This is a genomic window from Vallitalea sediminicola (assembly GCF_054408565.1).
Genome location: NZ_BTPT01000082.1, coordinates 1 through 48,979, shown reverse-complemented (window position 1 = coordinate 48,979; position 48,979 = coordinate 1). Strand labels below are relative to the sequence as shown.

The following is a 48,979-nucleotide window of genomic DNA, read 5'->3' as shown; positions in this document are numbered from 1 at the left end:
AATCATTTAGAAAGATTGTTCTGTTCTCTCTATAATCTCATCCTGCAAGGCTTTACTAAGATTACAGAAATAATCACTGTAACCTGCAACCCTTACAATAAGGTTCTTATATTCATCTGGATTTTCTTGAGCTTTTAAAAGGGTTTCCTTACTTATAACATTAAATTGAATATGATGACCATCTAATCTAAAATAAGCTCTTACCAGATGTGCTATATTATCCAATCCCTCTTCTCCTTCAAGAAGGGATGGTGTGAATTTCTGGTTTAATAATGTTCCTCCTGTTATAACATGATCCATTTTGGAAGCTGACTTTATAACTGCAGTAGGTCCATTAATATCTGCTCCTTTTGATGGTGATATACCATCTGCAAGAGGTTTATTTGCTAATCTACCATCGGGTGTAGCTCCCATTACTTCACCAAAATAAACATGGCAGGTGGTGGGAAGCATATTAATTCTATGGACTCCCCCTTTACCATTTGGCCTACCTGTAACTTCATCATAATAAGCATGGAAAACCTCACTCATGATATTATCTGCATAATCATCATCATTACCATATTTTGGTGTTTTGTTTTTAACTAGGTTCAGTATACCTTCATATCCTGCAAAATTGGCTTTTGTAGCTTCTAATAATTGAGGCATAATCAGTTTCTTATAATCATAAATATTGTGTTTGATAGAAGATAGTATATCCGTGATATTACCAATACCTACTCCTTGAATATAGTTCGTATTATACCTTGCCCCACCTGAATTGTAATCTCTTCCTTTTTTAATACAATCATCTATGATAACCGATAAAAATGGTACAGGCATTTTCGTAGCATATAATCTTTCTATTATTCTATTTCCTTTTACTTTTATATCCACAAAATGTTTCAGTTGTTTTTTATAAGCGCTAAATAACTCTTCATAGCTTTCATAACCTGTTGGATCTCCTGTTTCAATACCTAGTTTTTTGCCAGACATTGGATCCATACCATTATTCAATGTGATTTCTAATATTTTAGGCAGATTCATGTATCCAGTCAGAATATATGCTTCTTTTCCAAATGCTCCTGTTTCCACACAACCACTAGTACCACCATTTCTTGCATCTTCTACAGTCTTTCCAGCTCGGAGCATTTCTTGTATAACTACATCTGTATTAAATAATGAAGGCTGACCCCAACCCTTTCTAACTATTTTTAGAGCTCTTTTCAGGAATCTTTGTGGTGTTTTCTTACTTATTTGCACATTGGAACTTGGTTGTAATAATTTCATTTCATCTATGACATCAAGTAATATGTAGCTTACTTCGTTGACACCATCTGAACCATCTTCTCTTAATCCTCCACAGTTGATGTTAGCAAAGTCTGTATATGTTCCACTTTCTTTTAATGTAATACCAACTTTTGGTGGAGCTGGTTGATTATTGAATTTTACCCAAAAGCATTGTAAAAGTTCTTCTGCTTTTTCACGGCTTAAATTCCCTTCTTCAATCTCTTTCTTATAAAATGGATAGAGATGTTGATCCAGTCTACCTGGGTTAAAAGCATCCCAAGGATTGAGTTCGGATATAACACACAAATGCACAAACCAATACATTTGCAGAGCCTCTTCAAAGGTTCTTGGTGCATATGCAGGAACATGATTACATGTATCAGCAATATGTAGCAGTTCCTCTTTTCTCACAGGGTCATTCTCTTTATCAGCCAACTCTTTGGCTAATTCACTATAGCGTTTGCCTAAAATCATGATAGCATCACAAGCATGACTCATACCCATTAGTTGATTTTTCTTATCTAGAGCCTCATCATCATCATAAAAATCCAGTTTACTTATTGAATCATCTATCTCTTTTTTAAATTCCATAAAACCTTTATTATAGATTTTACCATCAGCAACTGTATGTCCTGGTCCTCTTTGTTCCATGAACTCTGTGAAGATTCCTGCTTCATAGCATTCTTTCCACTCTTGTGTCATATTTTCTATGATATGATGGCGCATAGACCTTTTTTCCCAGTAAGGAATAATGGTTTTCTGCTGTATTCCTCTAGATTTTTCCGATGTTTTGAATGTTATTTTTTCACGGTCATTCATAACCCTAAAATCTTCCACAGTATGACAACATAATTCTGGATATGTTGGTGTTCCAGCAGGTTTTTCCCCTCTTTCTCCAACAATAAGTTCCCCATCATTGATACAAAGTTTTTTATGAGTCATTAATTCTTTCAACACCATGCCTCTCAGAACTGGTGTTGATACACTTCCTTCATACTCTTTATAAACTGCATCAACTATTTCTGCTCTTTCCATTGAGATATAAGGTATTGCATTTACACTTTGCTCTCTAAGTTTTCTTACTCGTTCTGTTATCATAATATTTACCCTCCTATCTTTACCTTTATACCAGCTTTATCAAATTTCATTGCTATATCATTCATTCTAGTGTCTGAAGGTCTTTCCATGCCTGTTAATCTATATTGCAATCCAAGGCTTTTATATTTATCCATGCCCATCTTATGATATGGGAGCAGATTCACTTGCAGAATACGAAGATTTGATAAGAAATGAATGGCAGTGTTAATATGTTCATCATCATCATTGATACCTTTAATAATAGGCATCCTAACAAATATGTCTGCACCTGCATCAGATAATCTTTGTAAATTATCAAGTATCTCTTCATTATATGTACCTACGTACTTCTTATGTTTCTGATTATCAATTAATTTGAGATCATATAAAAATAAATCAACTTTGTTTAATATTTTACTGAAATCCTCCCATTTACCATAACCGCTTGTGTCTACAGCTGTATGAATATCCTTTTCCTTGCAAGCTTGCAATATTTTATCAAGAAAATCTAATTGAACCATTGGTTCTCCTCCTGAGAATGTAACACCTCCACCAGATTCTTCATAAAAAATAGCATCCTTTTCAATTTCTTTCATGAGTTCTGTAGCAGTTATATCCCTACCCACATATTCTAGGGCATTATTAGGACAAAAATCTGTACACTTACCACACAAATTACATCTTTCATTATTAATGATAACCTGTGAATCTTGTATTATAATAGCTTGCTCGGAACATGTTTTCTCACAAATTCCACAAGCAGAACATCTATCCTCAAAATATATTATTTCATGCTTATACTTTTGACTCTCCGGATTATGGCACCACCAGCATCTTAATGGACATCCTTTTAAAAATACTGTTGTTCTAATTCCTGGACCGTCATGAACAGAGTATTTTTGAATATTCATTATAGTACCTGTCATTACATCACTTCCTCAGCAATAAGAATCAGATTATACTATTCTTATCTATATATATGCCATTATATCATGTTTACAATAAAAATCTATGCATTATTTTATTAATATCCAAGAAGAGTAAAACACAATTTATTTTTAACTAATACCTATATTTTAATTTAATAAAAGGGCTATCTTACCATAGATAAATTCTTGGTAAGATGCCCTTTGGCGTGTTACATCAATAATTCCTTCCATTATCTTGTCAACCTTTTTTCTTCATACATCCTGGAATCTGCAACATTCATGACTCTTTCCAATGTATCTCCATCTATTGGATAAGTAGCAAGTCCAATACTAGGTACAACCTCAATATCAATGTCTTGTTGTTTGAATCTGAATAATGTTTCAGCCCTTATTATTCTAGTAACATATTCTAAATCTTGTAATTGATCAATATTAGAAACTAAGATAAGGAATTCATCCCCACCTATTCTAAATCCTCTTTTTTTATTAATTCCAATAGTTTGGATTCTCTTTGCGAATTCAATCAAGACTAAATCGCCAACCTTGTGACCATAATTATCATTTATGGCTTTGAAATGATTAATATCGATTAAGAATAGACCAATAAATTCATTATTTGCTTCTGCTTTCTTTAATATAGTTTGATAATAGTACTCTAAAAAATATCTATTGTTCAATCCCGTTAATTGATCATTCATGGCTTGATAGTTCAACTGGTACCTTGTATTGAAAATCATAAGGATAAAGGCACCAATTATTAGGCTGATTAATATACTTAACCCTCTAAAAGTCCAACCTATTGTTTTGTGTTTTTCCCATCCATGTAATGGTTCAATAACCACTTTCCATTTATTATTAAGAATTTCAATATTAAGCACTTGACCATCTCTGTCAATTAAATCACCGTCACCATGAAATGGTTTCATGGGAAAATCCTCCATATTATATATGGCTACATTAAGTTTCGATTCTTCTGCGATTGTATCCATATACTCAAGATATTTGTCTCCATCTAAAACAATACTTATCTGCCCCCAATATTCACCTTCAATGACCATTGGTAAACGAGCTATGAACCCCATTCCTCCTTGTACTAAATCTACAGGTCCAATAAATAAGCGTTTTGATGTTTCTTTCACCTTAAGTATATCATCTCTCTGACTAGGTATTGCAGTCAAATCAATACCAATAACTTTTTCATTACCTTCTTTGGGATAATTCCATATAACTGTAGTATCCTCCATAATCCCAATATTTCTTATAAGTGTTTCTTTTTGTGATAATAGATTCTCTAGATATTTATTGGAATCTTCTTCAGAAATATCTGGATTGATTTTTATATATGTCATATACCCTTCCAATAAATTGATGCTCTCATTAATGGTAGCCTCAGCTCTTGATTGATATCTAAGAAATCTTTCTAAAACTTCTAACCTCTGCCTTTGATTATCTTTATTTTCTATGGTATCAATAGCTAAAAAAAGCAATATCATAATAATTACGCTTATGGTGACACCTATACTAATAGAGTAGAAAAAATGTTGTCTCTTGGTTTTAAGATTCAAGTATTGTCCCTCCGTATTTATCAGTCTACAAACAAGTTAAAGAGAATCATAATATTTTGCTCTATTAAAAATAAACATCATGATCTTTATGTCATATTATGTAGATATTATACCATAAAACATGCACTAATTCTATTTTTTAGGATACTCTACATCAAAATTTATTATTGATTTTTACCTTTTCTAGTGGTATATTGAAGATACTACACCGAAAGGAGATTTCCAAATGTTAAAAGGAAAAACTATCGTTATTGGTGTAAGTGGTGGAATTGCAGTATACAAGGTATGTGACCTTGTTAGTAAACTAAAGAAATTAAATGCTGATGTACATGTAATTATGACTAAATCAGCAACAGAATTTGTTGCACCCTTAACATTTGGGTCACTATCATTGCAACCTGTGGTTGTAGATATGTTTGAGAAAATAGTGAAATGGGATATAGAACATATTGCTTTAGCCAAAGCAGCTGATTTGTTTTTAGTTGCTCCTGCTACAGCTAACATCATAGGCAAAATAGCAAATGGAATAGCAGATGATATGTTATCAACAACCATCATGGCAACTAAAGCACCTATAATTATTGCACCTGCGATGAATACCAATATGTATGAAAATCCTATAGTACAAGATAATATCAAAAAATTAAAGAGTTTTGGCTATAAATTCATCAAGCCAGATTCAGGAAGATTAGCATGTGGTGACTTAGGCATAGGAAAACTAGCCAATGTGGATACTATTATCGAATCAATTACCATGAATTTATTAGAAGATAAACCTTTAGCAAGGCAAAAAATATTGATAACAGCTGGACCAACAAGAGAAGCTCTTGACCCGGTTCGTTATATGACCAATCATTCTTCTGGCAAAATGGGTTATGCTATTGCTGAAGCAGCAGCCATAAAAGGAGCAGAAGTCACATTAATATCTGGACCTGTTACCTTGGAGAAACCTAATAACCTAAAAAAATATATCCAGATTGAATCAGCTGAGGAAATGTTTACTGCTGTAAAAGACAATCTGAAAGACCAGAATATAATTATTAAATCTGCTGCAGTGGCAGACTATCGTCCAAAGGTTTATGTGAATAAAAAAATCAAAAAATCAGACGAAGATTTTATTCTTACACTAACCCGCAATCCAGACATACTAAAATGGATCGGCATGCACAAAACCCCTGAACAATTAATAGTGGGATTCGCAGCTGAAACCAACGATGTTATGGAAAATGGAATTAGTAAACTGAAGAAAAAAAATATTGATATGATAATAGTTAATGATGTCACTAGGGCAGATGCCGGTTTTGGTACTGATACCAATTGTGTAACATTAATTGACAAAAAAGGTAATAAGAAAGCCTATCCAGTTATGCCTAAAAAACAATTAGCCCATAATATACTGGATTATATTATAGCTAATCTCTATAAAGTTTAATAGATAATATCTGCTTTGATTCATTGAACAAAGACAGTATCAAGAAAAACAAGGTATATTGATTATGATATTCTACCTTCTTGGACGCTGTCTAAGAAGGTTTTTTTAGTTTAGCATATGAAAAATTAGGAGGTTACAATGTTTGGATTTATAGGAGCTGGGAAAGTCGGAACAACATTAGGTATGTATTTTAATAAAATGCAATTACCTATTAGTGGTTATAATAGTAAATCAATTACTTCAGCAGAAAAAAGTGCTACCCTTACTAGTAGCAAGGCTTATGATAATATTGCCCAATTAGTTGATTCATCAAAATATATTATGATAACTACTCCTGATGATGTAATAAAGGATGTTGTCCATCAACTATCATCACTACATACAAAGTGGTCTGATAAAGTAGTTTGTCATACCAGTGGTACTCATCCCTCCACTATACTTGAACCACTATCTAAACTTGATTCAACTACCTTATCACTTCATCCTATGTTATCATTTGCTGATATTAATTATGCTTTAACCATTTTACCGCAAACACCACTTACATTAGAAGGTAAAGGAACTTTGATTGATGAATTCAGAAAAACCCTGCAAAACATCAATCTTAATATTTATAACATCAACCCTGAACAAAAATCCCTATACCATGCAGCAGCTTGTATAGTATCTAACTATCTTGTTACTTTAATTGATACAGGGATAGAAACTTTCAAAAAAATTGGATTTGAACAAGAATCATCATTACAACTAATAGAACCCTTAGTAAAAGGAACCATCAATAATATTTTTGAAAAAGGAACAAAAAAAGCTCTCACTGGACCTATAGCTCGAGGTGATGTCAATACTATAAAAACACATGTACGAGCTCTATCTAGAGAAGATAGAAACCTAGAGCAATTCTATTGTTTACTGGGTAATAGAACTCTAAGTCTAGTAGAAAAACAAAATAAATTAAATGAATACACTCTAAATACTTTAAAGGAGGTATTACTAAGTGAAAACTGTAACTACACAAACAATAAGGAACAAGAAAAAGAATAACGAAATAATAACAATGTTGACAGCATATGACTACCCTACAGCAGCTATATTAGATAAAGCAGGTATTGACATAATATTGGTTGGTGATTCGTTAGGAATGGTTATCTTAGGTTATGAAAATACTACTGAGGTAACGATAGAAGATATGCTTCATCATTTAAAAGCAGTTTCTAGAGGCAGTAAACACTCATTAATCGTTGCTGACCTTCCTTTCCTTACATATCATACAGGAAAATATGAAGCTGTAAGAAATGCCGGACGTCTTGTCCAAGAAGGAAAAGCGAATGCTGTAAAACTCGAAGGTGGAACAGAAGTAATAAAACAAACAAAAGCAATTATTAATGCAGGAATTCCTGTTATGGGACATATAGGATTAACCCCTCAATCAATTAATCAATTAGGTGGTTATTATATTCAAGGAAAATCTGAAGAAAAAGCTAAAAAACTACTTGAAGATGCAATGGCTCTAGAAGAAGCCGGAGCATTTGCAATTGTACTTGAATGTATACCAACAGAATTAGCGAAACTCATTACAGAAAAAGTAGAAATTCCTACTATAGGTATCGGTGCAGGTTCTGACTGTGATGGTCAGGTATTAGTTACCAATGATATATTGAACCTATATTCTGGTATGGTACCAAAATTCGTAAAGCAGTACGCTAATCTACAAGATGAAATCATGAAAGCTACCAGCAATTATATAAAAGACGTGAAACAAAAGACTTTTCCTAGTAAAGAACATGTTTTTCATATTAATCAAGATGTAATTGATTCAATATATGGTGGAGGGAAAAAATCATGAAAATATTAAACGATATAAATGAACTACGAAAACATCTGGAAATCTATCGTACAGAAGGCAAAACTATAGGTTTAGTACCTACTATGGGATATTTACATGAAGGTCATATCTCACTAGTAGAAAAATCTGTTACAGATAATGATATAACAGTACTAAGTATCTATGTTAATCCTACTCAATTCGGTCCTAATGAGGATTTGGATAAATACCCTAGAGATATAGAAAATGATAAAAAGCTAGCCAAGGAAGCTGGAGTAGATGTTATTTTTATACCTACTAATTCAGTAATGTACCAAGATAATCATACAACCTATATCAATGTTAATAAACTTACAAATAATCTATGTGGTAAATCAAGACCTACTCATTTTAGAGGTGTAACTACTATTGTAACTAAATTATTCAATATAGTTCAACCAAATAGAGCTTATTTTGGACAAAAAGATGCTCAACAGGCTATAGTGATTAAAAAAATGGTAAAAGACCTTAACATATTTATTGATATAATTATCTGTCCTATAATAAGGGAAAACGATGGTCTAGCTCTAAGTTCTCGTAACACTTACTTAAGTATCAAAGATCGAAAACAGGCTACTATTTTATATCAATCCATCCAAGAATCGGAAGAGTGTATTAAGAGCGGTGAACATTCAGCCACAATCATAAAAGATATCATTAGAAAAATGATTGAAGAAAAACCTTCAGCAACTATAGACTATATAAGCATAGTTAATGAAGATACTCTTGAAGATATAGATTATATCAAGGGTAATATTCTCATTGCACTTGCTGTGAAATTTGGTAGAACAAGACTGATTGACAATCTGAGAATGGAGGTAATTTAATATGTTAATTGAAATGATGACGGGAAAATTACACAGAGCAACTGTAACCGATGCAAACCTTAACTATGTAGGAAGCATCACCATTGACGAACACCTTATGGAATTAGCAGATATATTACCTGGACAAAAAGTACAGATTGTCAATAATAATAATGGAGCTCGTTTAGAGACATACGTAATTAAAGGAGAACGAAACAGCGGAATCATATGTCTTAACGGGGCAGCTTCCAGACTTGTACAACCAGGAGATATAGTAATCATTATAGCCTATGCCTTAATGGATAAAAATGAAGCTAAAGACTATAAACCAAAAGTTGTTTTTCTAGGTAATAAAAATAAAGTTATAAATTAAATATAATATATATTATTAAATAAAAGATAGCTCTTCAAAAACTGTAATTACTCTAGTTATAGTTTTGAATAAGCTATCTTTTTTATATATTAATACTATTGATTAACTATTATATCTAATCCTTTCAATAAGTGCATCCTTCTGAATATACCTACTCATATATATTGATAACAATGACTGCATAACAAGAAGAGAGATTGTCATAATCAGAAGTTCTGTAAATGGGAAATGGTATGTAGATATACCTATCATTCCTGTTCTTTTAGCCCCTAAAAATAATTGGTAACCAAACAGATTCCCTACAGTGAGAGCAATAATCAATGTTCCTATGGTAAAAACTAGCCCTTCTGCTTGTAACATCTTTCCCAATTGTTTATTGGTAAGCCCAATAGCCTGTAAAATACCGAATTCTCTTTTTCTAGTTATAATACTGGTAATCAAAGTATTGGCCATATTCATGAATCCAATTATCCCCAATACTATCAATAGACCATACACAGGAACAACTAATAACCTGATACTGAATCTTGATTGGTCCAACAGTTCTGTATATGCCTTCATAGAATAATACTCACTTCTTGAAGCTATATTATCTATCATATTACCTACTGACTTCACTTTATCTTTATCACAATATATAAACATATGAGATGTAATATTTTCTTTGAAGCCTAACTTTTTGAATGTATCCTCAGTCATTATAAATAATGTATCCGTAGAACTTGTAGATGCTTGAAGAACTGCTTCAAACTTAATTACCCTATCTCCATCATAGAGTTCAAAAGTTAATTTATCTCCAATCTTATAACCATTCTGCTCAAAGAAATAATCATATGTATAAGCAATTCCATTTTCTGATACTGCTTCATTGTAGTCCATAACGCCTTTTTTACACTCTTTTTCCCGTGCTTCATAATCTTCCCTAGAAAGTACATTTATACCCATTAACCTTGCATCTTGTGGAGAATTATCAGATATTAATTTTGCAAGAATTGTACCTCTTGTTTCAACCTTATTTATACCATCTATTGTTTTAATTTCTTTAATCAACTCCTCTCCCATGATATTTTGCTGTTGGAGATGATTAAGATTATTCTCTGGATAAGCAGTATCGTCAACATCATAATCTAATTCAACACGATAATCCCCTTTTTCCATTTGACGCTTGGCATCATATTCAGGACTCATACTACTTGCAAGATTAGCAACAGCCACAAATAGCACACAACTAAGCCCCATGGTTAATATAGTTGCTAGTGTTCTTTTTTTATTTCTGGTTATATCTGACATTGTTAAACGGTATAAATTAACAGTTTTATAACCTTTTCTTTTAATTACTTTGCTTGTATTATCATGATATTTAATAGCCTCTACTGGTGATATACTTGATGCAATCTTCATCGGTTTTTTCAAAGAAATATAAATTGTAAAAAAAGATACTGATATGACTAATAGAATAACTGGTACATTAAACAAAGATACCTTTTCTATATCATAGTTTACCATTTGATCCATTAATTCGATTATCATAAATTCAAAACCTACATCAGATATTATATATCCAAATATAATCCCTATGGGTATACTTATTAATCCTAGAATCATCCCTTCTCTTAGAACAATTTGTTTTAATTGCTTTTTAGTAGTTCCTATAGCTCTTATTTTTCCGAACTCTTGAACTTTATCAATTATACCCACATAAAAAATATTATATATGACAAGGGCACTAAATAATATTACTAAAATACCAATTAAAACACTGATGAATATTATATCGGTCGAAGGATTAGTAATCCACATCAAATACCCCTTATTTATAATGATATTATTCTTATCAATACCTAAAGACTCAGCAAGATTTTTGATTTTATCTTGCATTTGCTCATAGTTAAGTTCACTTTCTCCCAATACATTAAATATGACACTACAGGATTTATTTTCATCTGTGATAGAACTATCATAAAAATCTGCAGAGATTAATGATTGATAGTATTTATTATAATTATTTGTTCTGTTAGAAGGAATAATTCCACTAATAATAAAATCTCTTTCTATTATTGTCCCTTCTCCTTTTACTCTATACGGTATTGTGATGGTATCTCCAATAGATGAAGTACCACTTATGTTTTCAAAAAAATCCTTCTCACCAACTATCTCATTCTCTTCTCTTGGTAAATGTCCTTCAACCAAATCTATATTAATCATATCACATGCATTTTTATCCATATAAGTTAGATTCCCACTTATATCATTCGTTTTAACTGTGGCAACATTTTCAGATATTCCCAGATTAATAAAATCAGCATGATGCTTCATTTTTTCAACAGTCTCTGTATTAACCCTCGTATATGTACCTTCATAATATCCATTTTGCTGTCCAGCATTTGTTTTATTATATTTGACCAACCCAAAAGCACTAGTTCCAATAATCATTAAAAGACAACTGGTTAATACTATAGCTACAGAAATCAACATACTTCTTGCTCTATTATTTTTTAGATTACTTACTGCAATATTTGTGGTAGTTTTCATCTATATCACCACCTTACCATCTTCAATAACGATTATGCGTTCTGCCATCTGAGCAATCTCAGCATCATGAGTAATCATAACTAACGTTTGACCATATTTTTTTGCTGACATTTTCAAAAGTGATATTACCTCATCGCTTGTCTTGGAATCAAGATTTCCCGTAGGCTCGTCTGCTAATATTATATCTGGGTTGGAAGCTAATGCTCTGGCTATTGCTACACGCTGTTGCTGCCCTCCTGATAAAGTGTTGGGTAGATTTTTTATTTTATCTTTTATACCTAGAGTCTTAACTATATCTCCAACGAACCTTGTATCTACTTTACTTTCATCCAACCCTATGGGAAGAACTATATTCTCCCATACATTCAATGATGATATCAAGTTATACGCTTGAAAAATGAAACCAATTTTTCTCCTTCTAAAAACTGCTAGTTCTTTTTCCTTTAACCTAAATATTTCTTTATCTCCTATAAAAACAGAACCCCTTGTAGGTTTATCTAATCCACCTAACATATTAAGGAGAGTACTTTTACCAGATCCAGACTTACCAACTATAGCAATGAATTCCCCTCTTTTGATCTGAATACTTGTATTATCTATTGCTTTTACTTCATTTTCTCCTTTTCCATAATATTTACATAGATTTTTAGTCTCTAGAATAACATCCATTTTATTGCCTCCTTAAGATAATCAATTGCTAATCGAATCTTTCATTACTTATTATCATAAAGGTTCAATCTTTCATTTTACTTTCATCAACAAGCAAAAAGCCTTACAAAACTGTAAGACTGATCATCTACTCTAGCAACAATTGTATAACAAAAATACTTCCTCTATTATTAATTCCCATAGAAGATTTTGAGATTGCTTTTATATTACCACCTTGATCTTCTAATATTTTTCTAGTTAAGTATAGCCCAACTCCAGAACCTTCTTGTTTTTTTACTCTATCACATTTACCACGATAAAATCTTTTGAATATTTCTGTATATTCTTTCTCATTAATTCCGATACCTTCATCTTCAATTTCAATTCTTAGATAGTTATGTAGTTTTTGAGTTCTAATGGTAATAGTATTATTTTTATCACTATATTTTATTGCGTTATCTATAACATTGGAGATGGCTTCTTTGGTCCATTTATCATCATAAGGTAATATTACTGACTGAATTTGTTGTAAGTTAATATTTATTTTCTTTTCTTCAGCTTTCATATAAACACTATTTACAGCTTGAATAATAGTTTCCTTAATATCATTCATCTTGGTTTTAATGTTTATTAACCCAGTTTCCAGTCTGGATATATTCACTAATGCTGCAACCAAGCCTTCTAATCTTGTTATCTGTTCTTTACTTCTTCCTATGAATTCCTGTCTTTCATTAGGCTCCAAATCATCCTCTGCCATAAGAGAATAATACATTTTCAATGATGCTAATGGTGTCTTTAGTTGATGAGATATATCCGTGACCAATGCCTTCGTTTCTTCTTTTTCTTCCACTAACCTTGTGTTGGTTATAGTTATCATTTCACCTAGAGTCTCTAGTTTATAATTTATCTTACTAATGATAGATTCATCTGTTCTTGGTGCTAAGTAGTTATAATCTCCTTTGGTGAATCGTTTTAAAACCTCAAGTATATTCTTCAATTCTCTTTTATGCTTAGTCCTTGTATAAAAACCTATCATAGATATTCCTATTATAAATACAAGCGCTATAACTATATTGAGCATAAGAATATTATTTTGGGATTCATTACCTATTGTAACATACTTATTGATATAGGATTCTGTAAAACCTTGTTCTTGCAGTAATTGTTTCCCTGAATTGATTGCTTCTTTATTTTTTATACCTTTAAGTACATCTGTTATCGCATAATATGTATCATTATCAGAAACAGAACCCGCTATCTGATAAAATTCTTCTATTTGCCTATTACTTATTCTTTCAATTTCACCAAATTCTTTTATAGTAATTAATGCAATCACTATTATACATATTGAAATAATAATCCCAATTATCAAATAGTTATTATTAGATTTATCTATCATTTTTTCTACACTCCATATCCCACAGATATCCAATGCCTCTAACATTTTTTATGTATACTGGTTTTGATGGTGTTTGTTCTATCTTTTCTCTTAGGCGTCTTATATTGACAGCAACCGTATTTTCGTCTACATAGTCACCATCAATGTCCCATAAATATTCTAACAGCTGTTTTTTTGATAAAATCTGTTTTGGATGTTCCATAAGTATACTTAATAATTTTAATTCATTTTTGCTTAACACTTTATCGATTCCATTAACTATTACTTTCATCTCATTTTTCATAAAATATATATTACCGGATTCTAACTTTTCACTAATGTCTCCTTCTAGTCGTTTAAATATAGCATTGACCTTAGACATAAGTACTGCTAAACTGAATGGTTTTGTAATATAATCATCCGCACCTGCTTCATATCCCATCACTATATCTATTTCTTCATCAAGTGCTGTCAAAAAAACAAATCTCACATTACTGATCTCACGAATTTCTCTGCAAAAATCCAGACCACTTCCATCTTCCAGATTAATATCACATATTACTAGATCAATATTGTTATTAGAAAAAAGTTTCTTACCTTCTCTGATACCATAGGAAGATAATACTTCATAACCTTCTTTTTTCAACTTAAAACTAATACCCCTATTTAAACTTTCATCGTCTTCCAATAATAGAATCTGTCTCACTGTTATCACTCTTTCTGTATTAACTAACAACTATCTTAGTTCTATATTCTTAATAATTGCTCTCAAATAATCTTCATCTATCTTATCCCAAGTAAATCCTACTTTATCTAAGTAATTAGTTGTTAGATTATTGTCAACTGCTATATTTTCACTGGCAGGTACATTTTTATTACTTATACTTAATAAATGTTTCAACTTTTCTTTTCTAACAGATATAAGAGCAGTGATATTATCCATAGATACTGGTAATATCTTATAATCCATTTTTTCAATTATATGCAAAATAGATATAACATCCACTTTGTTAGAGTTAAACACATGATAGATACCAGTATATTCTGGTTTACTTTTGATAATTTTTACTATTGCATCACTACATTGATCAACTGGTGTAATCTCAACTTTTTTATTCAATAATTCCTTTGGTATCCTCTTTAGTATAAGTAATTCTCTAAGTCTACCGTAAAAACCATTATCATCCATATTTCTTTGAAATTTCCCATCACTTGTACGTTGAGTCAGATTGCCAACCCTGATGATAGAAGCACTTAATCCATTTTCTATCTCCTTTATGATTTCACTCTCTGCAAGAAACTTACTAAGGATATATTCATTCTCGGAAAAATGCTGTCCTATATACAAATCCTTTTCAGTAAAAATATCTTTTAACAGATTATGTTGTATCATATAATGACCACTTATAGATATGGTAGACATATGATAAAGTTCTGCATTCAGGATTTTTGTCATGTAAATGATATTTTGTGTACCAGTTACATTAATATTACGTAAGATATCTGTTTTTCCATGATATTTGACAAAAGCTGCTGTATGAATAATAATTTTGATCTTATTTTCTATAATCTTATAATCATTATCACTAAGACCCAGTCTATCTAGTGTAATATCTCCTCTTAGAATTTTAATTCTTTGTTTTTCTTCATTTGTTATATCCGGAAGATAATAAGTAAATGCCTTTTTCATTTTTTCTTCTGGATTTTTTCCACGTATAATACAATATATATTATCCTTAGTTTCTTTCAACAAATCATTTACTAAATGGATACCTAACCATCCTGTTGCACCTGTAATTAATATATCTCCTGTTTTCTTTCTATTAATTTTTTTAGGGGTAATATCTGTTTTATTTTCATACCTGTAAAGATTCAACTCTGAATCTCTTTTGGTAAGTTTTCTTATAGTAGGATAATTATAGATATCTTTTATCTCTAGTACAATTCCTAATTTATCTGCTTCTATAATTAATTCCATCGCTTTTAGAGAGTCACCACCTAATTCAAAAAAATCATCAGTCACTCCTGTTTTTTGTATATTCAATACTTTTTCATATAAAGATACCAATTGTTTCTCTAGAACGGAATTAGGTTTAACATAAACCTTGTTATTTGATTCATGCTTATTTAATTTCTCCATATCCACTTTACCATTAACCGTTAATGGGAATGTTTCTAGTCTTACAATATGATTAGGAATCATGTACGCTGGTAATGATTTTTTAAGTATTTTTTTAAGCATATTCTGTTTTATTGTTGATGAAGTATAGTAACAAACCAACCGCTTTGTATTTTTGGTTTTTACACAAGTAACTACACTGTTTTCTATTCCAGTCACTTGATTGATTTTGAATTCTATTTCATTTAATTCAATCCTATTTCCTAATATTTTAACCTGACGGTCTATTCTTCCCATATATTCTATATTACCATCTAAGAGGTATCTTCCTTTATCACCTGATTTATATAGAATATCACTTTCATTGAATGGTGACTTGATGAATTTCTTTTTTGTAAGATTACTATCATTATAATAACCTTTAGAAACACCTACACCACCAATTACTATTTCTCCTTCATATCCTATAGGCATTAGATTTTCATATCTATCCATGATATAAACTTTATAATTACTTATGGGAGAACCAATTAATGAAACATTGTCCTCATTACATTTGTTATAAGTAGCACATACTGTTGTTTCAGTAGGTCCATAGGAATTATATATATCAATATCTTTTTTTATCAGATTATCAACATGATTCTTTTTAAGTACATCTCCCCCACTAATAATAATTTCTAGGAATTCAGGAATACTCTTATGTTTGTTGAGCATATCTACTACTGATGGTACACTACTGATAATTTGCACTTTATAATCCTTTATTGCATTTATTAACCGTTCTATGTTAGTAACTGTTTCTCGTTCCACAATCACTAATGTTCCTCCCGAGACCAGTGTTGGAAAAACTTCTTCAGTAAATAGATCAAATGTATAAGATGATTGTTGAAGCACTATCTTATCTTCTATATCAACTTCTTTTAGTAATGTATTTACGTAACCCACAACATTTTTATGGGTAGTCATAATTCCTTTTGGTTTACCTGTTGAACCAGATGTATGTAATATATAAGCTAAGTCATCTACTTCATTAACCTTTTCTATATTATTAGTTGAATTATTAGACTGCCCTGCTATTGGAATGACCTGTTGTACAACATTTGAAACATCAGCTATATCTTTTTTTGTATGAACTATCATTTTATTTACATTACAATTCTTTATTATTTCTATTATCCTATCTGATGGCTGATTAACATCCAATGGTAGATAGGTTCCACCAGCTTTTAGAATTGCAAGAATGCCTATAATCATTTCAAGTGATGGCTCTGCAATAATTCCGACTATAGTATTTCTTCTGACTCCTTCATTATGTAAATCTCTTGCTAATGAATTAGATTTTTCATTAAGCTCTCTATAGGTCATGTATTCATCTTTATATATTATGGCATTCTTATTAGGTGTTTTTGTAACTTGCTCATAAAATAATTCATGGAGTACTTTTGTATTATCATATACTGTCTCTGTATTATTGAATCCATTAAGTATTATGTTTTTTTCTTTATCAGTTAGTATATCATAATCTCTCAGTCTCTTACTATGGTCAGCTAGAACCTCTTTAATAATAATATCAAAATGAGAAAGAATCTGGTCAATATTACTATCTGTATATTTATTGATTTGATAGTCTATTTCATATGTAATACTAGGTTCACAATCTCTATTACTGATATTTATTTCTAAACCATCCATAGCACAGTTATTGAAAATCCAATTAGTATGGTAATCCTTATAATCAGCATTTCTAGCATTTTGATAAGATAATACAGTATCAAATATTTTCTTGTCCAACCCGAATTCAGCAATAAACACTTCACGTATCTGTATATATGGATACTTTGAATGCTTGAATGTGTCAAATATCTCTTTTTTGACTTCCCTCAATAATTCATTGAATGTCCATTCCATGTTAACATTGATTTTTAGTGGAACCATATTGACATAATAACCTAGTGAATATTTTTCTCTTCCTTCTCTGCCTAATACAGGTGTACCAATTATTACTTTATCTTTATGATTAATTCTTGCAATATAAAGTGCCAGAACAGCAACATAAAATGTATATAGACTTATGGAATTATCCTTACAGTATCCTTTTATATGTTCTTCATTAATCTTAATGCTTTTACGTCTGGCTTTTATATCGTCAATCGTATTAATATTGTTGTTATATAATTTTGTGGAGGAATCATTAAAATCACTTATTTTATCTTTCCAATATTTTTCATCTTGTATATATCTATCCGAACTTAGATATTTATTGTCTCTAGTCAAATATTCTATATAAGAAATACCCTTATCCTGGGTGGTTATTTTATCATTTCTATAATAATAATTGATTCTACTTCCTATAAGTACCATAGTCCACGCATCTGATATAATATGATGAAACTTCATTATAATACCGGTTTTACCATTGTTATATAAGACAATCCTAAAGGAATATAGCTTATTGTTCTCTAATTTCTTTTGTGTGTAATTCTGTAAAATCATATTTGATTCATCATTTGTTTTCCCAACTAAATCTATTATATTAACCTTATTATAATAAAAAGGTTCTATAGTCTCTTGGTCATCATCTATTATTGATATTCTTATGATATCATCTAATTCAACTAGCCTATTTATAGCCTTATCCAGCTTGTCAAGTGATATATTATCATCATTGAAAATCATTTCCCCAATTATTAAACTTGGAATATAAGACTTATATATCTTTTCTATATCCCACATAGCTTTTTTCCCTCTTGATAATGGATACATATCTATACTCTACCCCCATCACCTATAACTTGAATTTTATAGTAAATGTAGATCCTTTCCCAAGCTCACTGTCAACTGTTATTATGCCTTCATGTGCTTTCACTAGTTCCTTAACGATGGATAATCCTATACCAGCACCGCCTGTCTTCCTACTCCTTGATTCATCACCTCTATAGAATCGTTGAAATATATAAGATAAATCCTCTTTTTTAATTCCTATACCAGAATCAATAAATCTAATTATGGCTTTTTCTGTGTTTTTTGTCAATGTAACTTTTACCTTGCCTCCCCCATTGGTATATTTATAAGCATTGGTTAGTAGATTAACGAATATCTGTTTCAATCTATCCCTATCTCCATTTATATATATATCCTTTTCTAAGTTACCTACAAGTTTGATGTCTTTACTATCCATCAGTGGTATGAATCCTTCGATTATAGTTGACAGCTCATTTTCAAGATTTACCTTACTGGTATTAAGCCTTAGGTGTTCACTCTCAACTATCACTAATTCATTGAGGTCATTGATTAGTTTGGTCATTCTGACAATCTCATCATTCAATTTTGCAAATCTCTCTGGTGATGGCTCTAAAACTCCATCCATCAATGCTTCTATTTGGCTCCTAAGTACTGCCAGAGGACTTCTAAGTTCGTGGGAAATATCGTTGCTGAGTCTTTTCCTTAGTTGTTCTTGCTCACTGAGCTGTCTTGCTAATTCTTCAATAGAAGTTGCCAATTCATTTAATTCTTTCGTATCAGTTTTTATGGATTTTACACGTTCATAATTACCTTTTGATATATTATGGGTACTATCCTTTATCTCAATAATAGGACGTGTAAGTCTTCTAACAAGTAATAAACTTAAAAAAATAGCAAGCAACACAGCTATAAAAAATGAAATTACATATAATATGTTTATTGTATATATGAAATCATTATCTTCTTTTGCAGTGATAATGTTTTTATAATGTCCTATACTGAGATATCCCATAGTTTGACCTTGGTAATTCAATTTCTTTTCTATATAAGTATAGTCTTCCTTAAAAGGCTCTTTATGCATAGCGTTAGAACCCATTCCCATACCTTTACCCATGCCCATACTGCTGACAAAGATAACTTCCTTATCTATATCTTGCAAAACAATCTCCACATTCTTAAAATGCGCTTGTTGTTTCAGATATGAAAGCTCTCTATTATCAATAATACCATCATTCTCAATACTACTATTAACATAGGTTATTATTTCTTCATCATCTACTTTATTTTGCCTTAGTATATAATCCGTAAAATAATATTTTATCCCAATATTAGATAAGATGATGATTACTATTACTGTAATCAATGATATACCTATAGAATTTTTCATTATTCTTTTGCTTAGACTTATCATAACCATTTCACACCCATCTTTAGTCTTGTTTACCTTTAAATTTATATCCAACACCATAAACAGTCAATAGATATATAGGATTCTTTATATCATCTTCCAGTTTTTTACGTAAATTTTTAATATGAGCATCAATAGTTCTATCATACCCTACAAATTCATAACCTAGAGCTACATCTATTATTTGGGACCTAGTAAAAACTTTATTTGGATTTCTAACAAAAAGTAATAATATATCATACTCATTGGGAGTAATATTAAGTATTTCTCCAGCTTTCTTAACAATATGCTCTTCTTTATCAATGATTATGTCTTTATTATTGAATGAAATAATATTATCATTATCGGTATTAGTTTTTTTATAAGTACGTCTAAGTATCGCTTTAACCCTCATGACTAATTCTCTAGGACTAAAAGGCTTGGTCAAATAATCATCTGCCCCAAGTGCTAAACCGTTAATCTTATCATCTTCCATACTTTTGGCAGTAAGCATCAATATAGGTACATCTGATTCTTCTCTTATTATTTCACAGATTTTTTCACCAGATAAATCAGGTAACATTAAATCTAAGACGATAAAATCTGGTTTGATGCTTTTATACATCAATAATCCTTCTTTTCCATTATCAGCAGTAAATACTTCATAATCTTCTTTTTTAAGATATGCTTCTACTACTTCTAATAATCCATGTTCATCATCTATAACAAGTATTTTTTCTTTCATCTCTTTATCCTCTCCTATAAATAATCTTACTTATATATATTGAACTTAAACATCTAAAGTCATTTCAATAAGTTCAATATATTTTCCTTTTTCACCTTATATATTATATTTTATCAAATTACATTTATATATGCAAAAAAGCAGCCATAAGCTGCCTTTTACATCTTTTGAATTAAGTGTTTACTTAGCTCTTCTACCTAATCCTCTGCCACCATTGCCTCTTCCATAGCCATTTCCAGTACCATTTCTTAATCCATTACCATTACATGCACCTTGACCATTTCCCATTCCACGATTCAGACCAATTTTTTGTCCTAGTCTTTGTGGATTACTTGGGTCACAATTACCAGCATTTTCTTTTAAACTTGCTATAAATTCATCAGCTTCTTCTCTTGTTAACTGCCCTTGCTCAACTTTCTCCTCAACTAAGGCTGTTTTTTCATCTAACATTTTCTCTACAAATTCATCATAGACTTCATTTTCCTCAGCTAATTCACCAAAAGTCTTACCTTCTTGTCTTAATTCATAAGCTTCTTCCTCTGTTACTCCAGTAAGCTCTGAATAAATCTGCGCTGGAGTAGCTGCAAATGCTGCCATTCCTACTAATAGTGATCCTAACAAACCGAATGTAATTAACTTTGTTTTTTTCATATATATTTCCTCCTTTTTGATTTGTTATTGTAATTATAAAATAACAATATGAAAAAGTTATGAAGAAAATAAGAAAATCAAAATAAAGTTTTGTCAATATCCTTTTCGTATAGAAACATTGGTGATAACTTATCTATCTTAAGTCTCTTAGTAATCATGTCACATTTACATAAAAACAAATAAAAAATGTTATGACCACTACCAGATAATGTTTCAAAATTTCCTTGTCCTTTAGAGATAATCATATCTGCTTTATTAAGGAAGATCTCTTTGAATTCATCAGATACTTCGTCTAAATCTGTTCCTGGAATATCTGTACCATTATTTATTATTTTGGCAAATTTATCTATGCCAACAAAATAGGCATCTTCTTCTAAAGCGTCATTAAGTGCTGGTTTACCTCTAGTGGCAAAATAAATTGTTACATCTGGAAATTCTTTTCTAATCTCTTCAATTAAAATTTTATCGAAAACAATCTCGCCTGTATTATCTCCCAGATATAATATTTCTTTTGCGTTAGATAATTCCTTATAGAATTTATCGTAGACCTTATTATCTACTTTGCTTTCCATTGTTCTTTTGATAATATCTTCTACAAGTTCCATAGTAATATTATCAAGAGCCCCAAAATCTACTATATTTCCAGCCATTGCTATTCTGATAGCATCTAGGAATCTATAGTTAGAATCATCAAGCATTGTCTTTATATTATCTTCCATAGCCAATAATTTTTTATTAAACAACATCTTTTCTTCTTTGTAAAAATCTTCAACTCCTGTAATATCATGTAGTAATCTCATTACTTTTGTACTTATGTAAGGAGCAGTTTTTTCATATTCAGTATCAGCTACTTCCAATAAAACCTTATTCATGAATTTATACTTTTCTTTTTTGTCTTCAATATATTTATCAGCTAGTTGATTAGCTTTATTAATAATACAAGCTATACAATCTACATGTGAGTACATAATTTTTGTTTCCTTTCTACTAATATTTTGTTGTTGTACTTATAAAAAGAACTATAATGATTCTATTTCATATACTTAAAAATAGAAGTTCCTATAGCGCAAAGAAAAATCTAGGCAGGTAGCCTAGATTATTATTATACAAATTTAACTGCTGTTCCATATGCAATAACTTCTGCAGCACCTTGCATAATAGCACTAGAAGCATATCTGATATTAACTATACCATCAGCATTTAGAGCTGTGGCTTCTTCAACCATACGTTTTGTAGCTAAAGCTCTTGCTTCATTCATCATTTTATTGTAAGCACCAAGTTCACCACCAACAATTGTTTTAAATGAACTCATGATATCTTTACCAACATGTTTAGATTGAATAGTGGAACCTTTGACGATGGATAGTGTTTCTAGTTGTTTTCCTGTAATATAATCAGTATTTACTAAGATCATCTTCTTTTTCCTCCTTTAATTCGTCTAGTCTTCTTATAAGATTTACTATAAGTGCAATAATTACCCATATTATACCTATAGCAAATATTACTCCAATAATTTGAACTACTAAAATGCCTGAAATAAGAGCATTGAATGAAAAACCATATAGCATAAATACATTTATCAGACATAATAATACTGTTATAAAAATAGGTGCAAACTTTTTACTCATATTGATCACCCCTCTGTAAAAAATATGTTATGGGTCTACATATTATAACTATATCTAATCGATAGGCATCAACCTATTTAATATATCTTTTATATTAATAATAGAAATACTCAGTATCTATTTTTTTATAAAAGTCTTTTGACTTGGATTTAAAAGGTCTATGATTGAAGAACAAACATTTATCTATATTATTTACTCCTTCTAAAGCCATCTTAGCAGCTATTATACAATCTGTTTTAGGCTCCTTTTCTGCAAAACTTGCTTTGTGAGCTGGCGGAAATTGTACACAATATGTCTTGTCATAAATAACACCTTTTATTGTATTAGGAAATTCAGGATTATTTTTTCTATTTATAACAACATTAGCTACAGCAATTTTTGCATCAAAACTAATATAATTCACCTCAACAGTTATAATTTTAGCTAATAAAATCAACTCTTCATCTGTATAACCTCTATTAAGTACACTAGTAGCTGGAATAACAATATCTTCTCGTAGTATTTCTACTGTATATAATTTCTGATTCCACTCTACATTACAATTCATACTTTCACCAAAGAATTTAATAGGAACCATAGTTCTATCATCTACTACTGGTGGCGCAAGGTCTAGTTCATATTGTTCGCCATTAACATATGCAATATTAGAATCCGTAGATAACTCAATCTTATTATCTGATTCATTAATTGTTATTTTATGTGTATCGCCATCCCATAGAACTTCTGCATTAAGAGCATTAGCTACTGATCTTAGCGGTACATACACAGTATCATTCATCCTAATCGGTTCAGTATCCATAATAATGTAATTATCATTTACTTTTACAGAAATTGGGGGAACTTTATCTATTGCTAATACTGGAACGTTGAATAAAATAATGGAACTCATACATAAACATATTGCTGTTTTACATAATTTTTTCATTAGATTTTCTCCTATATTAAATAAATATTATTCCTCATCTTCTGGATATTCTTCTTTTGCTACTTTCTCTTCCTTTACATTATCTTTCTTTTTTGCTGTAAATTTATCCATTATATTAGGAACCATGTCAATTATTTTAGTTAAGCTATCTTGATTTTTAACATTAACCAATCGTGTTTGACCATCTTGTATTACTAGAACAGCACTTGGACTTATCTTAGCACCTAATGCTCCTCCACCTACACCTTTTGTTTTCTCTTTTGCTTCTTCAGAAGCTCCAGCACCTACACCAAAGGAAACATCAACTAATGGTAGTATTATAGTATTTCCAATATTAATGGCTTCGCCCACTACTGTTTTTGTAGAAACGAAATTTTCCATTCCATTAAATAATGATTCTACAGTTTTCTTAAAATTTGATTCCATTCATTTTCCTCCTTAAGTTCGTTAAATGATAACGATTTTTTCTCATCTCTTATATACTTTATATATTTTTCTTACTCTTTTATCTAAAACAATACTTATTGTATTTTTTAGCAACACTATTAAATATATTTTTCCTTTTCCATAAAAACAACCTTGGAAAATTTTTTCATTAAAATCAGGTATAACCTTTAATTTATTACCGGTAATTGTATATAATACACTCGCTGCTCCTACAAGATATCCTGTCGAGGCAGGATCACCAGTGCCAATTAATAGCTTGGACTGAAATTTTTTAGGTAAAATGTGTTTTATCATTTTCAACACTTTAACCTTAATCTTCTTTAAAACATCTCTATTTTCTTCATTCTTGATAAAGTCTTTGATTGTACTATATATTTGTTTCCAATTTCTTTTTTTAGCCTTATCTTTTTTTTCTTTCTTTTTTTTCTTCTTATTCTTATGTTCTGCTATTTTACTACTCTTATTCTTTTTATTGGATTCTTCAACTTTATTTTTGAATTTTTCCATCTTATGTTTATCTTCTTGTGTTTCTTCTTTTCCTTCTACTATTTGGTCGTTTTCTTTTTCAATACCTATATTATATTGTATTTTTTCATTGTCCATTTTTGCTTGAGCTTCTTTGTTAATACCATTAGGATCATCTATATCCTTTGATCTATTATCTGATTTAATGCCTTTTTGTTTTTTCTTATGTTTTTTCTTATGTTTTTTATTATTAGCTTTTTTTACCTTTTTATGTTTTTTTTCTGCCATAATATCTTTACCAAAAATTTTTAGGCTCATATTGGTTTCATCATCCATATGATATTTAAATGATACTATGTGAAGCAACCAATTAACTTTCACATCAAGTTTTATTGTATCATACTTTTCTCCCTGCGCACTATATCTTATTGGCACAAACAGTACAGTTAATATACATAATACCACAAATAGTATTATAAACAATATTATATATAAAAAAATTTTTAATATTCCAAGTAATATAGCTAACATAATTAACCACCTGTATACTTTATTTTTAGCTCTTTAAGAACATTTTCCAATTACTTTCTTCTTTGTTTTTTCAATAATAAAAAGTGATAATATAACACTTATAACGAAAATCCCTAATATCATCATAGCTGTTTGAAAGAAAAATATCTCTGGTACTATATTAATTAGAATATCCGTCTTAGGATTTAATAACCATAGTTCGTTAGTGAAAAATATCTCATGGAATATGGTAAAATATTTATTGAAATCAATTAATAATAAACCGCTTAGTATTAATATTAACATAATTATTACAGCAAATACATATTTAACCATAGAAAATGTAATGGTCAATAATTTTTTATTTCTAAAAGCCATGTAACTTATGGCAATAATCAATATAATAGAACTTATATTTCTTATATATGTACCTATAACAAATAATTTTTTAACATCTACCATATGACTTTTTTCACGTTCACCAAAAACCTCTTGTTCTTTACCATCTATGACAGCTTTCATGTCTAATGTTTTTCTAGAATCTTTTAGATAGCTTATCATATTTTTAGTAACTTTAGTTAGTTCATCTAGACTCATATTAGTTTTTTCTGGAATATCATGTCTTTCATACTGCCATTTATAATGATTTATATTATACGCGACAACTTCTGTAGAAGTAAATAACAAAACAAAAAATAATAAAACTCCAATTATAATACTACCAACAATACCAAAGAATTTCATGCATATCACCATTTCTTTTATTTATATTATAAAAATAATTATACAATAAAATCAGCTTGTCTTAAAATATGATTCTAAATTAACCGTTGAAGAGCTACTATACACATCATCATAAATTACCCTTACTAATTCAAATGCATTATCCCTACCCCTAGCAATACCTATTATCAATATCTTATTTCCCTTATCCTTCATTCTGTATAATTCAGTTGATAATAATATTTCCATAGGATTTTTTGACTCCTCTATACATGTCAAAAAATAAACATCTCTAATATGTTTTTTTCTTTTGACTTTCTTGAATATTTTATTTGCTTTTTTATTGTTAATTTCTTCACTTATATATATGTTATTAGCATATTCCATATAAACACCCTTTTATTAACTCTACTCTTTCATAATGCATGGTTAGTGCATCAAAATAAACTTATATTAATAGTATAGCAAAAAAAAATTATAATACAATATATTTTTGGTATTAATAGGTAATAGTATTTTAGTACAATAAAAATCCCCTCATCAAGAGTATACTTAATGAAAGGATAAACTTTTATTAGCTAAGTGCTTTTTCAAGCTTAGGTATCTTATTAACAGGAAAAGCTCTGAGCATCTGCATATATTGATTTTCTGACAAACCTTGTGTAGAACAATATAGTTCGATTTTTCTATCTACATCCGCATGCTTAAAATTCTCAAAAAACTTAGTAAATTGATTTTGCTCCATTATCGTCTACCTTTCTTGTATAATATATAATTGAATTACTATTAATATTATACCCATAAAAAAATATTATATTATTATAGAAAAGTATTTTTTAATCTTAATTTACTTTTTTTGATTTCATTATATATCATTATTACATTGATGATAAATCATCCATAACCTGCCTTATCAATTCTTTTGATGCATTTTTTTCATTCATATCAGTACATTGTTGCAAAGAATTGATTATATAGCTATGGATCTCTTGAGGTTTTTTAAATGTCACTGGTAAAAAATAAAATAAACGTGACATAATGGCGCGTCTATATTCTTGTGACTTACCCTTTAGATATTCATCTATACTTGCTATAAATTCTTTTTTAATTTTAGCTAAAGTAAATTCAGCTACTCTATCATCATCATTATCTACTAAATGGGATTTTTCAGGGTCAGCAAAGTAGCTGGATGTAGATGACAAGTAATCAAGTTTTTTTATGTTTTCATAAGTTTCCAAATAACCATATTCCTCAATGAACTTGTTATATTTAGTATTAGCCATCTCTATTATAGGTGCATATCTTTCAATTTCATCAAGATTAGATTCTATCACACCTTCAATTCTTTCAAGTGAATTATAAAGTTCATCATCTACAGTAATATTATTATCTTTAATTTTTATCATATAAAATAATTCATCAACTATTTGCAAGTCTTCTTTATCTTCAAATAAATTAAATCTATCACAATAGGTTAATTCAATCAAATTATTAATGATACTAACTCCTAAAGTGTATATAGAATATATCTTGTCTATTTTATCTGCTACATTCGTTTTGATATTAACTACATTATCAAATTGTGGCTTTTCAATATTCCTATAATCTGTATTTCTAAGGATTTCTATATCATCCCATATCTCTTTATAAGAACCTTTATAGTCTTGTCCAAGAATTGCAGTACCCTTTAACATATCCATAAAATTATTGAGATCCTTAGTATAAGCACCTTTATAAATCTCAAGTGAATTTTCCACATATTCATAGAATTTATTTTTAGTTAGTCTAATTGGTAACTGACTTAAAGCTAACTTTATTTTTTCATTAATTACTATATTTTCATCTGTTTCAAAAATAAATTGCAGAAGATTACCAGCAAAACTTTGGTCTTCTTCTAAGTCATAATAGTCCTGTCTATATTTTCCTTCTATTCTATTAATAATATATTCATATGTTTCTACTTCATCTGTATAATATGAAAGTATTTCCATATCTGACTCAATCCCATTTCTTATTCTCATCAACTCTTCTTTGTCATAAATCAAACTTTTAAGACCTTTATAATTATCCACAATAGAAGTAATTGACTCAACTACTTCTTGTATATTACTATCTTTTTCTAGGTGATTATTAATTTTCTCTTCATCTAATATTTCAAGAAAAGTAATATAATTGAATAATAGGTCATAAACAGCAACTTTATATTGATTGAATTGATGATTTACAGCTAATTGATCTAATGTACTTTCGATATTTTTATTAGTTCTAATGTTGTTTTTTATTGTAGTAAAATTCATTGTTTCCATTTATTTTATCACCTTTTTCCTGTATTTATTAATAGTATATGTTATCAATATCATTATCAATGTATATATGAGCATTACACCAATATAATCCAACAAATCATTACTATTGAATCCTGTAGTTATAATATCTGTCAAATAATTCAACGTCCAGTAATTGGGAATCATATAGCATAGATTTTTAATGTTTGCCGCTAGCAAATCAATGCTAAAAAAGCTACCGCTGATAATTCCCATAATTAATATTAATATTGTAAATATCATAGTAAATGTAGCAGTCTTATCTATCACACTTGTAAAAAACATAATCAAAGATGATATACTTATGACATACATAATTAGTGCAATAAAAGTACCGAAAAATATTGTTATATGGTTATCTGTCGCATATATACTATTGATTATGGAAAAAATTATAGCTATGATACCACCTGAAACAACTAAGCTTAAATAGTTGCCTAGGATAATCGTTACATTATTAGTACTAGATATCTGGATTTTTCCTAGCATACCAGTTTCTTTATCTTTTACAATACTGATTGAAGCAAATAATAAGAAAAAAGCTGTAAAAGAAATGATAATACCTATTATCATCTTTTTATAAATCAAATTATTATCAATGCTATTTACATCAATAGTAGATTTATTATTTTTAACAAATTCAACATTTATATAACAGTTTTTATCATCACTATAATCCTGCATAGAAATCCCATATTCATACGCTTCCTTTATAATAGCTTCTTTGTTATCATAATTGTTGTTTTCTAATGCTCTATCAAGTAAATTAATGCTTTTGGTCAAGCACAAATCCCTAAGTACTTTTTCAGCAAATATATCTCCTACAAATTTTCCAATAGTACTACCTTTTATAAAATAGACATCAATAATTTCTTCATATCGTTCATTTATAATATTATCTTCCAAACCTTTTTTTAATATATACACAGCTTCAATCTGACCATCTTTCAATTCATTTATTGCATCAGTTTCGCTACCTTGAATAATCCTTAATGTTTTATCATCTTTCAGATTATCAAATATGTTCTTAGACATATCCGTTAAATCTTTATCAACTACAGCTACGGGTATCCTGCTATTTTCATCAGCACTCTGATACAAAGTACCAACAAGCATGCCAAATAAGCTTATCATAATAATTAATAATATAATAACCATTTTGCTTTTAAATAATAACTTTAATCTACTTTGTAATATATTAAATAACCTGTTCATAATATCACCAATTTTTATGTGTTTTTTATCCTTCTAATACCTCAATTACTCTTTCTGTATCTAACAAAAGACAAGTATGTAAGCAATATACTCATGATAACAAACACACCCATAATTACTATACCATACATACATTTATATCCACTATCCAAATATAACATTCCTTTGATCATCCAATAATTAGGCGTAATCACAGCTATTTTTCTTAGGACATTAGGCATGTAGTGTATTGGAATAATACTTCCACCTATAATGGCATTAATAAAAATATATATATTACTTACTAATATAACATTCTCATCTCTCTTAAACAAGCTAGAGATAAACATAGCAAAGCTAACTGCGAATAATATGCAGCTAATGATATACAAAATTATATAACCTAGATTATTATGAATGGTTAGATTGGTAGTAATCGATATCATTAAAAACCATACTATCACAATAATAAATATAAAAACCGTAGAGCTTAGTAGTTTACTTAATAGATACCTAAAAATCGATACGCGACCAATTTTCAATCTCCTAAAGCACATGTGTTCTCTTTCTCTTAATAAATCAATAGCTGTAAATATTGATATATACATTAAGAACATCATTATTATCGCAATAAAAAAGTAATTAACGGAAGTGGTAGAAGGAATATTTACTAATTCATTATATTCAAAGAATATATTTCTTCCTACAGATGTCATAACTAATTCATAGGAGATTTCATTGTTATATAATGAAATCTCCTCATTACTCATAGATAATTCTTTCATTTTATCATATAGTACTTCTACTCCCACTTGAACAGAAGTAATATATTTTTCATAACTTTCCATAACATTCTTAAAAAGTATTGCCTTCATAGGATCATTATAAGCAACTTTTACCTCTACTGGGTCCTGTTCAAATCTCATCAAACTATCTGCAAAATCTTTGGGAACTTCAACTAATGCATCGTATTCTCCTTGGTCAAAAGCTTCTTTTAACTCTATTGAACCAACACTTATATTAATGAAATCAGTAAACGACTCATTACCTTTATAAGCTTCAATAAGAGCTGAACTATATAGACTTTTATCGTTATCAATTATTCCTATGTTAATAGGTTTAACAAAAGATTTTTCAACTTGACTATTAGTAAAAAACAAGAAAATAAATACAAACATAGCTATTGGTAAAAAAAACAATAAAATATTTCGTTTTTTTTCTCTTATCAACTCTTTAAAATTTTTATTAAATAGTCCCCAGAAAGTAATTATCATTTAGAAAGTTTGACCTCCAGTAAATTGTCCCATAAATTGACTTAAAAATGGGTTAGTCATTATCTTGCTCATAATTGTGTTTTGCATATCAACAATTAATTTTTCTAACTGTTGTTGATCAAGCTCAATAGGATTAACACTTGTAGATTTGTCAATACCCTTAAATTCGAGTTTCTTATTTATAGAATTAATTACAGCTTCAAATTTCACTCCCATTTTCATATTTGTTTCAGTATCATTGATTTCTTCTATGAAATCAATTTTTCTTATATTATTATTTTTGTCAATATAAAGGTCAGCACTAACATTAATTCCAGCCTCTTTTAATTCTGGCAAAGCATTAATATCAAATTCTCCTTCTTCTGCTAATTTTTCCAATATTGATTTTCCATCTAATTCTTCTAACATTTCCTCATAGTTATTCTTAAAGTCTTCTATACCATTTTTGAATTCTTCTTCAGTCATTTCAAAATATGTATAGTCTTCATTTGCAATGATTTTTTCTGAAACTTTATCAATAACTTCATAAATAAATGCTTTAGCATCTTCATCAGTAACCATTTCATCCATTATCTTCATAGTGAATTCCATCATTTTAACATAATCAAATTGTATTGGATATTTATCACAATTAATATTTTCATCGCCAATTCTTACTGATTCCTTAGTTACATCTCCTAATATTCCTTTAACAAATTCACTAGTTAATTTGTTATATTTGCTTCTATCTATTTGTTTAGCAGATGGGTAATTGTCTTTATCCAATAATTCTAAGTAGTCTTTCCAATTAATACTAATATCTGTTTCCTCTTTTAATTTATTGAATAAACTATCCCATGTCATATAGAAAGTCTTGTCATATATAAAAGGTATATTAATTCCCATTAATTCTTTATCTATATAGAAATCAGCAGCTAAAAGTTTATTATTTTTCATGTTAACGTTAATAACACCTTCCATAATATGCTCTTTTCTATCCATCTTTGTATTCACATCAAAACTAAAATCTTTTACGATATTTACAGCAAGCGCTGCTTGTGGGTCAGTAGTATCCATACCTTGAATATCTAAATCAGTAAATGAAAATTTATAAGTTGCATCAATAGTATTAGCATCAATTAATTTTTCATAAGCAGCTACTAATTTATCTTCTGCACCTTTTTCACTAAATAAATCCTTACCAAATATCAGTACTGTCGCTAGAGCTAAAACTGCTACAATAAGTCCAACAGCTACACCAGCAATTACTTTATTACCTTTTTTGGCATTATTATTATTGCTATCGTTATCATTAGTAACGTTTTCTTCCACTGCGCCTTCTTCGACAACTTCATAAAGCCCTTCTTCGATTACGTTATTGTCAACTACTTCATCACCCATATTTGATTTCTCTATAGGATTATCTTCAATAGGGTTGTTGTCAGTCTTATTAAGTTGCTCGTTGTCATTTTCCATTAATATATTCTCCTCATTAATTATTTCTGGTTCAGTTTTATCTGTAAATTTATAGCCACAGATACCACAAAACGTAGATTCTTCTAAACATTCACCATTACATTTTGGACATTTCTTCATAATTCCCTCCTAGTTATATAATAATATTCTTATTACTTTTATTTTATTTATTATAATTAAAATAATTAATAAAATAATCAGGAATTTATTTTAGATGCAATATTAATTTTAACTACTGCTATCGTTAAATAATTATGACATAAAACAAGAATATTTTCAATACTATTTTATTTCCTTTTTGTTCTTAAACTATCATTAGCGCATATGCTATAGGTCTATTTCATATGTGCTAACGAAATTTACTATATAGGACATTAAAAGAACATTCCAACAGTATTATAATGATACCTTGGAATGTTCTTTTATCATTTGTAGAATTATTCACCATATGTCCTAGGTCATTTATTCTTTAAAATTATCCATAATTCCTTTAAAAACATCTTTTAAACTAGTTGATATATCTGAGTCATCATTAAACTTATTGAATTCTTCTTTATTAACATCATCTTTAGCTTCTTTTATGCTAAGTTTGATTTTCTTACCTTTTTCATCGATGCCTAGTAATTTAACAGATACTTTATCACCAATTTCAAGAACATCTTCTGGCTTTTCTATTCTTTTATCAGCTATTTCCGATATATGAACTAAGCCTTCAATACCGCCCTCTAACATTACAAAAGCTCCGAAACTTAATACTCTTACAACAGTACCATTATATACATTGCCTTCAGTATAATTTTCTTTCACTTTGAGCCAAGGGTCATCATTAACATTTTTAAGTCCCAGTGAAATTCTTTCTCTTTGCTTATCTACATCAAGTACATAGACTTCAACATTATCTCCTACAGTAACTACTTCTGAAGGGTGTTTTACTCTCTTCCATGATAGATCATTAATATGTACAAGTCCATCAATACCACCAATATCAACAAAAGCACCAAAATTAGTGATTCTCTTGACTATACCTGTCATTCTATCATTTTTAGTAATACTTTGAAGTAACTTTTGCTTTTTCTTATCTAATTCTTCTTTTTCAATTTCTTTTCTAGATATTACAACATTTTTCTTTTCAGTATCTAAGTCGATTACTCTTGCTTTTAATTCTTTACCAACAAACTCATTAAGGTCTTCTACGTAATTGACTGATAATCTAGAACCAGGCATAAAAGCTCTTACACCTTTAATAACACATTTAATTCCGCCTTTTACTGCTTCTTTTGCAATTACATTTACTGTAGTTTTGTTTTCAAAAGCATCCTTTAACTCATCCCATACTATGATTTGTTCAGCTTTCTTAATAGATAGCAAAACATTTCCTTCACCATCATGTAAATCAGTAACTTGTGCTTTGATTATATCATTTTCCTTATATAGCTCTTTTAAACTTACATCTGCATCATGAATAATTTCTTGTGCAGGTACGATACCATCAGAAATATAACCTATGTTAACAAGTATTTCTGTATCTGTTACAGATAATACTTTACCTTCGACAATATCACCTTCTGTAAGTTTCACAAAAGTATTATCAATCTCCTCAGCATAATCTTCCATTGAAGGTGTAATCTCTACTTCTGTTTCTTTGATTTCTTCTTTGATTTCTTCTTTAACTTCTTCTTTATCCACAGCATCTACGATTTCTGCTGGTGATTTAGTAACATTTTCGTCCATATCTAATTTCTCCTTTCTAATAACTTAACTTTCGTAGCAACTAAAACATATATATTTTATGCTATAGTGACCTTCTTCTTTTAAGCATATGGAATATGACATTTTCATATGCATTAATGAAAGTATCTTTTCTTGTTTAACTACGAAAGTTATTTTATAAATATACCTTATTATATAATACATTAAATTTATACTATTGAAAAGGTTTTTTGTATACAAATTCCTTAATCAATAATATTTTTTGCTTTTTTATTCCCTGTCTTTGCTTTTCCTTGTATTTCAGGTACTATTCTCATATCATTTTTAGGAAATCTGTGTTTTCTATTACTCTCTGTTCCATGTGGTTCTTCTGGATTGGGTCTTTTCATACCAGCTTTTGCCATTATTAATACCTCCTGTATTTTTATTGAAATGGGTTCATAGATGTTTAAGTTCACTATATATAGGATATGTAAACTTTGACATTTTATTAGTTTTTAAAATTAAATGAATATTTTACTAAAATTGTATAATAATAAATTATACAATCAAATTTTATAGGAGGTTATTATGACAACAAAAGAATTATCTTACATTAATGATGTTCTTACACAAACAAAAGTATTGATTGAAAAATACCAAGATTATAGTACTCAAGTACAAGACGAAAGTCTAAAAAATCTATGTACTCAAATGGCTACTAAGCATATGGATTGCTATAACGGTATCTATAGTCAATTGAATAGCTAATTAAAGGAGGTTTTTTTATGCGTAAAGAAGAAGATTTAATAAATGATTGTTTAGTTTCAGAAAAGCAGCTTTGTTCAACATTATCAACAGCTGTCACAGAAGCTGCAACCCCTAATGTTCGACAAGAATTTGAAAACGCATTGAACAATTCATTTTGTACTCAAGACAATGTGTATAAGGAAATGACTACTAAAGGCTGGTATAAGGTTGAAGCTGCAGAACAAAACAAAATATCTGAAGCAAAAACTAAGTTTTCTAGCAAACCAATGTAATAATTCAAGGGGCTGTATAATGATACAGCCCCTTTTAACACATTACTAAAACTTGAATTTTGATAATGAATCTGCAAAAGCATTATTCAAAGGTTTATCAGCATCTTTTTTGATTTTGTTCATATAGTTCTTAACTTGATTTTTATTCATTTGACTAGAATTAGATTCTTTTCTCTTGTTCCATGAATTAAGTTTCTCTTTGAAACCACAATTATTACATATGAACATTTTTTTATCCCCTTCTCCAACCATTAGCATTTTCTTATGGCACTGAGGACATCTTGCATTTGTAACCATATTAAGCTTCCTTCTGTATCCACATTCCCTATCTTTACATACAAGCATCTCACCTTTTTTATTATTAACTTTCAATAAATTGCTACCACAATCTGGACACTTTTCACCAGTGATATTATCATGTTTAAAAGTCACGTTATCTTCTTTAACTTTATCAACAAGTTCTCTTGTGTATTTCTTTATATTACCAATAAAAACAGGTTCTTTTACATTACCTTTACTTATACTTGTCAATTCCATTTCCCATTTTGCTGTAAGTATAGGAGATTTTATATCATCTGGTACTAATTCAACCAATTGTTTTCCTTTTGAAGTAGGGTGTATTTTACCATCTTTGTTATCTATATAATAGGTATTGTATAGCTTTTCGATGATATCTGCCCGTGTTGCTACAGTTCCTATCCCACCCACACTTGATAAAGTCTCTTTCATTTTGTTTTCTTTGACGAATTTCTTAGGATTTTCCATATCCGCTAAGAGTAAAGCTTCAGTATATCTTGAAGGTGGCTTTGTAGTACCTTCAATATAAAATACTTTATCTATTTTTACTTTATCATTCTTTTTAAAGTTAACCTGCTCATTTTTTATATCTTCATTATTGGAACCAATGACTTTCCAACCTTGATTAATGATATGTTTGTAAGTAACACTAAACAACTCATCTTTTATTGCAAGTTTTACTTTTATCTCTTTATATTCACATGGCATAGAAAGAACTTCTAAAAATCTTTTCACAATAAGATCATATATTTTTCTTTCATCTGAAGATAAGTCATTTAAAAATACTGTTTGTTCAGTAGGTATAATCGCATGATGGTCAGTTACCTTCTTATCATCTACAAATCTATTGGATATATTTAATTTTGATCTAATCAACGCTCTTGCAAACCCTTTATATGAACTGGAAGTTATACTTTCTAATCTTTCTTTTAATGTAGGCACTATATCTTTAGATATATATTTGGAGTCCGTTCTTGGATATGTGACTGCTTTATGACGTTCATATAATTGCTGCATTATTTGTAAAGTTCTCTTTGCAGAAAAACCATATTTGTTGTTTGCATCAATTTGCAATGTTGTTAAATCATAGGCATAAGGATTGTGTAGTTTTTTGATTTTTTCTTCCACACTATTGACAATACCATCTTCATTTTTTAGTTTGGCTAAGATGCTATCTCTTTTTTCTTTGTTGAATAGCCTAGAGTTACCTTCCTTAGCTAATAAATTGAACTCTACATTATTAGCTAAACATTTTAACTCCCAAAATTTTGCTGGAACAAATTTTATGATTTCATTTTCTCGTTGAATAATCATATTTAGAGTTGGTGTCTGTACTCTACCTGCTGATAACTGCACATTATGTTTGCATGTTAGTGCTCTAGTTAAATTCAGTCCTACATACCAATCTGCCTTTGACCTTGCAACTGCTGACTGATATAGATTCCAATATGCTTTTCCATCTTTTAGATTCCTAAATCCATCTTTTATAGCTTTATCTGTTTGTGAGGAAATCCATAATCTTTTTATTGGTTTATTAACTCTTGCTTTTTCAATAATCCATCTTGCAACAAGTTCACCTTCTCTTCCAGCATCTGTTGCAATGACAATATCAGTTATATCTTTGTTGTTCATTAGATTCTTAACAACATTAAATTGTTTAGAAGTCTTCTTGATAACTACTAATTTCATCTTTTCTGGAAGCATGGGCAAGTCGTTCATATTCCAACTCTTATATCTTTCATGATAACTTTCTGGATTTGCTAAAGTTACTAGATGTCCAAGTGCCCAAGTTACCACATATTTATCTCCATATAATGCTCCGTCTGATTTTCTTTTACATGAAAGAACCCTTCCGATTTCTCTACCAACAGAAGGTTTTTCCGCTAATACTAATGTTTTACCCATTTTTTATCCATCCTTTTTTTATATCTCATCTATTTGCCAATCAATTTCATCTCTATCAATACTCTTCAAAAAATTATTTACTTTGGAAAATGGTTCACTTCCAACAAAGCCCCTACTTGCAGATAAAGGACTTGGATGAACAGATTTTATAATAAAATGCCTATCATTGGTAATAAGTTTTTCCTTTGATATAGCATAGTTGCCCCACAAGATAAAAACAACCGGTTCTTCTCGTTCATTTAGTAGAGATATTATTTTATCAGTAAATATCTGCCATCCTATTTTACTATGAGAAGATGGTTTTGAAGCTCTCACTGTCAATGAGGCATTCAATAATAATATACCTTGTTTAGCCCATTTAGTCAGGTTACCATGACTTGGTATTTTACAACCTAAATCTTTATTTAGTTCTTTATATATATTTACTAGCGAAGGCGGTATCTTAACTCCTTTTTTTACTGAAAAGCTCAAACCATGTGCTTGGTCAGGTCCATGGTAAGGATCTTGCCCTAATATTACAACTTTAACATCCTTATATGATGTGTAATGCAATGCATTGAAAATATCATACATATGAGGATATATTGTGTAACTACTGTATTCATCTTTCAGGTAACATCGTAAATTTTTATAATAATCTTTTTCAAATTCATCCTCTAGAAGTTCTTGCCAATCATTCTCAAATATTTTTTTCATCTAATTCCATCCCCTTTTTATTTTTCACTAGTCAATTTCAAAAAATCTGAACCTGATGGATTTTGATATACTTTCAAATCAAACTCAGTAATTATAGCAAATAGATGGTCAAAAATATCTGCCTTAATTCCTTCATAATTAGCCCATGCTATATCATTAGTGAAACAATAAATTTCGATAGGTAATCCTTTATCTGTAGAAGCTAATTGCCTTACTAACAAAGTAAAGTCATTATGTATATTAGGATTGCTTCTCAGACATTCAATTATATAAGCTCTAAATGAACCAATATTAGTAAGTTGCCTACCATTCACATTGTTACTCATGTCACAATTTTTATTATAAGCAGTAATATCACATTGCTTAGTTGTTAAATAATCTTTTAATAGATCCACTTCCATTAAATGATTATATAAATTATCATCAAGAAATCTAATGCTAGTTATATCTATATATATTGCGCTCTTTATTCTTCTTCCACCAGCGTCTGTCATCCCTCTCCAATTCTTGAACGATTCATCAATGAACTTATGCGCCGGGATATTGACTAATGTTTTATCCCAATTTTCTACAGTTATATTCGTTAATGATACATCAACTACTTCACCATCTGCACCAAATTGTTGCATTTCTATCCAATCACCAATTTTCAATAAATTATTAGTTGATAATTGAATTCCTGCTACAAGACCTAATATTGAATCCCTAAATATCAGAATAATAATTGCAGACATTCCTCCAAGCCCACTCAACATAGCCCAAGCTGCAGAATCACTTGTAAAAATAGCAATAATGAATACAACAGCAAATAAACTTATAATAATTTTTATAACTTGTATAATCCCTTTTATAGGACGACTTTTTGAAAATTCTTTGGTTCTATATATTTGTTGTATTGAATCTAATATCTTAAACATAGTTAAAGTCATTATTAATAAGATATATGCATATACAAAACTCTGTATTATTTCACTAGATTCAAACGACTCAGAAAAGACATAAATTATTATAGCTGGAGCTATATGTGATATATTATGAAATACTTTTTTTTCATATAATATCTCGTCAAATATATTATCTGTTTTATTAACTATCTTATGGATAATATTAAGTATAATATATTTGGTGATTTTTTGTACAATAATACAAATCAAGATAATTATCAATATGGATATAGCTATGCTTACCCATTCGTAATATATATCATATCGTTCTAGCCAACTCCCAATAATATTTACCATTTTCTTAACCTCTCCAATTAGTTTTTTTATAGCATAAAAATTATAGCATATAAATTAAAATTTTTCTATTTTATTTTTCACACATTAGGACACCAAGACATACTATATACTAGGACAAGACAATAAAAGGAGGTTAGAATAAATGGCTGACGGTTATGGATTTCATCATGATCTTGGTAGATTAATAGGTCAAACAGTTACTATTTTTACAACAAGTGGTGGAGCATCAGGTTGTGGTTTTACTGGTATAGTTCTTGCTTGTACTGAATGTTTTGTTAAGTTATTAACTTGCCCAGGTGGAGCTCCTACTTATCCAATTCAAGGCCCATGTGCAGCTTGCTGTGGTCAAGGATGTAACACTTGCAAAACTAATTTTAGTGGTTGCGGTGGCGGTTGCGGCGGTGGCTGCGGCGGTGGTTACGGTAGTGGCGGTTACGGTGGCGGTTGCTGTGGAGGTTATAATAATTATAACTATTTAGGTTCTGTTACTTTAATACCTTGTGACAAGATTGCTTCTTTCGTACAAAACGCAGTTCAATAGTAATAATAAAAAAGCAGGGATTTCCCTGCTTTCTTCATATACAATTATTTAATATAAATATATTATAGGTAGATGAAAATTTCTATCAGTAATAATTAATCCACTATTCTAATATAATTAATCACAAAGGTAATTTATTCTCTATATGATTCCTATAGAGTAATATTATGGTGATTAATATGGTTGATAATATATTCTCAGATAACTTGAAAAAATTCCTTTATAAGACAGTTACAATTCACACTGTTGGGTGTAATGATAATAGCGTTGATTTTACCGGAACACTTGCAGCAATCCACGAAGATTATGTTACATTAATCCTCACACTTGGGGTAATAAAAAAGCATGATGAATCACCAAAAAATATGATTAATTTTAATAGAACCTTCAATAACTCTCCCCCTTGTTTATATAACCCTGGCTCTATCGCTGATATTCCCATTTCCAAAATAGCAGCAGTTATACATTACCCAGTATAATCAACGTATGTTTACCCCATATTTTTATTTTTTATCTATAATTTCTTTTTCATTTTTCCTTAGTTTACTATAGACAAGCATATATGATTTATCAATCAAATCTTTTATCATAGGATCTGGCAAACTGCCATCAATTATAACCGTATTCCAATGTTTTTTATTCATATGGTATCCTGGAATAATAGCTTCAAAATTATCTCTAAGGTAAAGTGCCTCACTTGGATCACTTTTCAAGTTTACTCTTAGTTCATTATCATCGCTATTAAACAGACCAAACATCTTATTAGACACCTTAAATACTGGAACATCTTCCCCAAAAGGATAATCTTCGTAAGCACCAGGCTTGCTTAGTATATATTTTTTCACTTCTTTACGAGTTAACATATTATTCCTCCATATCTTCTTTTGAATCACTCAATTTCCCTTACCATATCTTTTACATACTTTCTGTTCATCGTCTTCTTTTTCTTTCTATTTTCTTTTGTTTCAAATATAATGTCCATATCATAATCTTCGGGATATAATTCTTTACTATCTATAAAAAGTGATATTCTTTTTATTTGAACCAACATTTTTTTATTTCTTACCATCACCCCAACTTCACCTTTTTTATTTACATCAGCATATACAATCCCTTTTTGTTTAACCGTATGAACATATACTACATCTCCTATTTTGTACTCTACCAATTCATCAGGTTCTACAATATGTTTTTGTCTATCTAAAGATTTAGGTCGTTTTGCTTTTGTATAATAATTTGTTATTGGGCGTTGCTTATTTATTTTTTCATTGAATAGTAATGATCTATAATCTTTTTCTTCATTATAAGTTATTTTATGTGCTCTTTCAATAACATCTGTTTTCATACCTAATCTAAGGGCTATTATAAAAGCGTTACTTTCTCCAGCTTCACCTATTACCAATTTGTACATAGGTTTCAATGTAGCTAGATTAAATGTCATTCTACCATTGTTAAACCCTTCATGCTCTGTTGCAAATGTTTTAATTTTACTGTAGTGTGATGTAGCTATGATTGTAGAACCTCTATCATATAATTCCTCTAAAACAGATACCGCTAACCCTTCTCCCTCAGCTGGATCCGTTCCTGCACCTAACTCATCAAGTATTATTAATGTGTATTTCGTAGAAGCCTTCATAATCTCTATTATATTTTTAACATGAGCAGAGAAGGTACTGAGGGATTGTTCTATACTTTGACCATCACCAATATCAACTAATATATCACTATAAATAGAGAATTCACTTCCTTCATCAACTGGAACATGTAATCCTGATTGTATCATTGCAGTAAATAATCCTATTGTCTTAAGAGCTACGGTCTTACCTCCTGTGTTAGGACCTGTTATCACTAAAGCACTGTAATCATTCCCTACTTCAAAGTCAAGTGGAACAACATCATTCCCAAGCATCGGATGTTTCCCCCCATTAATCTTGATATAACCATCAAAATTAACTTTAGCACTTCTGCCGTTGATACTTTTACTGTATTTACCTTTAGCAAATACATAATCATAATAAGCCATAGTTTCAATATTGATATTTAATTCTCTGCTATATGATTCAACCATATAAGTCAGGTATAACAGAATCTGATACTCTTCTTTTTCCTCATCTATTTTAAGTAAATCGAGTTCACTTTGTACTTTTCTTACTGCTTGTGGTTCTATAAACAATGTAGATCCTGTGGAAGATTTATCAATTACAGTACCCGCTATATTATTTCTGTATTCACTCTTGACAGCAATAACATGTCGCCCATTTTTAATGCTTACAATATTTTCTTGTAAGTATTTTTTGTTGGTTGATGATTTTATGACATCATCCAATTTCACCTTCACTCTGTTTTCTGCAATATATATTTTTTTTCTTATCTTTTCTAATTGTGCACTTGCTTTATCAACAACCCTATTGTTATCAATACATTTATCAATCTCCTCAGTAACATCACTTAAATCAAACATGGAAAAAGCGTAATTACTTATTGTAGGTGCTATATATTTTCTTTCTTCCATAAATCTTATTAATTTTTTCGTACTACGAAGCAATCCTAGGATACTTTGTAAATCTTCTGGATTAAGGGCTGTTCCTTTCCCTAATTTTTCTATAACAATTTCTATACCAACTAAATTTTGTATAGGTACTGCTGAACTTTTATCCATAATGTTTCTTGCTTCTGTTGTCTCAACTAATTGATTTTTGACTCTGTCTATATCATCACTGGGTTTTAAATCATCAATTAATTTCTTACCTAATTCAGATACAGTCAATTCTCTTAAATTATCTTTGATCTTATTATATTCTAATAGCTCTAAAGCTTTTATATTCAACGGTATTACCTCCATTTTTCTATATTAAAATTACTTATTGACTTATAAATTACATAAAATAGAATACTTTTAATCCAATTAAAAAAGCCGAAAATGAACATATTCATTTTCAGCTATAATTATCCCAATATTCTATATATGAAACGTATATAAATATGATAATTACAGTATATAAATGTTCTATTAAAAAATCTAATGATAAGTACACTTATTAAACCTATTATCTAGGCATAATCAGTACTTACTAGACATATCAAAAAGCATAATAATTTCACTATTAAGTAAGATTATTATAATTTTATCATGCCGCTATGAAATTAGATTAGTTAAAGAACACTTTCGCCATAAACTTACCTCTCACATTTATATACTAAATTATCTGATTTCATCTTACTAAATAATCTTGCTTTTGTCAATAATTAAACTATATTACGGTAACAAATATTTTTTTATATGTTTATTCAATCTTCCTAACTTAACAATTAAATAGCTAATTATATATGTTAGTCCAACTCTACCTATTATTCTAATTATGGTATTCATACCTTTTGGAACAATATCATTAGCTATATTAATCAGAACCAGCATATGTACTATATAGATACCAAATGTTGCATTACTCATTGAAACAATTATCTTTTTCATATTAATAGGTATTATATTATTTAGGTCATTATACTTAAAGAAAATAAACACTCCTACAGAAATAAAAAAAGTAGTAATAACAAAATGATTATAGAATTGTTCATTTAATTTATTATCCCCAATACTAGTAAGATATATTAATATTGGAACAAGTATAAAACTTAATATGGAAATCAAATAGATGATTCTTCGTATTTTCTTACCTATCTCAATTTTGTTCAGATAATAACCTAGAACAAAATAACCTATGAATCCCCCGACCATTGGTACATCCAATATTCTAATATATGAGGGTTGCTCATGTTGAATACAATAATATATGATTTTATATGTATAACTACCTATAGTAGATATCAACCATAATATAAGCCAATACCTTATTTCTTTGGTACTAGAATGTTTAATGATCTTTCGTAGAAACGGAGTAACTAAATATATCGTAATAATAACATATATAAACCAAAGATGATAATATGCCCTATCATAAATAATATCTGTCAATAATATTTTAGGATATGATAATATTTCTGGCATGTCCATTTCAATAAAATAGTGTTTAGCTATTGAATAAATGATAGACCATATAATTAACGGAATACCTATCTTTCCAACCCGCTTTTTCAAGAATTCTGACGTGCTTTCTTTGCTATCATCTAATAGCAGAACTCCACTTATCATAAAAAACACTGGTACTCCCCATCTAGAAATCGAATTAAATATATTTGATACCCACCAATCAAATCTTCCTATATTCTCCACCTTAATTACATCCATTGCCGTCACATGGATAACAATAACTGCTAAAATAGCCATAACACGCAATATATCTAAATATAGGATTCTATCTTTCACCTGCTGCTTATTCACTTAATCTTCCTCTCTAAAATTATAGTAATATTGTAGCAAATAATTATGATATTGAAAACTTTCCAATTCGGTCTGCACTTCCCCAATGATGATCAGTAAAGAAATATGAAATAGTACCAATTATTGTAAATACCATTCCCAATGGTCTATAAATCAAAATCTCGAATGGCAAAAATAATATTATCTTAACATAATCTAACTTAGAATATAAAAAACCATAGGTTCCACTGACGGTTAAGCACAATATATCTTGTGAAACAGCAATACCAGTTGATATCATAAAAAGTATAACAATCAGATGAGTATCAATTCCATGAACTGCTAGATTAAGTAACATAAACACTGTAGAAAACGCTGTAAGAGTTCCAATGATGAATGAATCAAATAAAAAATAATAAGATAATATTCTATTGAAACCGCTAAACAATAAATCCCAATATTCTATTACACAATCGATAAAAGCTCTTTGCCATCTTAATCTCTGCTTGAATAAACCCCTTAAATTAGCTGGGCATTCAGTATAACAAATAGCTTCTGGTATATATATCAGCTTAAGTTTTTTCTCACTCTTATTAATATACTTTTGTAATTTTAGGGTTATGTCCATATCTTCCCCCACTGTACTTCTATATCCATCAACTTGGAATAAGATGTTTTTTTTAAATGCACCAAAAGCCCCAGCAATCACTATCATTGATCCAAATTTCGCTTGAGTTATTTTTCTTAAGAAAAAACTATCTAAATATTGTAAAACTTGACATCTAATAAGAGGTCTCATACCAAACTTAGGTAGTATTTCCCCATTTTCTTTTTTAATTCCTTGAGCTATGTGTACTGTCCCCCCTGCTGCAACGATATCTTCATCTTGAAAGCCAGCATTAACATGGTTGAGAGCGTCTTTTTTCAGCATACTATCTGCATCAATTGTTATCAATATTTCATTTTTAGCATACTCAATACCAGCATTTAAAGCATCTGCTTTACCGCCATTTTCTTTATCAATAACATATATATTCGGATATTTTTTTGAACGAAAAACATTATGAATTAATTTATGTGATAATTGATTAGATTTAGTTCTATGGGTTACTTCTAACTCAAGATATGCATGTAAGATTCGTAAAGTATTATCAGAAGAACCATCATTTATTATAAGTGTCTCGTAATTACTATACTCTAAATTAAATATAGCATCAATGCAATTTTTTATTACTAATTGCTCATTATATGAAGGTATCAATATAGAGATACCCTGTTCTGTAATCACTATACTTTGCTTTTTTGATTTTTTATTATTCCATATGGTTTGTATAGGAATAATGAAATACAATATTTGAAAAATTACATATAGGCAAAATATAATTGTGGCAAATATTGTCATCTTATCACCTCTTTTTTGTTTTATATTTATCGTGAATTAATCAAAAATTCGATTCTCCTTCCATAGTCTATTGTTAATACATTAATATATTAGAAATTATAATCATTTTCATTTTATTGTCAATTTTTATATTTTTTTATAATATATGTATAATTAGTAATTTTATTGTGACATATTGCAATATCAACTCATATATCAACAATATTTTATTCACTATCATTATACCAAAATATAATTTTATAAAGTTTATTATTACCTTCATACTATATTTTGATAATAAATTTACAATTTTTTTATATATTTTTTTTGTTTTTTTTGGACAAGGTGTAACCATATCCTTAGTACAAGCATATATTATATTAGAACAAGCTCTAAAGGAGGTTTGACATGAAACGTTATAGTAAATGTGATTATGAATGTGACTATGATTGCGATTACGATTATGATTACGATTGTGATGATGATTATGATTGGGGTAAGGAATGTTGCCATCATAAACCAAAATATGAAGAATATATCTGCAAATGCTATTGTATCTGCAAAAAACGTAAGCGTAGAAGAAAACATCATTGCTGTTAATAATTGATTTTAGATGAATCATCCTGTAAAAAAAAATAGTTCTGTTTTTTCAGAACTATTTTTTCTATAAACAATATATTTTTTAAAACAAAGCAAAAACCATCTTATTCAAATATTTCAAATTCTTTGATACTCGCCCAACAATCATCTTCTAATCCAGTAATTGTAATACGAACATATCTTGCAGTTGCCAAGAAATCATCTTCCTGCAATTGATTGTTTGAAGTATTGTTAGTCTTGTCTATTACATTAATCCAATCACTATCATTAGTAGAAACATCAATTTTATATTTATATACGTTTCCATCATATTCCCATACAACTTTTGTCTTGGCAATATTATAATTATTGCCCAAATCTATTTTCCACCAATGATTATTATCATCATTATTAGCACACCATCTAGTAGACATATTTCCATCATTAGCTTTACAAGGATAATTCTTATGGAAAATGTTTTGTTCACTACTAGCACTACAATGTTTATCAAGAGCTATATTCTGTTTCATTGCGTCAGTAGTAGTAAAATTATCACTTGCTTCAATTCTATAAGTATCATCATATCCCAAGATAAACTTATAACTATTATTAGCTCTATACCTGTCTTTATTATCTACAATAATATCTTCAGGGTTAAAAGTAACTGTTCCTTCTCCATCTGTGATTCCTAGATCAGGTAATTTTGCCCACCATATAGATACAGGATTACCATCTGGAGTCTCACTTTCTTCGTATAATCCTATCCAATCATCCGTATGAGTGGGATTATTACTCTTAGTAATGGTTATATCTATGGGTTCATCTAATGCAAATGTATCTTTTGAAAGAGATAGTGAGGCAGGTATTATCTCAAAATCATTACTTGCTTGAATATCATATGTATCATCATATGCAAAAATGAACTTATATCTTCGTCCACCATAATATCTACCCTTATTATCAGATGGAATATCTGCTGGATTGAAAGTAAATGTACCACTATCGCTTGTAATACCTAATTGTGGTAACGTTCTCCACCATATTGAACTTGGATCACCATCTGGAGTTTCATTTTCTTCATATAGCCCTACCCAATCCTCATTACCTGGAATAGGTCTTCCATTATTTAATGTTACCTCTATAGTTCCATTAATGTCAACTGCACTTTCTGACAATATCAAAGTTGGTTTTATTACCCTTCCTCTTAATGGCACTAAACTTTCTTTACCGAATGAATCAATTGCTGTAACTACGAATTCATAGTCAACATTACTAGATAATCCTGCTATATCAAAAGATAATTTATCAGGCATAGGATAGTTGTAAAACTCAGAAAAAGCTAGAACTTCTTTATCAATATTTCCATTTGCTTTATTCATCGCTTGTATTTTATAGGAATGAACCATATCTTCATCCTTAGCTTGATCAAATGTAATCTTCACTGTATCTGATTGAACATAACTAAGTTCAAGCTGGGCTGATTCTTCAAAATATGGATTTTCACTACTATCTACTCGCTCATCTGTATATATATACTTTGTTTTATCTGATGGATCTTCAATAATCCAATCATCTTTTATTACTCTATCATTATAAAAGTCCATACGCTTCAAGGTTACTCTATTAGTAGTTTTATTTACATTCATCATTAATCCTTCACTAAATTCTCTACCACCAGGAGGAACACTTCCTTGGATTTTTCCGCTCTCCAATTCCATATAGCTCGTAGAAGCTGTACCTATTGAAGTAAAATCCTTTTGATGAATTGACCTTTCATCATCTATTGCATAATGGGAATGTCCTGAAAAAGTTATTACTTGTGGATAATCTTCTAATACATCATATAGTGCAGGATTTCCCCACTCATGACTTCCGTATACAGTATTAGAAATATGCTGATGTACTGTAACAAAAATTGGTTTTAATGGATCGTCATTAGTAGCCATCTCCAATTGTTCTCTTAACCATGATTTTAATGAATCAGTGAATTTTCCATGTGTTTCTCTTCCCTCTGTACTTACTTGTACAAAATGATATCCCTCTAATATTTTATGAGAATGTATTTTTTCGCCAGTTTTACTTTCAAATCTATCTTGTGCATGAACAGGCAATAATCCATTCCAATAATCATGGTTACCCATAACCCATAATTTTAAAGCAGTTTGAGGAGCATACTGATTATAAACTTCCAAAAAATTATCGTATTCACTACTATGCCCAGCATCTGTAAAGTCACCAGCTATTAGTATTCCGTCCATATTGGTTACTAGTTCATTGGATCTTGTTAAAACTTTTTTGAGCTTTTCTTTTGCAATAGAATCTCCAATATGTACATCACTCACTACTAGAACTTCTAAATCTCCATCACCTTCTCTAATATCATCTACTAGATTAAACTCAACACTTGCATCTATAGGATATCCCCCTACATCATCATTGAATAAAACAAGTTTATATCTAGCAGATGGTCTGAATCTATCGTTATCTATGCTGGATAAGTCTAAATTAAATGTTCCATTACCATTATTAACACCTACTTCAGATAAATACTTCCACCAAATTGATGCTGGATCACCATCTGGGGTTACATTAATCTCATATAATCCAACCCACGCATCATCTCTTAGGCTTCCATTTTCTATTGTGATTTCTAGTGAACTGTTTAGTGTAACATTAGTCTTTGACAATGTAATTGATGGTATATCCTGCGCTTCAGACTTAATAGGATTTAATACCATAGCGGCCATTAAGGCAACCATTATACATGTAGCAATTGATTTACTGAATACTTTTTTTAACATATGTGCTCCTCCTAGTATAATAATGT

General features: G+C 29.6%; 44 protein-coding genes. 10 read left to right on the top strand and 34 right to left on the bottom strand.

What is annotated here, in order from left to right:
* Positions 1-6: 6 nt before the first annotated feature.
* From hypD to ACX6CF_RS24235, 3 genes are all read right to left on the bottom strand, one after another.
* Complete coding sequence (gene hypD, locus ACX6CF_RS24245; protein WP_458787956.1) at positions 7-2,367, bottom strand: trans-4-hydroxy-L-proline dehydratase; 2,361 nt, start codon at positions 2,365-2,367, stop codon at positions 7-9.
* Positions 2,368-2,372: 5 nt separating this feature from the next.
* A complete protein-coding gene (locus tag ACX6CF_RS24240; RefSeq protein WP_458787955.1) occupies positions 2,373-3,272 on the bottom strand; it encodes a trans-4-hydroxy-L-proline dehydratase activase in 900 nt (299 codons plus the stop codon).
* A 233-nt stretch (positions 3,273-3,505) separates the two neighbouring features.
* Entirely contained in the window at positions 3,506-4,840 is a 1,335-nt protein-coding gene (locus tag ACX6CF_RS24235) for a diguanylate cyclase domain-containing protein (protein WP_458787954.1), read from the bottom strand.
* A gap of 226 nt (positions 4,841-5,066) precedes the next feature.
* Between ACX6CF_RS24235 and coaBC the strand changes: the two genes are divergently transcribed.
* The 5 genes from coaBC to panD all read left to right on the top strand — a co-directional run bounded on the left by coaBC (position 5,067) and on the right by panD (position 9,312).
* Entirely contained in the window at positions 5,067-6,272 is a 1,206-nt protein-coding gene (coaBC, locus tag ACX6CF_RS24230; RefSeq protein WP_458787953.1) for a bifunctional phosphopantothenoylcysteine decarboxylase/phosphopantothenate--cysteine ligase CoaBC, read from the top strand.
* 138 nt (positions 6,273-6,410) lie between these two features.
* The gene (locus tag ACX6CF_RS24225; protein ID WP_458787952.1) at positions 6,411-7,313 is read left to right on the top strand and encodes a Rossmann-like and DUF2520 domain-containing protein; all 903 of its coding nucleotides are present in this window, start codon (positions 6,411-6,413) and stop codon (positions 7,311-7,313) included.
* Between the two features lie 13 nt (positions 7,314-7,326).
* Positions 7,327-8,115: a 3-methyl-2-oxobutanoate hydroxymethyltransferase gene (gene panB / locus ACX6CF_RS24220; protein ID WP_458787957.1), complete on the top strand. Its 789-nt coding sequence runs from the start codon at positions 7,327-7,329 to the stop codon at positions 8,113-8,115.
* Positions 8,112-8,960, top strand: coding sequence for a pantoate--beta-alanine ligase (gene panC / locus ACX6CF_RS24215; protein ID WP_458787951.1), 849 nt, complete (start codon positions 8,112-8,114; stop codon positions 8,958-8,960). The genes panB and panC overlap by 4 nt, the downstream gene beginning before the upstream one ends.
* A 1-nt stretch (position 8,961) precedes the next feature.
* Entirely contained in the window at positions 8,962-9,312 is a 351-nt protein-coding gene (gene panD, locus ACX6CF_RS24210; RefSeq protein WP_458787950.1) for an aspartate 1-decarboxylase, read from the top strand.
* Between the two features lie 102 nt (positions 9,313-9,414).
* Here the strand turns inward: panD and ACX6CF_RS24205 are convergent, their stop codons facing one another.
* The 23 genes from ACX6CF_RS24205 to ACX6CF_RS24095 all read right to left on the bottom strand — a co-directional run bounded on the left by ACX6CF_RS24205 (position 9,415) and on the right by ACX6CF_RS24095 (position 34,576).
* Complete coding sequence (locus ACX6CF_RS24205) at positions 9,415-11,844, bottom strand: ABC transporter permease (RefSeq protein ID WP_458787949.1); 2,430 nt, start codon at positions 11,842-11,844, stop codon at positions 9,415-9,417.
* Entirely contained in the window at positions 11,845-12,513 is a 669-nt protein-coding gene (locus ACX6CF_RS24200; RefSeq protein WP_458787948.1) for an ABC transporter ATP-binding protein, read from the bottom strand.
* Between the two features lie 127 nt (positions 12,514-12,640).
* The gene (locus ACX6CF_RS24195; RefSeq protein WP_458787947.1) at positions 12,641-13,891 is read right to left on the bottom strand and encodes a sensor histidine kinase; all 1,251 of its coding nucleotides are present in this window, start codon (positions 13,889-13,891) and stop codon (positions 12,641-12,643) included.
* Complete coding sequence (locus ACX6CF_RS24190) at positions 13,881-14,576, bottom strand: response regulator transcription factor (RefSeq protein WP_458787946.1); 696 nt, start codon at positions 14,574-14,576, stop codon at positions 13,881-13,883. The genes ACX6CF_RS24195 and ACX6CF_RS24190 overlap by 11 nt, the downstream gene beginning before the upstream one ends.
* Before the next feature lie 30 nt (positions 14,577-14,606).
* Complete coding sequence (locus ACX6CF_RS24185; protein WP_458787945.1) at positions 14,607-18,755, bottom strand: amino acid adenylation domain-containing protein; 4,149 nt, start codon at positions 18,753-18,755, stop codon at positions 14,607-14,609.
* A 22-nt stretch (positions 18,756-18,777) separates the two neighbouring features.
* Positions 18,778-20,151, bottom strand: coding sequence for a sensor histidine kinase (locus ACX6CF_RS24180; RefSeq protein WP_458787944.1), 1,374 nt, complete (start codon positions 20,149-20,151; stop codon positions 18,778-18,780).
* 13 nt (positions 20,152-20,164) lie between these two features.
* Entirely contained in the window at positions 20,165-20,866 is a 702-nt protein-coding gene (locus tag ACX6CF_RS24175; protein WP_458787943.1) for a response regulator transcription factor, read from the bottom strand.
* A 180-nt stretch (positions 20,867-21,046) separates the two neighbouring features.
* Entirely contained in the window at positions 21,047-21,517 is a 471-nt protein-coding gene (locus ACX6CF_RS24170) for a hypothetical protein (RefSeq protein ID WP_458787942.1), read from the bottom strand.
* Between the two features lie 77 nt (positions 21,518-21,594).
* Entirely contained in the window at positions 21,595-22,485 is an 891-nt protein-coding gene (locus ACX6CF_RS24165; protein WP_458787941.1) for a damage-control phosphatase ARMT1 family protein, read from the bottom strand.
* Positions 22,486-22,619: 134 nt separating this feature from the next.
* Entirely contained in the window at positions 22,620-22,931 is a 312-nt protein-coding gene (locus ACX6CF_RS24160; RefSeq protein WP_458787940.1) for a YbjQ family protein, read from the bottom strand.
* Positions 22,912-23,145: a hypothetical protein gene (locus ACX6CF_RS24155; RefSeq protein WP_458787939.1), complete on the bottom strand. Its 234-nt coding sequence runs from the start codon at positions 23,143-23,145 to the stop codon at positions 22,912-22,914. The genes ACX6CF_RS24160 and ACX6CF_RS24155 overlap by 20 nt, the downstream gene beginning before the upstream one ends.
* A gap of 94 nt (positions 23,146-23,239) precedes the next feature.
* Positions 23,240-24,070, bottom strand: coding sequence for a stalk domain-containing protein (locus ACX6CF_RS24150; RefSeq protein WP_458787938.1), 831 nt, complete (start codon positions 24,068-24,070; stop codon positions 23,240-23,242).
* Positions 24,071-24,097: 27 nt separating this feature from the next.
* Positions 24,098-24,496 carry a GerW family sporulation protein gene (locus tag ACX6CF_RS24145; RefSeq protein ID WP_458787937.1) on the bottom strand — a complete coding sequence of 133 codons (399 nt, stop codon included), beginning with the start codon at positions 24,494-24,496 and terminating at the stop codon, positions 24,098-24,100.
* Between the two features lie 42 nt (positions 24,497-24,538).
* Complete coding sequence (locus ACX6CF_RS24140; RefSeq protein ID WP_458787936.1) at positions 24,539-25,513, bottom strand: DUF2953 domain-containing protein; 975 nt, start codon at positions 25,511-25,513, stop codon at positions 24,539-24,541.
* 33 nt (positions 25,514-25,546) lie between these two features.
* Entirely contained in the window at positions 25,547-26,236 is a 690-nt protein-coding gene (locus ACX6CF_RS24135; protein ID WP_458787935.1) for a TIGR01906 family membrane protein, read from the bottom strand.
* A 51-nt stretch (positions 26,237-26,287) separates the two neighbouring features.
* Positions 26,288-26,602 carry a hypothetical protein gene (locus tag ACX6CF_RS24130; protein WP_458787934.1) on the bottom strand — a complete coding sequence of 105 codons (315 nt, stop codon included), beginning with the start codon at positions 26,600-26,602 and terminating at the stop codon, positions 26,288-26,290.
* A gap of 187 nt (positions 26,603-26,789) precedes the next feature.
* Positions 26,790-26,960 (bottom strand): hypothetical protein, encoded by a 171-nt coding sequence (locus ACX6CF_RS24125; RefSeq protein ID WP_458787933.1) that lies wholly within the window; start codon positions 26,958-26,960, stop codon positions 26,790-26,792.
* A gap of 133 nt (positions 26,961-27,093) precedes the next feature.
* Positions 27,094-28,521 (bottom strand): hypothetical protein, encoded by a 1,428-nt coding sequence (locus ACX6CF_RS24120; RefSeq protein ID WP_458787932.1) that lies wholly within the window; start codon positions 28,519-28,521, stop codon positions 27,094-27,096.
* On the bottom strand, positions 28,522-29,754 hold the full coding sequence (locus ACX6CF_RS24115; RefSeq protein WP_458787931.1) for an ABC transporter permease: 1,233 nt from the start codon (positions 29,752-29,754) through the stop codon (positions 28,522-28,524).
* Between the two features lie 41 nt (positions 29,755-29,795).
* Positions 29,796-31,007: an ABC transporter permease gene (locus ACX6CF_RS24110; protein WP_458787930.1), complete on the bottom strand. Its 1,212-nt coding sequence runs from the start codon at positions 31,005-31,007 to the stop codon at positions 29,796-29,798.
* The gene (locus ACX6CF_RS24105) at positions 31,008-32,582 is read right to left on the bottom strand and encodes a hypothetical protein (RefSeq protein ID WP_458787929.1); all 1,575 of its coding nucleotides are present in this window, start codon (positions 32,580-32,582) and stop codon (positions 31,008-31,010) included. It lies immediately after the preceding gene.
* Between the two features lie 342 nt (positions 32,583-32,924).
* Positions 32,925-34,193 (bottom strand): 30S ribosomal protein S1, encoded by a 1,269-nt coding sequence (gene rpsA, locus ACX6CF_RS24100; RefSeq protein ID WP_458787928.1) that lies wholly within the window; start codon positions 34,191-34,193, stop codon positions 32,925-32,927.
* Positions 34,194-34,417: 224 nt separating this feature from the next.
* Positions 34,418-34,576 (bottom strand): hypothetical protein, encoded by a 159-nt coding sequence (locus ACX6CF_RS24095; protein WP_458787927.1) that lies wholly within the window; start codon positions 34,574-34,576, stop codon positions 34,418-34,420.
* 166 nt (positions 34,577-34,742) lie between these two features.
* Here ACX6CF_RS24095 and ACX6CF_RS24090 point away from each other — a divergent pair, with 166 nt between their 5' ends.
* Together ACX6CF_RS24090 and ACX6CF_RS24085 are read left to right on the top strand one after the other, a co-directional pair.
* Positions 34,743-34,922, top strand: a complete 180-nt coding sequence (locus ACX6CF_RS24090) for a hypothetical protein (protein ID WP_458787926.1) — start codon at positions 34,743-34,745, stop codon at positions 34,920-34,922.
* Positions 34,923-34,939: 17 nt separating this feature from the next.
* A complete protein-coding gene (locus tag ACX6CF_RS24085) occupies positions 34,940-35,194 on the top strand; it encodes a spore coat protein (protein WP_458787925.1) in 255 nt (84 codons plus the stop codon).
* Between the two features lie 45 nt (positions 35,195-35,239).
* Here ACX6CF_RS24085 and ACX6CF_RS24080 read toward each other — a convergent pair whose 3' ends face one another.
* The 3 genes from ACX6CF_RS24080 to ACX6CF_RS24070 are packed head-to-tail and all read right to left on the bottom strand — an operon-like array spanning position 35,240 to position 39,333.
* On the bottom strand, positions 35,240-37,396 hold the full coding sequence (locus ACX6CF_RS24080; RefSeq protein ID WP_458787924.1) for a DNA topoisomerase III: 2,157 nt from the start codon (positions 37,394-37,396) through the stop codon (positions 35,240-35,242).
* Positions 37,397-37,414: 18 nt separating this feature from the next.
* Positions 37,415-38,092: a uracil-DNA glycosylase gene (locus ACX6CF_RS24075; RefSeq protein WP_458787923.1), complete on the bottom strand. Its 678-nt coding sequence runs from the start codon at positions 38,090-38,092 to the stop codon at positions 37,415-37,417.
* Positions 38,093-38,109: 17 nt separating this feature from the next.
* Positions 38,110-39,333 (bottom strand): mechanosensitive ion channel family protein, encoded by a 1,224-nt coding sequence (locus tag ACX6CF_RS24070; RefSeq protein ID WP_458787922.1) that lies wholly within the window; start codon positions 39,331-39,333, stop codon positions 38,110-38,112.
* A 142-nt stretch (positions 39,334-39,475) separates the two neighbouring features.
* Between ACX6CF_RS24070 and ACX6CF_RS24065 the strand changes: the two genes are divergently transcribed.
* A complete protein-coding gene (locus tag ACX6CF_RS24065; protein ID WP_458787921.1) occupies positions 39,476-39,874 on the top strand; it encodes a hypothetical protein in 399 nt (132 codons plus the stop codon).
* Between the two features lie 167 nt (positions 39,875-40,041).
* Positions 40,042-40,353: a hypothetical protein gene (locus ACX6CF_RS24060; protein ID WP_458787920.1), complete on the top strand. Its 312-nt coding sequence runs from the start codon at positions 40,042-40,044 to the stop codon at positions 40,351-40,353.
* A gap of 24 nt (positions 40,354-40,377) precedes the next feature.
* Here the strand turns inward: ACX6CF_RS24060 and ACX6CF_RS24055 are convergent, their stop codons facing one another.
* From ACX6CF_RS24055 to ACX6CF_RS24040, 4 genes are all read right to left on the bottom strand, one after another.
* Positions 40,378-40,737, bottom strand: coding sequence for an MmcQ/YjbR family DNA-binding protein (locus tag ACX6CF_RS24055; RefSeq protein ID WP_458787919.1), 360 nt, complete (start codon positions 40,735-40,737; stop codon positions 40,378-40,380).
* A gap of 26 nt (positions 40,738-40,763) precedes the next feature.
* Positions 40,764-42,701 carry an endonuclease MutS2 gene (locus tag ACX6CF_RS24050; RefSeq protein WP_458787918.1) on the bottom strand — a complete coding sequence of 646 codons (1,938 nt, stop codon included), beginning with the start codon at positions 42,699-42,701 and terminating at the stop codon, positions 40,764-40,766.
* A 429-nt stretch (positions 42,702-43,130) separates the two neighbouring features.
* Positions 43,131-44,213 (bottom strand): acyltransferase, encoded by a 1,083-nt coding sequence (locus ACX6CF_RS24045; RefSeq protein WP_458787917.1) that lies wholly within the window; start codon positions 44,211-44,213, stop codon positions 43,131-43,133.
* 43 nt (positions 44,214-44,256) lie between these two features.
* Positions 44,257-45,594, bottom strand: a complete 1,338-nt coding sequence (locus ACX6CF_RS24040) for a glycosyltransferase family 2 protein (protein ID WP_458787916.1) — start codon at positions 45,592-45,594, stop codon at positions 44,257-44,259.
* A gap of 387 nt (positions 45,595-45,981) precedes the next feature.
* Between ACX6CF_RS24040 and ACX6CF_RS24035 the strand changes: the two genes are divergently transcribed.
* Positions 45,982-46,173, top strand: a complete 192-nt coding sequence (locus tag ACX6CF_RS24035) for a hypothetical protein (protein ID WP_458787915.1) — start codon at positions 45,982-45,984, stop codon at positions 46,171-46,173.
* A 104-nt stretch (positions 46,174-46,277) separates the two neighbouring features.
* Here ACX6CF_RS24035 and ACX6CF_RS24030 read toward each other — a convergent pair whose 3' ends face one another.
* On the bottom strand, positions 46,278-48,953 hold the full coding sequence (locus tag ACX6CF_RS24030) for a discoidin domain-containing protein (protein WP_458787914.1): 2,676 nt from the start codon (positions 48,951-48,953) through the stop codon (positions 46,278-46,280).
* Between the last annotated feature and the right edge of the window lie 26 nt (positions 48,954-48,979).

What these genes read in the sequence shown, in the direction of transcription:
- hypD (WP_458787956.1), bottom strand. Translation starts at nt 2,367, where the DNA reads ATGATAACAGAACGAGTAAGAAAACTTAGAGAGCAAAGTGTAAATGCA.
- ACX6CF_RS24240 (WP_458787955.1), bottom strand. Translation starts at nt 3,272, where the DNA reads ATGACAGGTACTATAATGAATATTCAAAAATACTCTGTTCATGACGGT.
- coaBC (WP_458787953.1), top strand. Translation starts at nt 5,067, where the DNA reads ATGTTAAAAGGAAAAACTATCGTTATTGGTGTAAGTGGTGGAATTGCA.
- ACX6CF_RS24225 (WP_458787952.1), top strand. Translation starts at nt 6,411, where the DNA reads ATGTTTGGATTTATAGGAGCTGGGAAAGTCGGAACAACATTAGGTATG.
- panB (WP_458787957.1), top strand. Translation starts at nt 7,327, where the DNA reads ATGTTGACAGCATATGACTACCCTACAGCAGCTATATTAGATAAAGCA.
- panC (WP_458787951.1), top strand. Translation starts at nt 8,112, where the DNA reads ATGAAAATATTAAACGATATAAATGAACTACGAAAACATCTGGAAATC.
- panD (WP_458787950.1), top strand. Translation starts at nt 8,962, where the DNA reads ATGTTAATTGAAATGATGACGGGAAAATTACACAGAGCAACTGTAACC.
- ACX6CF_RS24205 (WP_458787949.1), bottom strand. Translation starts at nt 11,844, where the DNA reads ATGAAAACTACCACAAATATTGCAGTAAGTAATCTAAAAAATAATAGA.
- ACX6CF_RS24200 (WP_458787948.1), bottom strand. Translation starts at nt 12,513, where the DNA reads ATGGATGTTATTCTAGAGACTAAAAATCTATGTAAATATTATGGAAAA.
- ACX6CF_RS24195 (WP_458787947.1), bottom strand. Translation starts at nt 13,891, where the DNA reads ATGATAGATAAATCTAATAATAACTATTTGATAATTGGGATTATTATT.
- ACX6CF_RS24185 (WP_458787945.1), bottom strand. Translation starts at nt 18,755, where the DNA reads ATGTATCCATTATCAAGAGGGAAAAAAGCTATGTGGGATATAGAAAAG.
- ACX6CF_RS24180 (WP_458787944.1), bottom strand. Translation starts at nt 20,151, where the DNA reads ATGGTTATGATAAGTCTAAGCAAAAGAATAATGAAAAATTCTATAGGT.
- ACX6CF_RS24175 (WP_458787943.1), bottom strand. Translation starts at nt 20,866, where the DNA reads ATGAAAGAAAAAATACTTGTTATAGATGATGAACATGGATTATTAGAA.
- ACX6CF_RS24170 (WP_458787942.1), bottom strand. Translation starts at nt 21,517, where the DNA reads ATGAAAAAAACAAAGTTAATTACATTCGGTTTGTTAGGATCACTATTA.
- ACX6CF_RS24165 (WP_458787941.1), bottom strand. Translation starts at nt 22,485, where the DNA reads ATGTACTCACATGTAGATTGTATAGCTTGTATTATTAATAAAGCTAAT.
- ACX6CF_RS24160 (WP_458787940.1), bottom strand. Translation starts at nt 22,931, where the DNA reads ATGATCTTAGTAAATACTGATTATATTACAGGAAAACAACTAGAAACA.
- ACX6CF_RS24155 (WP_458787939.1), bottom strand. Translation starts at nt 23,145, where the DNA reads ATGAGTAAAAAGTTTGCACCTATTTTTATAACAGTATTATTATGTCTG.
- ACX6CF_RS24150 (WP_458787938.1), bottom strand. Translation starts at nt 24,070, where the DNA reads ATGAAAAAATTATGTAAAACAGCAATATGTTTATGTATGAGTTCCATT.
- ACX6CF_RS24145 (WP_458787937.1), bottom strand. Translation starts at nt 24,496, where the DNA reads ATGGAATCAAATTTTAAGAAAACTGTAGAATCATTATTTAATGGAATG.
- ACX6CF_RS24140 (WP_458787936.1), bottom strand. Translation starts at nt 25,513, where the DNA reads ATGTTAGCTATATTACTTGGAATATTAAAAATTTTTTTATATATAATA.
- ACX6CF_RS24135 (WP_458787935.1), bottom strand. Translation starts at nt 26,236, where the DNA reads ATGAAATTCTTTGGTATTGTTGGTAGTATTATAATTGGAGTTTTATTA.
- ACX6CF_RS24130 (WP_458787934.1), bottom strand. Translation starts at nt 26,602, where the DNA reads ATGGAATATGCTAATAACATATATATAAGTGAAGAAATTAACAATAAA.
- ACX6CF_RS24125 (WP_458787933.1), bottom strand. Translation starts at nt 26,960, where the DNA reads ATGGAGCAAAATCAATTTACTAAGTTTTTTGAGAATTTTAAGCATGCG.
- ACX6CF_RS24120 (WP_458787932.1), bottom strand. Translation starts at nt 28,521, where the DNA reads ATGGAAACAATGAATTTTACTACAATAAAAAACAACATTAGAACTAAT.
- ACX6CF_RS24115 (WP_458787931.1), bottom strand. Translation starts at nt 29,754, where the DNA reads ATGAACAGGTTATTTAATATATTACAAAGTAGATTAAAGTTATTATTT.
- ACX6CF_RS24110 (WP_458787930.1), bottom strand. Translation starts at nt 31,007, where the DNA reads ATGATAATTACTTTCTGGGGACTATTTAATAAAAATTTTAAAGAGTTG.
- ACX6CF_RS24105 (WP_458787929.1), bottom strand. Translation starts at nt 32,582, where the DNA reads ATGAAGAAATGTCCAAAATGTAATGGTGAATGTTTAGAAGAATCTACG.
- rpsA (WP_458787928.1), bottom strand. Translation starts at nt 34,193, where the DNA reads ATGGACGAAAATGTTACTAAATCACCAGCAGAAATCGTAGATGCTGTG.
- ACX6CF_RS24095 (WP_458787927.1), bottom strand. Translation starts at nt 34,576, where the DNA reads ATGGCAAAAGCTGGTATGAAAAGACCCAATCCAGAAGAACCACATGGA.
- ACX6CF_RS24090 (WP_458787926.1), top strand. Translation starts at nt 34,743, where the DNA reads ATGACAACAAAAGAATTATCTTACATTAATGATGTTCTTACACAAACA.
- ACX6CF_RS24085 (WP_458787925.1), top strand. Translation starts at nt 34,940, where the DNA reads ATGCGTAAAGAAGAAGATTTAATAAATGATTGTTTAGTTTCAGAAAAG.
- ACX6CF_RS24080 (WP_458787924.1), bottom strand. Translation starts at nt 37,396, where the DNA reads ATGGGTAAAACATTAGTATTAGCGGAAAAACCTTCTGTTGGTAGAGAA.
- ACX6CF_RS24075 (WP_458787923.1), bottom strand. Translation starts at nt 38,092, where the DNA reads ATGAAAAAAATATTTGAGAATGATTGGCAAGAACTTCTAGAGGATGAA.
- ACX6CF_RS24070 (WP_458787922.1), bottom strand. Translation starts at nt 39,333, where the DNA reads ATGGTAAATATTATTGGGAGTTGGCTAGAACGATATGATATATATTAC.
- ACX6CF_RS24065 (WP_458787921.1), top strand. Translation starts at nt 39,476, where the DNA reads ATGGCTGACGGTTATGGATTTCATCATGATCTTGGTAGATTAATAGGT.
- ACX6CF_RS24060 (WP_458787920.1), top strand. Translation starts at nt 40,042, where the DNA reads ATGGTGATTAATATGGTTGATAATATATTCTCAGATAACTTGAAAAAA.
- ACX6CF_RS24055 (WP_458787919.1), bottom strand. Translation starts at nt 40,737, where the DNA reads ATGTTAACTCGTAAAGAAGTGAAAAAATATATACTAAGCAAGCCTGGT.
- ACX6CF_RS24040 (WP_458787916.1), bottom strand. Translation starts at nt 45,594, where the DNA reads ATGACAATATTTGCCACAATTATATTTTGCCTATATGTAATTTTTCAA.
- ACX6CF_RS24035 (WP_458787915.1), top strand. Translation starts at nt 45,982, where the DNA reads ATGAAACGTTATAGTAAATGTGATTATGAATGTGACTATGATTGCGAT.
- ACX6CF_RS24030 (WP_458787914.1), bottom strand. Translation starts at nt 48,953, where the DNA reads ATGTTAAAAAAAGTATTCAGTAAATCAATTGCTACATGTATAATGGTT.